This window comes from Kitasatospora sp. NPDC036993, assembly GCF_055607525.1.
In genome coordinates this window covers 113289-167325 of record NZ_JBVJRP010000019.1, presented here as the reverse complement: position 1 = coordinate 167325, position 54037 = coordinate 113289, and the positions used below count along the sequence as shown (strand labels likewise).

Annotated in this window: 54 protein-coding genes and 4 pseudogenes (1 of these 58 running past the window's edge); 31 read left to right on the top strand and 27 right to left on the bottom strand. The window is 73.0% G+C overall.

Features of this window, described 5'->3' with window-relative positions; all coding sequences use genetic code 11:
- Positions 1-278: 278 nt before the first annotated feature.
- The gene (locus ACZ7C5_RS32105; protein ID WP_401079467.1) at positions 279-911 is read right to left on the bottom strand and encodes a hypothetical protein; all 633 of its coding nucleotides are present in this window, start codon (positions 909-911) and stop codon (positions 279-281) included.
- A gap of 10 nt (positions 912-921) precedes the next feature.
- Entirely contained in the window at positions 922-1338 is a 417-nt protein-coding gene (locus ACZ7C5_RS32100) for an ATP-binding protein (protein WP_401079469.1), read from the bottom strand.
- A 201-nt stretch (positions 1339-1539) separates the two neighbouring features.
- Between ACZ7C5_RS32100 and ACZ7C5_RS32095 the strand changes: the two genes are divergently transcribed.
- The 7 genes and pseudogenes from ACZ7C5_RS32095 (at position 1540) to ACZ7C5_RS32065 (ending at position 7536) form a co-directional block, all read left to right on the top strand.
- Complete coding sequence (locus ACZ7C5_RS32095) at positions 1540-2874, top strand: tetratricopeptide repeat protein (RefSeq protein ID WP_401079471.1); 1335 nt, start codon at positions 1540-1542, stop codon at positions 2872-2874.
- A pseudogene (locus ACZ7C5_RS32090) lies at positions 2864-3352 on the top strand (XRE family transcriptional regulator); the annotation flags it as partial. The gene ACZ7C5_RS32095 and the pseudogene ACZ7C5_RS32090, both read left to right, overlap by 11 nt.
- Before the next feature lie 231 nt (positions 3353-3583).
- Positions 3584-4159 (top strand): HD domain-containing protein, encoded by a 576-nt coding sequence (locus ACZ7C5_RS32085; RefSeq protein WP_188297297.1) that lies wholly within the window; start codon positions 3584-3586, stop codon positions 4157-4159.
- Positions 4160-4309: 150 nt separating this feature from the next.
- Positions 4310-4432, top strand: a complete 123-nt coding sequence (locus ACZ7C5_RS32080; protein WP_262987037.1) for a hypothetical protein — start codon at positions 4310-4312, stop codon at positions 4430-4432.
- A 378-nt stretch (positions 4433-4810) separates the two neighbouring features.
- Positions 4811-5737, top strand: coding sequence for a hypothetical protein (locus tag ACZ7C5_RS32075; protein WP_470324030.1), 927 nt, complete (start codon positions 4811-4813; stop codon positions 5735-5737).
- A 419-nt stretch (positions 5738-6156) separates the two neighbouring features.
- Positions 6157-6333 carry a hypothetical protein gene (locus ACZ7C5_RS32070; RefSeq protein ID WP_401079475.1) on the top strand — a complete coding sequence of 59 codons (177 nt, stop codon included), beginning with the start codon at positions 6157-6159 and terminating at the stop codon, positions 6331-6333.
- 9 nt (positions 6334-6342) lie between these two features.
- Complete coding sequence (locus ACZ7C5_RS32065; RefSeq protein ID WP_470324029.1) at positions 6343-7536, top strand: radical SAM protein; 1194 nt, start codon at positions 6343-6345, stop codon at positions 7534-7536.
- 131 nt (positions 7537-7667) lie between these two features.
- On the opposite strand, the gene ACZ7C5_RS32060 is transcribed toward ACZ7C5_RS32065, so the two are convergent.
- Both ACZ7C5_RS32060 and ACZ7C5_RS32055 read right to left on the bottom strand, forming a co-directional pair.
- On the bottom strand, positions 7668-9530 hold the full coding sequence (locus tag ACZ7C5_RS32060) for a CocE/NonD family hydrolase (RefSeq protein ID WP_401079479.1): 1863 nt from the start codon (positions 9528-9530) through the stop codon (positions 7668-7670).
- Positions 9531-9677: 147 nt separating this feature from the next.
- Positions 9678-10637: a motility-associated ABC transporter substrate-binding family protein gene (locus tag ACZ7C5_RS32055; RefSeq protein WP_401079481.1), complete on the bottom strand. Its 960-nt coding sequence runs from the start codon at positions 10635-10637 to the stop codon at positions 9678-9680.
- A 236-nt stretch (positions 10638-10873) separates the two neighbouring features.
- On the opposite strand from ACZ7C5_RS32055, the gene nicT reads away from it, so the two are divergent.
- Positions 10874-11980 (top strand): Nickel transporter NicT, encoded by a 1107-nt coding sequence (gene nicT / locus ACZ7C5_RS32050; RefSeq protein WP_401079483.1) that lies wholly within the window; start codon positions 10874-10876, stop codon positions 11978-11980.
- A gap of 70 nt (positions 11981-12050) precedes the next feature.
- On the opposite strand, the gene ACZ7C5_RS32045 is transcribed toward nicT, so the two are convergent.
- Complete coding sequence (locus ACZ7C5_RS32045) at positions 12051-12989, bottom strand: SGNH/GDSL hydrolase family protein (RefSeq protein WP_470324028.1); 939 nt, start codon at positions 12987-12989, stop codon at positions 12051-12053.
- Positions 12990-13325: 336 nt separating this feature from the next.
- Between ACZ7C5_RS32045 and ACZ7C5_RS32040 the strand changes: the two genes are divergently transcribed.
- On the top strand, positions 13326-14981 hold the full coding sequence (locus tag ACZ7C5_RS32040) for an FAD-binding dehydrogenase (protein WP_470324027.1): 1656 nt from the start codon (positions 13326-13328) through the stop codon (positions 14979-14981).
- A 233-nt stretch (positions 14982-15214) separates the two neighbouring features.
- On the opposite strand, the gene ACZ7C5_RS32035 is transcribed toward ACZ7C5_RS32040, so the two are convergent.
- Positions 15215-16204 (bottom strand): AraC family transcriptional regulator, encoded by a 990-nt coding sequence (locus ACZ7C5_RS32035; RefSeq protein ID WP_470324026.1) that lies wholly within the window; start codon positions 16202-16204, stop codon positions 15215-15217.
- A 290-nt stretch (positions 16205-16494) separates the two neighbouring features.
- Here ACZ7C5_RS32035 and ACZ7C5_RS32030 point away from each other — a divergent pair, with 290 nt between their 5' ends.
- From ACZ7C5_RS32030 to ACZ7C5_RS32020, 3 genes are all read left to right on the top strand, one after another.
- Positions 16495-16911, top strand: coding sequence for a (2Fe-2S) ferredoxin domain-containing protein (locus ACZ7C5_RS32030; protein WP_188295610.1), 417 nt, complete (start codon positions 16495-16497; stop codon positions 16909-16911).
- A 139-nt stretch (positions 16912-17050) separates the two neighbouring features.
- The gene (locus ACZ7C5_RS32025; RefSeq protein WP_188295609.1) at positions 17051-17305 is read left to right on the top strand and encodes a hypothetical protein; all 255 of its coding nucleotides are present in this window, start codon (positions 17051-17053) and stop codon (positions 17303-17305) included.
- A gap of 243 nt (positions 17306-17548) precedes the next feature.
- Positions 17549-19216, top strand: a complete 1668-nt coding sequence (locus tag ACZ7C5_RS32020) for a purple acid phosphatase family protein (RefSeq protein ID WP_401079492.1) — start codon at positions 17549-17551, stop codon at positions 19214-19216.
- A gap of 142 nt (positions 19217-19358) precedes the next feature.
- Here ACZ7C5_RS32020 and ACZ7C5_RS32015 read toward each other — a convergent pair whose 3' ends face one another.
- Complete coding sequence (locus ACZ7C5_RS32015) at positions 19359-20573, bottom strand: pyridoxal phosphate-dependent aminotransferase (protein WP_188295607.1); 1215 nt, start codon at positions 20571-20573, stop codon at positions 19359-19361.
- 97 nt (positions 20574-20670) lie between these two features.
- Between ACZ7C5_RS32015 and ACZ7C5_RS32010 the strand changes: the two are divergent.
- Positions 20671-21024, top strand: a pseudogene (locus ACZ7C5_RS32010) (winged helix-turn-helix transcriptional regulator); the annotation flags it as partial.
- A 258-nt stretch (positions 21025-21282) separates the two neighbouring features.
- Positions 21283-22059 carry an SGNH/GDSL hydrolase family protein gene (locus ACZ7C5_RS32005; protein WP_401079495.1) on the top strand — a complete coding sequence of 259 codons (777 nt, stop codon included), beginning with the start codon at positions 21283-21285 and terminating at the stop codon, positions 22057-22059.
- Here the strand turns inward: ACZ7C5_RS32005 and ACZ7C5_RS32000 are convergent, their stop codons facing one another.
- Positions 22060-22743: a GNAT family N-acetyltransferase gene (locus ACZ7C5_RS32000; RefSeq protein ID WP_401079497.1), complete on the bottom strand. Its 684-nt coding sequence runs from the start codon at positions 22741-22743 to the stop codon at positions 22060-22062. It lies immediately after the preceding gene.
- A gap of 130 nt (positions 22744-22873) precedes the next feature.
- Here ACZ7C5_RS32000 and ACZ7C5_RS31995 point away from each other — a divergent pair, with 130 nt between their 5' ends.
- Entirely contained in the window at positions 22874-23794 is a 921-nt protein-coding gene (locus ACZ7C5_RS31995) for a pentapeptide repeat-containing protein (protein ID WP_401079499.1), read from the top strand.
- A gap of 8 nt (positions 23795-23802) precedes the next feature.
- On the opposite strand, the pseudogene ACZ7C5_RS31990 reads toward ACZ7C5_RS31995, so the two are convergent.
- From ACZ7C5_RS31990 to ACZ7C5_RS31975, 4 genes and pseudogenes are all read right to left on the bottom strand, one after another.
- Positions 23803-24002, bottom strand: a pseudogene (locus ACZ7C5_RS31990) (hypothetical protein); the annotation flags it as partial.
- A 42-nt stretch (positions 24003-24044) separates the two neighbouring features.
- Complete coding sequence (locus ACZ7C5_RS31985; protein ID WP_470324025.1) at positions 24045-24779, bottom strand: tyrosine-protein phosphatase; 735 nt, start codon at positions 24777-24779, stop codon at positions 24045-24047.
- 9 nt (positions 24780-24788) lie between these two features.
- On the bottom strand, positions 24789-25436 hold the full coding sequence (locus ACZ7C5_RS31980) for a TetR/AcrR family transcriptional regulator (RefSeq protein WP_401079503.1): 648 nt from the start codon (positions 25434-25436) through the stop codon (positions 24789-24791).
- Between the two features lie 69 nt (positions 25437-25505).
- Positions 25506-26405 carry an aminoglycoside phosphotransferase family protein gene (locus tag ACZ7C5_RS31975; RefSeq protein WP_401079505.1) on the bottom strand — a complete coding sequence of 300 codons (900 nt, stop codon included), beginning with the start codon at positions 26403-26405 and terminating at the stop codon, positions 25506-25508.
- Positions 26406-26723: 318 nt separating this feature from the next.
- Here ACZ7C5_RS31975 and ACZ7C5_RS31970 point away from each other — a divergent pair, with 318 nt between their 5' ends.
- The gene (locus tag ACZ7C5_RS31970; RefSeq protein WP_470324024.1) at positions 26724-29219 is read left to right on the top strand and encodes a Tex family protein; all 2496 of its coding nucleotides are present in this window, start codon (positions 26724-26726) and stop codon (positions 29217-29219) included.
- A gap of 121 nt (positions 29220-29340) precedes the next feature.
- On the opposite strand, the gene ACZ7C5_RS31965 is transcribed toward ACZ7C5_RS31970, so the two are convergent.
- The 6 genes from ACZ7C5_RS31965 to ACZ7C5_RS31940 all read right to left on the bottom strand — a co-directional run bounded on the left by ACZ7C5_RS31965 (position 29341) and on the right by ACZ7C5_RS31940 (position 34671).
- A complete protein-coding gene (locus ACZ7C5_RS31965) occupies positions 29341-29790 on the bottom strand; it encodes an SHOCT domain-containing protein (RefSeq protein WP_401079509.1) in 450 nt (149 codons plus the stop codon).
- A 99-nt stretch (positions 29791-29889) separates the two neighbouring features.
- Entirely contained in the window at positions 29890-30474 is a 585-nt protein-coding gene (locus ACZ7C5_RS31960; RefSeq protein WP_401079511.1) for an NUDIX hydrolase, read from the bottom strand.
- Positions 30474-31631 carry a type III polyketide synthase gene (locus ACZ7C5_RS31955; RefSeq protein WP_401079513.1) on the bottom strand — a complete coding sequence of 386 codons (1158 nt, stop codon included), beginning with the start codon at positions 31629-31631 and terminating at the stop codon, positions 30474-30476. Before ACZ7C5_RS31955 ends, ACZ7C5_RS31960 begins: the two co-directional genes overlap by 1 nt.
- Positions 31632-31733: 102 nt before the next feature.
- Positions 31734-32939 carry a cytochrome P450 gene (locus ACZ7C5_RS31950; RefSeq protein WP_401079515.1) on the bottom strand — a complete coding sequence of 402 codons (1206 nt, stop codon included), beginning with the start codon at positions 32937-32939 and terminating at the stop codon, positions 31734-31736.
- A gap of 188 nt (positions 32940-33127) precedes the next feature.
- Positions 33128-33829, bottom strand: a complete 702-nt coding sequence (locus ACZ7C5_RS31945) for a response regulator (protein WP_401079517.1) — start codon at positions 33827-33829, stop codon at positions 33128-33130.
- Positions 33830-33840: 11 nt separating this feature from the next.
- On the bottom strand, positions 33841-34671 hold the full coding sequence (locus ACZ7C5_RS31940) for a sensor histidine kinase (protein WP_470324023.1): 831 nt from the start codon (positions 34669-34671) through the stop codon (positions 33841-33843).
- 138 nt (positions 34672-34809) lie between these two features.
- Between ACZ7C5_RS31940 and ACZ7C5_RS31935 the strand changes: the two genes are divergently transcribed.
- From ACZ7C5_RS31935 to ACZ7C5_RS31920, 4 genes are all read left to right on the top strand, one after another.
- The gene (locus ACZ7C5_RS31935; RefSeq protein ID WP_401079522.1) at positions 34810-35535 is read left to right on the top strand and encodes an ABC transporter ATP-binding protein; all 726 of its coding nucleotides are present in this window, start codon (positions 34810-34812) and stop codon (positions 35533-35535) included.
- Positions 35532-37838 carry an ABC transporter permease gene (locus ACZ7C5_RS31930; protein WP_470324022.1) on the top strand — a complete coding sequence of 769 codons (2307 nt, stop codon included), beginning with the start codon at positions 35532-35534 and terminating at the stop codon, positions 37836-37838. The genes ACZ7C5_RS31935 and ACZ7C5_RS31930 overlap by 4 nt, the downstream gene beginning before the upstream one ends.
- A 146-nt stretch (positions 37839-37984) precedes the next feature.
- Positions 37985-38920, top strand: a complete 936-nt coding sequence (gene hemC, locus ACZ7C5_RS31925) for a hydroxymethylbilane synthase (protein ID WP_401079526.1) — start codon at positions 37985-37987, stop codon at positions 38918-38920.
- A 123-nt stretch (positions 38921-39043) separates the two neighbouring features.
- Positions 39044-39577, top strand: coding sequence for a hypothetical protein (locus tag ACZ7C5_RS31920; RefSeq protein WP_401079528.1), 534 nt, complete (start codon positions 39044-39046; stop codon positions 39575-39577).
- 36 nt (positions 39578-39613) lie between these two features.
- Here ACZ7C5_RS31920 and ACZ7C5_RS31915 read toward each other — a convergent pair whose 3' ends face one another.
- Positions 39614-40147 (bottom strand): winged helix-turn-helix domain-containing protein, encoded by a 534-nt coding sequence (locus tag ACZ7C5_RS31915; protein ID WP_401079530.1) that lies wholly within the window; start codon positions 40145-40147, stop codon positions 39614-39616.
- Between the two features lie 60 nt (positions 40148-40207).
- Between ACZ7C5_RS31915 and def the strand changes: the two genes are divergently transcribed.
- From def to ACZ7C5_RS31900, 3 genes are read left to right on the top strand one after another with little or no spacing between them, the layout of a single operon-like run.
- Positions 40208-40792, top strand: a complete 585-nt coding sequence (def, locus tag ACZ7C5_RS31910) for a peptide deformylase (protein WP_401079532.1) — start codon at positions 40208-40210, stop codon at positions 40790-40792.
- Positions 40789-41457: a class I SAM-dependent methyltransferase gene (locus ACZ7C5_RS31905; RefSeq protein WP_470324021.1), complete on the top strand. Its 669-nt coding sequence runs from the start codon at positions 40789-40791 to the stop codon at positions 41455-41457. The genes def and ACZ7C5_RS31905 overlap by 4 nt, the downstream gene beginning before the upstream one ends.
- Positions 41458-41480: 23 nt before the next feature.
- Positions 41481-41657, top strand: coding sequence for a hypothetical protein (locus tag ACZ7C5_RS31900; protein WP_470324020.1), 177 nt, complete (start codon positions 41481-41483; stop codon positions 41655-41657).
- Positions 41658-41659: 2 nt separating this feature from the next.
- Here the strand turns inward: ACZ7C5_RS31900 and ACZ7C5_RS31895 are convergent, their stop codons facing one another.
- Entirely contained in the window at positions 41660-41851 is a 192-nt protein-coding gene (locus tag ACZ7C5_RS31895) for a DUF397 domain-containing protein (RefSeq protein WP_401079539.1), read from the bottom strand.
- Positions 41848-42729 carry a helix-turn-helix domain-containing protein gene (locus ACZ7C5_RS31890; protein ID WP_470324036.1) on the bottom strand — a complete coding sequence of 294 codons (882 nt, stop codon included), beginning with the start codon at positions 42727-42729 and terminating at the stop codon, positions 41848-41850. The genes ACZ7C5_RS31895 and ACZ7C5_RS31890 overlap by 4 nt, the downstream gene beginning before the upstream one ends.
- 71 nt (positions 42730-42800) lie before the next feature.
- Here ACZ7C5_RS31890 and ACZ7C5_RS31885 point away from each other — a divergent pair, with 71 nt between their 5' ends.
- From ACZ7C5_RS31885 to ACZ7C5_RS31870, 4 genes are all read left to right on the top strand, one after another.
- Entirely contained in the window at positions 42801-43337 is a 537-nt protein-coding gene (locus ACZ7C5_RS31885) for an ATP-binding protein (RefSeq protein WP_470324019.1), read from the top strand.
- A 240-nt stretch (positions 43338-43577) separates the two neighbouring features.
- Positions 43578-43913, top strand: a complete 336-nt coding sequence (locus ACZ7C5_RS31880) for a hypothetical protein (protein WP_401079543.1) — start codon at positions 43578-43580, stop codon at positions 43911-43913.
- Between the two features lie 302 nt (positions 43914-44215).
- Positions 44216-44419 (top strand): hypothetical protein, encoded by a 204-nt coding sequence (locus ACZ7C5_RS31875; protein ID WP_188297806.1) that lies wholly within the window; start codon positions 44216-44218, stop codon positions 44417-44419.
- A 168-nt stretch (positions 44420-44587) separates the two neighbouring features.
- Positions 44588-45115, top strand: a complete 528-nt coding sequence (locus ACZ7C5_RS31870; protein WP_470324018.1) for a hypothetical protein — start codon at positions 44588-44590, stop codon at positions 45113-45115.
- A gap of 11 nt (positions 45116-45126) precedes the next feature.
- Here the strand turns inward: ACZ7C5_RS31870 and ACZ7C5_RS31865 are convergent, their stop codons facing one another.
- On the bottom strand, positions 45127-46146 hold the full coding sequence (locus ACZ7C5_RS31865; protein WP_470324017.1) for a hypothetical protein: 1020 nt from the start codon (positions 46144-46146) through the stop codon (positions 45127-45129).
- Between the two features lie 130 nt (positions 46147-46276).
- Between ACZ7C5_RS31865 and ACZ7C5_RS31860 the strand changes: the two genes are divergently transcribed.
- The 3 genes from ACZ7C5_RS31860 to ACZ7C5_RS31850 are packed head-to-tail and all read left to right on the top strand — an operon-like array spanning position 46277 to position 47596.
- A complete protein-coding gene (locus tag ACZ7C5_RS31860) occupies positions 46277-46858 on the top strand; it encodes a TetR/AcrR family transcriptional regulator (RefSeq protein WP_470324016.1) in 582 nt (193 codons plus the stop codon).
- A gap of 22 nt (positions 46859-46880) precedes the next feature.
- Positions 46881-47186: a hypothetical protein gene (locus tag ACZ7C5_RS31855; RefSeq protein WP_470324015.1), complete on the top strand. Its 306-nt coding sequence runs from the start codon at positions 46881-46883 to the stop codon at positions 47184-47186.
- Positions 47168-47596 (top strand): hypothetical protein, encoded by a 429-nt coding sequence (locus ACZ7C5_RS31850; RefSeq protein WP_470324014.1) that lies wholly within the window; start codon positions 47168-47170, stop codon positions 47594-47596. The genes ACZ7C5_RS31855 and ACZ7C5_RS31850 overlap by 19 nt, the downstream gene beginning before the upstream one ends.
- A 74-nt stretch (positions 47597-47670) precedes the next feature.
- Here the strand turns inward: ACZ7C5_RS31850 and ACZ7C5_RS31845 are convergent.
- A pseudogene (locus ACZ7C5_RS31845) lies at positions 47671-49073 on the bottom strand (SDR family oxidoreductase).
- A gap of 99 nt (positions 49074-49172) precedes the next feature.
- Positions 49173-50684, bottom strand: a complete 1512-nt coding sequence (locus ACZ7C5_RS31840) for a carbohydrate binding domain-containing protein (protein ID WP_401079558.1) — start codon at positions 50682-50684, stop codon at positions 49173-49175.
- A gap of 571 nt (positions 50685-51255) precedes the next feature.
- Here ACZ7C5_RS31840 and ACZ7C5_RS31835 point away from each other — a divergent pair.
- On the top strand, positions 51256-52209 hold the full coding sequence (locus ACZ7C5_RS31835) for an aldo/keto reductase (protein WP_401079560.1): 954 nt from the start codon (positions 51256-51258) through the stop codon (positions 52207-52209).
- A gap of 47 nt (positions 52210-52256) precedes the next feature.
- Here ACZ7C5_RS31835 and ACZ7C5_RS31830 read toward each other — a convergent pair whose 3' ends face one another.
- The 3 genes from ACZ7C5_RS31830 to ACZ7C5_RS31820 all read right to left on the bottom strand — a co-directional run.
- Complete coding sequence (locus ACZ7C5_RS31830; protein WP_470324013.1) at positions 52257-52859, bottom strand: GNAT family N-acetyltransferase; 603 nt, start codon at positions 52857-52859, stop codon at positions 52257-52259.
- Positions 52860-52941: 82 nt separating this feature from the next.
- Positions 52942-53625, bottom strand: a complete 684-nt coding sequence (locus ACZ7C5_RS31825) for a nitroreductase family protein (RefSeq protein ID WP_401079563.1) — start codon at positions 53623-53625, stop codon at positions 52942-52944.
- Between the two features lie 104 nt (positions 53626-53729).
- Positions 53730-54037, bottom strand: the 3' end of a protein-coding gene (locus ACZ7C5_RS31820; protein WP_470324012.1) for an ABC-F family ATP-binding cassette domain-containing protein. 1330 nt of this gene lie beyond the right edge of the window; the window shows 308 of its 1638 coding nt (coding positions 1331-1638); the start codon falls outside the window, past its right edge — the gene reads right to left on this strand; it ends in the stop codon at positions 53730-53732.

The window sequence follows — 54037 nt, the reverse complement described above, 5'->3', positions numbered from 1 at the left end:
GTCACCCCGCCGCCCGCGCAGGAAGTCGGGCCGGCCGACTTCCTGCGCGGAACGGGGGAATCTCCCGGTCCTTCGTGCCGTGCGGGAGCCGGAAACGGGTGAGAACCGGCGGGCCCGCCCACACTCACTGTTTCCGTTGTCCCGTCGCCGCTTCGGCTGGGCCGAAGCGGCGACGGAATTTGCCCGCAGCACCTTTCTGCGTGGGAAGTCGGCCCCATCGACTTCCTGCGCAGACGGTGGACGGGCTGCTGCAAGGCCGCACACGGAACCGACCCTCATCATCGGTGGCGGTCACCGCGGGAACGGCCACCGCTGCCCTCGGGGTGACCTGCGTGGGAAGTCGGCGGGTCCGACTTCTGGCGCTGGGTGGTGGTTTGGGTGCGGCAGTGGGTGAGGGCGTAGGTGATGCGGGGGTCGGGGTTGGGGGTGGTGGCGAGGAGTTCGCCGGCGGTGGTGAGGGTGGTCCAGTACCGGGCGGGGTTGCCGGTGCGGGGGAGGGGGTGGGTGGTGGTGAGGGAGAGGTAGGCGGTGGTGAGGTTGCCGGTGGTGAACCAGCGATTGAGGCCGTGGTGGTGGCCGGGGCGGAGGCTGCCGTGGGCCTCGATGGCGGTGAGGAGGAGTTCGACGATGGCGAGTTCGGTGGGGGTGAGGGACTTGGGGACGTCGAAGACGCCGAGGGCTTCGAGGACTTCGCCGGTGTCGGCTTCGGTGCCGGGGCGGGGGTTGGTGAGGAGGGCGTCGTGGCATTCGGTGAGGCGGCGGGTGGTTTCGGCGAGGGGGATGGTGAGGGCGAGGCAGACCGCGCGGGCGGAGGGCAGCGGCTTGCCGGAGCGCTTGGCGAGGAGGGCGTAGGTGGCGGCGGGGGTGTGGCCGCGGGTGAGGGCGTGGCGGGCGACGGTGGTGAGGTTCATCGGGGGGCTTTCAGGCGGTGGCGGGGGCGATGATGGCCCAGACGAACTTGCCGATGCCGCAGGGGCGGGAGGTGCAGCCCCAGCGCTCGGCGAGTTCGTCGACGAGGCGGAGCCCGCGCCCGTGCTCGTCGTCGGGGGTGGGGGTTCGGAGGGCGGGGAGGGCGGTGTCGGCGTCGTGGACTTCGAGGCGCAGGAGGGAGTCGGCGAGGTCGAAGCGGATCTCGATGCGCCGGTCGTCGGGCGTGTCGGAGTGCTGGACGGCGTTGGCGAAGAGCTCGCTCAGGAGGAGTTCGGCGGTGTCGCGATAGTCCTCCCCGGAGGGCAGGCCGGAGAGGTAGGCCCGGAGCAAGTAGCGGGCGAGGGGCGCGGATTCGGCTCGCGAATCGAGACGCGCGACGAACATGCGGGGGCCGCGGAAAGTGAGCATGGGGGAGCACCTTGAAGGCGAAAGGAGAGGGGGCCGGCCGCACCACTGCTGGTGATCGACCGATGACGAACAGTCAACAGACTTGCCCTGTGGTCGGCTATGGTCGAGGCGAGCCAGGACGTTGAAACCCTTGAAACCCATCCGCAAGGGGGAACTGTCGTGCGAACCGACCGTGCACCGAACCTCAAGCTAGCCTCGCTCATGACCGAAGCCGCCTGGGGGAACGGCGAGTTGGCACGGGCCGTCAACCGGACCGGCACCGAGACCGGGCAGCGGCTCAAGTACGACGCCTCGGCGGTCTCCCACTGGCTCGGCGGCACCTCGCCCTCCACGAGGGCCCTGCCGGTGGTCCTGGAGACGCTGGCGCGGAGGCTCAGGCGGCCGATCAGCGCCTTCGAGGCCGGATTCCGTGAGATGCCTACCGCCGCCGACCAGTCGACGGATACCGTGTCAGGGCTGATCGACCTGGGGAGTCTCGACATGGACCCATCCCGGCGCGGAGTCCTCACGGCAGGCCTGTATTCGGTGGCCCTCACCATTCCGGGCTGGCCCGATCTGATGGGCCGCTTCGAGAGACTGCGAACCGACCCGCATCTGCGGATCGGCATGGCGGAGGTTCAGGCGGTCGCAGCGATGACCGGGCGGATCAGCGAGCTGGACGATCAGTTCGGCGGCCGGATGGCGCGCCCGATGGCTGCCTCGTTCCTGGTCAACACGATCGTCCCGTACCTGCGGGCGGACGCCGGCGAGGAAGTCCACAAGGCGATGCTGTCAGCCGCCGCCGACCACTGCTACCTGACCGGCTACATGGCCGTGGACGAACGCCACGATGCGCTGGCCCAGCGGTACTACCTGAAGGCCCTGGAACTGGCCGGGCACGCGGGTGACCACCTCACGTACTGCACCACCCTGCGCGGCATGAGCGTCCAGGCCATCGACCTCGGCCACGGCAGCACCGCCCTGCGGCTCGCGGACGCAGCCTCGTCCGCCTCCCCGCAGGCAGGCCCCCGCATGAGAGCCTTCCTCGCCGGCCAACAGGCCCATGCCCTCGCCCAGACCGGGGACAAGACCGGAGCCCTCGCCATGCTGCGCGCGACCGAAGTCGCCATGGAGCAGGCCGAGTCCAAGACCAAGGCTCACGGCTCCTACGACCCCGCCACGCTGTCGTACCACATCGCCCAGGTCAACTACGAGTTCGGCGACCGCAATGGTGCGATCCGCGCGCTCCAGCACTCCGCGAAGATCAGACCCGCGGTCTATCGCCGGGCCCGCGTGCGCCACCGCTCGATGCTCGCCGAATGGCAGCTCGAAGCCGGTCGGCTGGAGGAGGCCGTCCAGAACTGGCACCTGGCCCTGGACGACTACCCGGCGATCCAGTCCGGCCGGGCCGACGACCGCTTCCGCTCGATGATCGCCGCGACCCGGCCGCACCGCCGCAACCCCCACGTGCGCGGACTCCTCGAACGCGCCCGCCCCATGGCGGGCGGACGGCGGTTCGCGAGCGCCCCGGGCTCCGCCTCATCCGGGAGGCCGTGACATGACCGGCGATGAACCGGGCGTGCCCGTGCAGCAGGCCGCGCTCGCTCTCCTTGGTGAGGACTGCTCGGGGGTCTGGATCAGCCACTACGAGTTCTTCAGCAGCAGCCGGGAGAACACGTACACCGGACTGCATCACGTCGTGCTGTCCCAGAGCGGGAACCGGATCACCGGCCGGTCCCTCCCCGGCGCGTCGTCCAATCCTGATTCACCGCTGTCGTTCGACCTGACCGTCGACCGGAACGTCGTGACGGGCTCGTGGGTGGAGCAGACCGCGCAGGCCGGCTACTACCAGGGGGCCAGGTACCACGGCGCTCTTCAGCTGCTGGTCGATCCCACCGGGCGCCGCATGACCGGCAAGTGGGTCGGCTTCGGCAAGGAGTTCGAGGTCAACACCGGGCCCTGGGAGCTGCGCCTGTTGGACAGGTCCACGGCTGACGATGTCCTGAGCCGCTACAGTCTGCCGCCGGAGGCGTAGCGCCTCACCACACTCCGCCGTGTACGTCCATTCGATCAAGGCACTCATGCTCACTCGGCGCGGCCTGGCCGACGCGGACCCCCGTACAGCCCGTGCCCTGGCCTTACGAGCCTTAACCCTGCTTGATGGTGACGGTCTTTCACGACAGTCCCGTCGAGAGTTGGAGTTGCGCACTACGGGTCTTCGGGTAGGCGGCTACAGCGACAACCGATCCAGCAGCGAAGGGCAGCCATGACGGACGACAAGCAGGCGAGGGGCACCGCGAGCTACCTGTTCGAAGCGGGCATGCTCAAGCGGGCGAAGCGCCAGGGCTGGTGGATCGCCGGCGTCAAGGATCCCGAGTCGGTCGCGGAGCACTCGTTCCGGACGGGCATCATCGGTGCGGTGCTCGCGATGATGGAGGGTGCCGACCCGGCCAAGGTCGCCCTGCTGTGCCTCTTCCATGACACCCAGGAGACCCGGGTCGGCGACATCCCGCACATCAGCCGGCGCTACCTCACCGCCGCGTCGAACGAGCGGGTGACCGCCGACCAGGTCAGCGCCGCTCACCCGGCCGTCGTTGCCGGACTCCAGGCCCTGGTGGAGGAGTACGAGAACGCCGCGAACTTGGAAGTCACCGTCGCCCACGACGCGGACAAGCTGGAGTGCCTGATCCAGGCCGTGGAGTACCGCGAGCAGGGCTACCAGAACGTCCAGCCGTGGATTGACAGCAGTCTCGGCAGTCTCAAGACCGAGTCGGCCCACGCCCTCGCCGAGGCCGCGCTGACCATGACGTCCCTGGAGTGGCAGAAGGTCTATCTTGCGTGACGCTGCCGACATCCGCTGGTTCCGCTCGTGACCGATGATCAGGCATCGGCCCTGCGTCAGCAGATTTCGGTGCTTGACAGCGCTGCCTGACGAATCGTCAACGCATGTCGTCCGACGGGCGGATCTTCCGCGAAGCGGTGGATCGCCGGTGTGTCGAAGCACTGCCCGGGCGAGCCGAAAGCAGGCTATGTCGCCGACCGGACCGATCTGCCGTCCTGGCAGCAGGAGACCGATGCGGACATCTTCGACGCGATCGAGCGCGCCCGTCCTTGAGTTGAGTAGCGTGCTCCGCTCCGCGCCCCTGCTGGTGGCGGGGGCATGGAACTCGCTCTCCGATCTCGACTTCTGCGGCGAGCAGTCGCCGGACGGGTTGTCGCACGCTGCGTTGTTCACCGGCTCTTGCGGAACGGGCCGGGCTCGTGTGTTCGCACACGAGCCCGGTCGGAACGGGGGTTTCGGCGGCCCCGGCCACTACTGGCCGGGGCCGCCGGGCGCGGTGATGTGCGTGAGAAGTCGGCGGGGCCGACTTTCCATGCAGGGGGTGGGGCGCACTTCATTCGAGGTTCTGGGCTTCACGCTCGAACGGTTCACACTCTTCGTAGTCGATGTGCTACTTTCCGCATCGTCAACAGAACACAGGAGACCCCGGCGGTGCTGGAACACCCCGGGGTCGGGCACCAGGAGTACAGCCTCCAGATGCGGATTCATCGTAGCGCGCAGACGCGCGCGTTCACCGTCCTTCCGAACGGCCTGTTGCAGGACCGTCGGCTCTCCTACACCGCCCGCGGACTGCTCGCCGACCTCCTCTCGCGCCCCGACGGGCGCCGTGAGGACGGGCGGCAGATGGCGGACAGCAGCCCGCAGGGGCGCGGTGCCGTCCGACGGGCACTCAAAGAACTGAAGGACGCCGGGTACTACCGGGTCGACACGGTCCGGATGCCCGACGGGACGCTCCGTTCCGAGGCCCACGTCTTCGACACCCCGCAGCCCAAACCGGCTGTCCACCCCCCGGACTTCGGCGCAGGGGGCACCGGCCGCCCTGTCACCCCTCCCGTAAAGGACCCGGGGAAAGAAACCACCCTCCCGGATGAACAGTGTGAACCGGATGGACCGGATGAACGGGGTGAACCTGATGAACAGACCAGGTCCGCCGTGGCCGTGCTGTTCCGGGTGATCCGGTCCGAACCCCGCCTGCGCCTCGGCGACGCCGAGGCCCGGGCACTGGCACCACTCGTCACCCGCTGGCTGCAACGAGGATGCGGCGAAGCCGAGTTGGCCCACGCCCTGCTCCCCGGACTGCCCCGGCCGATGCACTCCCCCGCCGCGATCCTCCGGGACCGCCTGCAACGCAAACTGCCACCGGAACGGCCGGCCGCGCAGCCCCCACCGGCCCCGTACGCCGAATGCGGCCGCTGCCACGACCCGGTACCCCGCCCCGGCATCTGCCGCGCCTGCGCGGGCCTCGGCACGAGAACCGTCGCCGTCGGCACCGGCGCGACCGCCACCTCCGGCGGCGTCGCCCGGGCCCGCGCGGCCCTGCGCGCACGGCTCGGCCCGCCGGCCGCCGCGACCACATAGTGCCGCGCCGGGCAGCGTCGGCCCTGTGGACGACCACGCGTGGGCGGCTGTCGGTGGCGTGTTTGTTCCGCCGGATGATGTAGCGGCGGATCATGATGCCCTGCTCATTGTGGTCGGCGTGGTCGGCGTGGTCGGTGCCGTCGAGGGCGAAGTAGGCGATCCGCGGTCGGGGTCCTGTGCCGGCCGCCGCGTTCGGCCCGCTGTCGGCCGGGGTGGGGTCGGAGCTCGAGCGGCCCGCAAGGCGGCAGGCGGGTGTTGCGTTGAGGCTGGGCGCCCGACGGGACCTGGGCTGGGTGGCCCGTCCGCTGTCCGCTCCTCAGCCGTTTGGAGCACGTACGAATGTCGATGGATGCTCCGCCTGCGAACATCAGGGATGTTGGCTGCGGAGTGGCCGACAATCCGACCGAAAGAGGTGCGCAATGGCAGACAAGGACACCACCCAGTTCACCGCCGACCGGACGCTGGCGAACATCGATGAACTGGACGCGTCAAAGCTGAATCCAGTGGTGCGACAGGTCCTCGCGGACTTGAAGAACCGGCCCGAACAACTGGCGGCGATCAGTCACATCAAGGTGTCGTTCAGCCTGTCGATGTGACGGACAGTGATGACATCTGTCGACAGCACACGGGGTGAGGAAGTCGTCCCGGGCCCGTCCACCGGCACTACCGAGCCCGGGACGCCTTCCTCGACCTTCATCATCAAGATCGCCGGTGCCTGCAACCTGAACTGCACCTACTGCTATGTCTACAACCTCGGCGACACCACGTACGAGTCGCGCCCGAAGGTGATGAGCAAGGCCGTCGCCGGCGCGGCGCTGGATCGGATCTTCGAGTACGCCCGTAGCAACGATCTGCCCTACGTCGGGCTGGCACTGCACGGGGGCGAGCCGACCCTGGTCGGCAAGCGCTGGATGGCGTGGTTCCTGGACGAGGTGGCCCGCAGGGCGAGCGGCGGCCCGCTGGCGACGCTGTCCGTGCAGACGAACGGCACCGAGCTGGACGGGGGCTGGCTGGACATCTTCGCCGAGCACAAGGTGTCGATCGGGATCAGCATTGACGGGCCCGAGGCCTGGCACGATCAATTTCGAGTGAACCACGCGGGCCGTGGCTCCTACCGGAAGGTGCGCCAGGCCATCGAGCTTCTGGCCGCCGACCCCCGGGGGCTGCCGTGGGGGACGCTGACGGTCGCCAATCCGGACTACCCGGGCACCCGGATCTTCTCCCACCTGGCAGAGCTGGGTGTGCGGAACATGGACTTCCTCTGGCCCGACCATCATCACGACATGAGGCCACCGTGGCCGGCCGGGGCGCTCAGCCGCTACTACATCGAGCTGTTCGACGCCTGGCTCGATGCGATGAACCCGGACATCAAGATCCGCTGGTTCGCCACGGTCATCGAAATGCTGCTCGGGTCCACCCCCCGGATCGACGCCATCGGTCTGCAGTCCATCGCCGAGGTGGTGGTGGAGGCGGACGGCAGTCTGGAGCCCCTCGACGTGCTCCGCGTCTGTAGCAACGGCATGACGCAGATGGGCCTGAACGTCACCCGGAACAGCATCGACGAGTTGCGTTCGACCAGGCTCTTCAGCCAGGGGCTGCGCAGCGCGGAACTCCTGCCGGCGGACTGCCTGGAGTGCCCGGTGCTGAACGTCTGTGGCGGCGGCTACCTGCCGCACCGATGGGGGAACGGGCGTGGATTCCGCAATCCCAGCGTCCACAGCGGGGAGCTGCGGCGCACCATCGAGCACATTCGTGACCGGGTGGCGGCGGAGTTCGCCGCCGCGTCCGCACGCGACTGACCGACGACGGCCCGGCGGGTCGGCGTCGACGTCGCCGACCCGGGTGTCCGGGGCGGGGTGGTCCATCGGGGTGCCTGAGCTTCCCCACCGTTCGCTCCCCGTGCGGGGAGCGAACGGTGCCCGGGGGTGGTTCAGGAGCGCTCCCTGGGCAGCCGGTGCTGCCACTCCCTGGTGAAGACCTCCGACCCCGCCTCCAGCGCCCGCAGTTGGACGACGCTGATGAAGTGCCCGGCGTCGCAGCGCAGTTGGGTGCGGGTCTGGACGGTGACGTCCCAGCCGATGTCCGGGCGCTCCAGCCGGACGGTGTGGTCGGTGCGGGCCTGGGCGCTGAGCGGGGCGCCGCTGAGGACGCGGTAGGCGGTGACGGCGTGCTCGTCGCGGACCAGGCCGTCGGGGTGGGTGCGGGTGCCGTCGGTGGCGGGGGAGAGTTCGGTGCGCCACTCGTGGCGGCCGAGGTCGTGCACGGTGAGGTGCTCGGGCCTGGCGGTGAGCGGCTCGGTGAGGTGGACGGCGAGCGGTTCGGGCAGCGTCGGCGGCTCGAAGGTGACGGGCGGGGAGCCGACGTCGGCGGCGAGGTGGCGCACCGGCAGGCTCAGTGTGGAGCGGGACGGGTCGACCCCGTACCCGGTGTCCTCGGCCGGGGGCCACAGCCACGGCCAGTAGACCGAGGAGAGGGCGAGCCGCAGCCGGTGCCCGGCCGGGACGGTGACCGCGCAGGCGGCGAGTTCGACCTCGGCGTCCGGCCCCTCGGTGACCAGGACGCCCCGGGTGACCAGTTCCGAGGTGCCGTCCGGGCCGACCGCGCACAGCCGCACCGCCACCTGGGCGGACGCCCCGTCCTCGGGGCCGGGCCGCAGCCGCAGCCGTACGCTCGGGACGCCGAGCAGCTCGACCGGTTCGGGCAGCGGCTGGGAGTCGAAACAGACCGAGCGGCCGTCCTCCTCGCGCTGGTCGGGCGGCTGGTCGGCGGGGCGGCCGTGCGGGACGTAGGCGCCGGCGTCGAGACCGGTGTGCTGCGGGGAACGGACCCGGACGTACCGGTCGTCGGAGGCGGTGCCCGCGGTGCGCAGCGGTCCGTCCAGGCCGTAGTGGATCTCGCGGACGTCGGGGGAGGGCCAGGCCTCGTCGCCGGTCCACCGGGTGCTGATCCAGCTGCGCAGGGCGGGCTCCTTGAGGGCGCCGGTGTCGGCGCCGCGCAGCCAGTGGTCCCACCAGCGCAGGGTGTCGGGCAGGGCGGCCTCGGGCAGTCCGTGCGGCCAGGGGCCGATCAGGGCGCGGGCGGTGGGGGACTCGGCGAGCAGTCGCAGCACGAAGGAGCAGGACGGGTCGCCCCAGCCGGCCACCACGAGGGCGGGCACGGACACCGGGACGGTGCTCTCGCCGGCCGCGAGCCAGGCGTCGACGGGCGGGGCGAGTGCCTCCAGCCGGGCCAGCCAGGCGGCCCGCCAGGCGTCGCCGACGTGCCGCGGGTCCGGCGGCAGGGCGGCGTCGGCGACCAGGACGGTGAGCCTGGTGTGCAGGTCGGCGGCGAGCACGGCCCCGCCGAGCCGGTGGCCGCCCTCGGGGCAGGCGGTGACCACGGCGCCGACGGTGGCCGGGGCCCGGGCGGCGACCCGCAGCGCCGTGGTGCCGGCCGGACCGACACCGAGCAGGCCGAGCCGGCCGTTGCTCCAGGGGCGGTGGGCGAGCCAGTCGACCACGGCGGCGCCGTCGGCCAGCTCCTGTTCGCCGCCGGGCTCGCCGGGGGTGCCCTCGGAGTTGCCGTGCCCGCGGGTGTCGACCCGGACGGTGGCGTAGCCGTGGCCCGCGTACCAGGGGTGCCGGCGGGCGTCCTCGGCGGCGGTGCGGTCGGTGAGCCGGCCGCCGGAGTACTCCAGCAGGGTGGGGGCGGGCTCGTCGCCGACCGGGCGCCACAGCCGGGCGGCCAGCAGGGTGCCGTCGGGCAGCGGGATGCGCAGGTCCTCGCGGGTGGTGTGGAAGGCGTAGGACGGCATGGCCGCTCCCATCGGTCCCGGGGCGTCGGTATTCCGACCCTAGGGGAGGGAGCGGCCCTTGGCCTGGTGAGCGGGACCCCGACGAGCGGGACCCCGGCGGGCGGGCCCGGCAGGCGGGGCCCCGGTGAGAGGACCCCGCCGGGCCGGTCAGGCCTTGCTCAGCCAGGCGGTGGCGTTGAGGGCGAGGGCGGCGTCGGTGCCCGCCGGGTCGTCCCAGCCGTTGAACAGGGTGTTGCCGGACTGGCCGGTGCCGTCGTCGATCGGGGAGCTGTCGCCCCAGATCGCGACCCGCCCGGAGCCGAAGGTGCTGGTGACGAAGAACGCGCCGGTGCTGCCGCTGTAGCCGGTCCGGTAGACCAGGCCCTTGACGTTCGGGTTGTCGGCGGGCTTGAGGGTGAAGGTGGTGCCGTTGCGCAGGATGGAGCCGGTGACGGTGCCGAAGGGGCCGTGCAGCACCGGGTCGGCCGGGGCGTCGGCCGCGCGCGGGTTGTCGGTGGTGATGTTGAGCAGGTCGACCGAGAAGCCGAACGGGTCGTTGTTGTTCACCCCGTTGCTGGTCAGCAGGTCGTTGATGATCTTCGGGGAGTCCCAGCCGTCGTTGTTGCGGTCGCTGTTGACGTGGTCGGAGACCAGGAAGAGCCCGCCGCCGTTCTGGACGAACTTCATGATCGCGGTCTTCTCGCCCGCGCTGAACCGGATGTTGGGCTCCGGGATCACGAAGGTGTCGAAGTTGGCGAGGTCGAGCGCGGCGCCGGTGCCGTAGCTGATGGTGGAGCCGGCCGGAAGGGTCTTCAGGCTGTACTGGCCGGTCTTCTGGAGGGCGACGCCCCAGGCGGAGAGGGCGCCCGTCCAGCTCTTCTCGGTGGTGGGACCGGCGTTCTGGGCCAGCGGGTCGGGCTGGCTGGTGCTGATGATCCAGTCGGCGTTGCCCGCGGTCTCGGCCTTGCTGTTGTCGAACAGCACCCGGTGCGGGGTGGCGCCGGCCGCGGCGGCCCTGGTGGCGGGGGCGGTGGCGGCGGGTGCGGCCGTGGCGGCGGGGGTGGTGAGACCGGCCGTGAGCAGCGCCGTACCGGCCAGGGCCGCGGCGGTTCGAATGCGGATCGTCATGTGCCGTTCCTCCGTGGGGAGTTGGGGGGTAGGGCCCGGTTTTCGCGCGTAGAACGGGAGTATCCGCGCGTAGAGCGAACGGTGAAAGTCCTCGGAGGTTACGAAGCCTTGTAAGGGTCGTGACGATCTCCGTGAGCGGGGGGAGTCGAATTCGTAATTGCGCATGACTTGCAACTGCGCGCGTCCAGGCGGAAAGATGGCCCAGCTCCGACCCGCCCGACCGAAAGGACACGACGATGACCGCCCCCCGCTGGCGCGACCGGCTCACCCGTGAGGAGTGGATCCGCCTGGCCGGAATGGGCGGCTTCATTCTCGCTCTGCACGTCATCGGCTGGTTCACGCTGCTCGCCGTGGTCGAGCCCGAGCACTACGACGTCGGCGGCCAGGTGTTCGGCGCGGGCATGGGCCTGACCGCCTACACCCTCGGCATGCGGCACGCCTTCGACGCCGACCACATCGCCGCCATCGACAACACCACCCGCAAGCTGATGGGCCAGGGCAAGCGGCCGCTGTCCGTCGGCTTCTGGTTCTCGCTCGGGCACTCCTCGATCGTCTTCGGCCTCTGCGCGCTGCTGGCCCTGGGCATCCGCTCGCTGGCCGGCCAGGTGGAGTCGGACGACTCGACGCTGCACGAGATGACCGGTCTGATCGGCGTCGCCGTCTCCGGCACCTTCCTGCTGCTGCTCGGCCTGATCAACCTGGGCGCCTTCAACGGCATCCTCAAGGTCTTCCGGCGGATGCGCCAGGGCGACTACGACGAGGCGGAGCTGGAGCGCCAGCTGGAGCGGCGAGGGCTGATGAACCGCGTCCTCGGCCGGGTCACCAGGGCCGTCACCAAGCCCTGGCACATGTACCCGGTGGGCCTGCTGTTCGGCCTCGGCTTCGACACCGCCACCGAGGTGTCCCTGCTGGTCCTGGCGGGCGGCGCGGCGGCCTTCTCGCTGCCCTGGTACGCGCTGCTCACCCTGCCGATCCTGTTCGCGGCCGGGATGAGCCTGCTGGACACCATCGACGGCTCGTTCATGAACTTCGCGTACGAGTGGGCGTTCTCCAAGCCGGTCCGCAAGATCTACTACAACCTGACCGTCACCGGGCTGTCGGTACTGGTCGCGCTGGTGATCGGCTCGATCGAGCTGATCGGGCTGCTCGGCGAGAAACTGGACATCACCAGCGGGCCGGTCGCCTGGATCGGCGAGCTGGACCTCAACTTCGTCGGCTACGCCATCGTCGGGCTGTTCGTGCTCGCCTGGGCCGCGGCGATCGCGTTCTGGAAGCTCGGCAACGTCGAGGAGAAGTGGTCGGCCGGGCTGGCCGCCGGTTCGGCGCACTCGAAGTCCGAGTAGCGCGCGGCGCGTTACCGAGGGGCCGGTGACCGGGTCGCCGGCCCCTCGGCGCTTCCCGGGGCCGGGTGGGCTACTTCAGCGCGGCGAGCACCGCCTGCGCCATCGCCCGCTCGCCGGTCGCGTTCGGGTGGAACGGCACGGCGGGCGAGCCCGGCAGCGCGCCCTCGATCCAGCGGTCGTCCGAGCAGACGTCGTGCCCGAGCGTCGGCGTCGCGGTGTCCACGTACGTCGCCCCGTTCGCGGCCGCGGTGGACTTCAGGGCGGTGTTCAGCCCGTCCAGCACGCCGTGCAGGTACTCGACGTCGCCCGGGGTCACCGGCTGGCGCAGCACGCACCGCGAGCCGTCGGCGGGCAGTACGGACGGGTAGCCGACCAGCAGCACCCTGGCCCCGGGGGCCTTGGCGTGGATGCGCCGGAGGGTGTCGGCGAGCTGCGGGGCGACGGTGGTGCGGATCCGCTCGGCCAGGTCGTCGTTGCCGTACCGCCAGGACATGCTGCTCCAGTCCCAGTAGCCGTGGTGGTAGACGTCCTTGCAGGGTGTGCCGAGCGGGTTGACGACGGCGCCGGCGACGCAGGTGGCGACCAGCTCGCCGAGGCCGAGGTCACTGGCCGCCAGGTCGTTGCCGCCGATCCCGAGGGTGACCAGGTCGGTGTCGGCGGTCACCGCGTCCAGCTGGGGGTCGTTGACCCGGATGAAGGCGTCGTACTGGGGCTGCGTCATCGCCTTGATCTTGGCCGCGGAGCAGGTGACGTCGCGGTACGCGCCGGCCTTGAGGGCGGCGGCGACCAGGTGGCCGTAGTTGCGGTCGGAGCGCAGGCACAGGCCGGCCGACTGGCCGGGCACCCCGGCGCCGGCGGCGTAGGAGTCGCCGAGCGCCACGTAGTGCTCCGGCGCCTGGGCGGCAGCCCGGGCGGCGGTGGAGGTGAGGGCGAGCGCGGCGCCGAGGGCGACCGCGGCGAGCGCGGTGGAATTCCGGAGGTGCCGGGATTTCCGGGCAGGGCGGAGCACGGTTCCTCCTGGGGGAGAGAAACGACGGGTGGGGGTCGTGCCGAGCCGGGCCACAGCTACTCGCAGGTAAGTTACTGCGAGGTTTCCCGGCCGTCCATGGTTCGCGCGGAAATCGCCGATATTCCGTCAGACGGCCGCGACGGCAATTCGCATTCCGCTCCGCCGGGTATCGCACGAGCGCCGGAGACAATTCCGAAACGGCCCGGAGCGGAATTCGCCCCGGCGCTCGTCACCGGGCGGTTGACCGGACGTCACCGCGGGCCGCAGTATCGGGCGCACAGCGACGGCCACGCCCCGGAGCGTGCCGCCACCGCGAGCCGCGACGGAGGACTGCGCATGGCCCTGGACGCCGACGTCATCGTCATCGGAGCGGGCCTCGCGGGCCTCGCCGCCACCGCCGAACTCGCCGACGCGGGACGCCGGGTGATCCTGCTCGACCAGGAGCCGGCGGCCTCCTTCGGCGGCCAGGCGCACTGGTCCTTCGGCGGCCTCTTCCTGGTCGACTCGCCCGAGCAGCGCCGGACGCGCATCCGCGACTCGCACGCCCTCGCCTGGCAGGACTGGCTCGGCACGGCCGGCTTCGACCGCCCCGAGGACGCCTGGCCGCGCCGCTGGGCCGAGGCGTACGTGGAATTCGCGGCGGGGGAGAAGCGCTCCTGGCTGCACGGCATGGGCGTGCGCTTCTTCCCGGTGGTCGGCTGGGCGGAGCGCGGCGGCTTCCTCGCCGACGGGCCCGGCAACTCGGTGCCGCGCTTCCACATCACCTGGGGCACCGGGCCCGGGCTGCTGGCACCCTTCGTGCGGCGGGTCCGCGCCGCCGCCGCGCGCGGGCTGGTGGACCTGCGCTTCCGGCACCGGGTCACCGGGCTGTCCGCCACCGCGGGCGCCGTCGACACCGTCACCGGCGAGGTGCTGGTGCCCAGCCCGGCGGGCCGGGGCGAGGCCAGCTCGCGCGAGCCGGCCGGGAGCTTCGAACTGCGCGCCCAGGCCGTGATCGTGACCTCCGGCGGCATCGGCGGCAACCACGACCTGGTCCGCAAGGCCTGGCCGGCCCGGCTCGGCACGCCGCCCGCCAAGCTGCTCTCCGGGGTGCCCGCGCACGTGGACGGGCTGATGCTGGACGTCGCCGGCCGGGCCGGGGCCAGCCTGGTCAACGGCGACCGGATGTGGCACTACACCGAGGGCATCGAGAACTGGGACCCGATCTGGGCCCGGCACGGCATCCGCATCCTGCCGGGCCCCTCCTCGCTCTGGCTGGACGCGCGCGGCAGTCGGCTGCCCGCCCCGCTGTTCCCCGGCTTCGACACCCTCGGGACGCTCGAACACATCATGTCCACCGGGTACCCGTACACCTGGTTCGTGCTCAACCAGCGCATCATCGAGAAGGAGTTCACCCTCTCCGGCTCCGAGCAGAACCCGGACCTCACCGGGAAGTCGGTGCGCGGCGTGCTCGGCCGCGCGCTGCCCGGCGCCCCCGCACCCGTCCGGGGCCACCTGCGGCACGGGCGGGACTTCGTGGTCGCGGGCAACCTCGCCGACCTCGCCCGGGGCATGAACGCCAGGACCCGCGAGCCGCTGATCGACCCGGACCGGCTGCGCCGCACCGTCGGGGACCGCGACCGGCAGCTGGCCAACCCCTTCGCCAAGGACCTCCAGGTCACCGCGATCCACGGCGCCCGCCGCCACCTCGGCGACCGGCTGGTGCGCACCGCCGCCCCGCACCGCCTGCTCGACCCGGCCGCCGCCCCGCTGATCGCCGTCCGGCTGAACATCCTGACCCGCAAGTCGCTGGGCGGCCTGGAGACGGACCTGTCCTCCCGGGTGCTGCGGCCGGACGGCGAGGTGCTGGCGGGGGTGTACGCGGCCGGTGAGGCGGCCGGCTTCGGCGGCGGGGGCGTGCACGGGTACCGCTCGCTGGAGGGGACGTTCCTGGGCGGCTGCCTGTTCTCGGGGCGTACGGCGGGGCGGGCGGCGGCGCGGGCGGTCGGGTAGCGCCGCGCGGGGGGCGTGCGGGGAAGGGTGCGCGTGGTCCCGCGACCCGGTGCGCCCCCTCCCCCGTGCGGGGCGCACCGGCACGGTCGGAAGCCAGCCTGCCGGGGACGCCCCGGGTGCGGCTATCCACTTCCCGACGGCTTCGCCGCAGCATTCCGGATAGCCCGCGCCCCGGCGCCTGACCAACCCCGGATCGCGCTGGCCCCGGACCGCCCAGGACCGCCCCGGACCGGTCAGGCGCCGCGGCCGAGGGTCTGCGAGGGCGGCTGCCCGTACGCGCGGCGGTAGTCCGCGCTGAACCGGCCGAGGTGGGTGAAGCCCCAGCGGCAGGCGACCTCGGTCACCGTGCCGCGGGCCCGGCCGTCGGCGATGGCGAGCAGGTCGTGGTGGGCGCGGTCGAGCCGGACGCGCCGCAGGTAGGCCAGCGGCGTGGTGTCCAGGTGGCGCCGGAAGCCCTCCCGCAGGGCGCGCAGGCTGACCCGGGCGGCCAGGGCGATGTCGGCGACCGAGAGCGGCTCGCCGGCGTGCTCGGCGCAGTAGTCGGCGGCCCGGCGCAGGGCGCTCGGCAGCAGCGCGGAGCCACGGCCGTCCGCGGGCCGGCCCAGTGAGTGGGGCTGGGCGTCCAGCAGCCCGTCGACCAGCAGCCGCTCGAAGTGCTGGAGGCCGAGGCGGGACCGGCGGCCGAGCGCCGAGACGGTGAACGCGCGGAAGGCGTCGGCCAGTTCGATCCAGGACCGGACGGCGGGATCGGCCGGGTCGAGGACCGGGTCGAAGCGCAGCGGCTCCTGCGGCAGGTCGCCCAGCCGGACGGCGAGCGCCTGTTCAACGGCCTCCCTGGACATCGCCAGCGCCCCGTTCAGGGCCTCGGCGTCCCACTCCATGGTGACCTGGTCGCCCGGCCCGGCCACGGACAGCGCGGACGGCAGCTCGGTGCCGTTGGTGACGACCAGGCCGCCCCCCGAGTACGGCAGGATGACGTTGTAGAAGTCCGGCAGGTCCCCGGTCCGCAGGCGCACCGGCGCCCCGTAGCCGAGGTCGTAGAGGGCCACCGGGCCCTCGTGGAACGAGCGGAACCGTCCCGGGAGCCGCTGCTCGCCCAGCACCGTCAGCCGGTGCGGCGCGAGCCGTCCGCCCACCACGTGGCGGAGCTCCTCGATGCTGTTCCCCTCGTAGATCGAGACCGGTCCGGTCACGGCCCCGCCCGGCGCTGTTTCGGTGACCACGGATTCCCCCCTGTCCGCGAGATCGGCACCTGCTGGACCCGTGCCCCGGCGTCGGCCGCGGCCGGGCCGATGGCCCTGGCTCCTCCGCTCCGGCGTCCGACCGGCCCTCCTCCGGTCGTGCCGCCCCCCGTAGCGCTGCGGAACCGTGCGCATCCTAGGGGAAGGACGGGTTCCTGTTGAGGGCTTCGGCACGTGGGATCCGACCCTCGGCCGGGGCGGCTCAGGGGTGACGGGTACAGTGCGGAGGCCGGTGCGCAGGGTGCCGCCGGCCAGGAGGGGTCAGGAATCCGATGAGCCGCCGAGACCGCGACGGTGTCCGCGAGCGCGCGCGGGGCGCCGGCGCCCCCGTGACCGTGACGGTCTGCCGGGGCTGCTGCTGCGGCACCGAGGCGAAGCACCCCGGGGTGGACCACGCGGGCCAGTACGAGCGGCTGCGGACGGCGGTCGGCCCGGCGGGCCGGGTCCGGGCGGTCAAGTGCCTGGACGTGTGCACCCAGTCCAACGTGGTGGTGGTCGGCCCCTCCGCCGAGGGCCGGGCGGCGGGCGGCCGGCCGGTCTGGCTGGGCTTCGTGCTGATGGACGAGATGATCGACGACATCGCCGCCTGGGTGCGGGCGGGCGGTCCCGGCCTCGCCGATCCGCCGGGGCTGCTCGACCTCCAGCTGATCTCGGTCTCCCGGCGGGTCCGCGAGGGGCTGCCCGAGTGAGCCGGCACTCCCGAGGCTACTGACTGATCGTCAGATCGTATCTACCCGCGCCTGTCCGGCGGGCTTCACCACTACCATGACCGGTGGCGCCGGGCGGTCCCCGGCCGGCGCCGGGATTTCCGCGCGAGGGAGAGAGCCGATGACGACGGTCTGCCGCATCTGCGCGGGCACCGGCCGGACCGCCGGCCTCAGCTGCCGGACCTGCCAGGGCACCGGCACCACCGAGGTGGGCGGCGGGGGCGGCAACTGCTTCCTCTGCGACGGCACCGGGGTGTACGTGCGCTACCGGGTGGACGCGATCGGTGCCAAGCACGCCTACCGGGACGAGATCTGCCGCACCTGCGACGGCACCGGCAACCGGTCCACGGCCCAGTGGGACGAGCCCTCCGGCTGACCCCTCCAGGGCCCGGCGGCTGCCCCTCCCCGGCTCGGCGGCTGCCCCCTCCAGGGCCCGGCGGCGCGGCCGAGGCCCGCTCAGGGCGAGGGGCTCACGGGGGTCATGATGCGGCGTCGAGGCCGTGCGGACACGTCCTTTACCGAACCATGGTCGAACAATTGCGTTCGAATGGGGGGTACGCTGCGACGCGTTCACCCCGCGTCCGTGCGCGATCCACGCGCCGCTGACAGAGTCCCGCGCATGGATATCCCCAACATGGGCGTGCCGGCCAAGCTTGCCGACCGCATGAGCATGGCCGAGCAGCACGAGTACCTGCGGGCCCGTTTCTCCCGCCGCCGGATGCTGCGCGCCGGTGCGGTGACCGTCGGCGCCGTCGCCGTCGGTGGCGCGCTGGGCAACGGGACGGCCTTCGCCGCCCCGGCCGGCCCGCAGCTGCTGACCGGTGGCACGACCAGCGGCATCGACGGTTCGCTGGTGGCGCCGATCGGCCGTCACCTCCAGTTCGGCCCCGAGCCGGACACCCAGTTCCGCGTCTCCTGGCAGGTCCCGGCCCCGGTCAAGAAGCCGTTCCTGCGCTTCGGCACGACGCCGTGGGAGCTGGGCCACAAGGTCCAGGCCGAGGTCCGGGCCCTGCACACCCCGGCGCTGACCCCGAGCAGCCAGCCGGTGGACCAGTACTACCTGCACGTGGCGCTGGAGGACCTGCGCCCCGACACCACCTACTACTACGGTGTCGGCCACGAGGGCTTCGACCCGGCCTCCCAGCAGCAGATCTCCACCCTGCACACCTTCCGCACCGCGCCCTCCCGCGACCACCGCTGGGGCAAGGTGTACGAGCCGTTCACCTTCACCGCCTTCGGCGACCAGGGCGTCAGCGCGCACGCGGCCGGCAACGACAACGTGATCAAGGCCCAGAAGCCTGCCTTCCACCTGCACGCCGGCGACATCTGCTACGCCGACCCGGCCGGTTCCGGCACCGACCCGGACAAGTCCGTCTTCAACGCGAAGACCTGGGACGACTTCCTGGTGCAGACCGAGACGGTCGCCGCCGACATCCCGTGGATGGTCGCGTACGGCAACCACGACATCGAGGCCTGGTACTCGCCGAACGGCTACGGCGGCGAGAACTCCCGCTTCTTCCTGCCGGACAACGGCCCGGACCCGCGCAAGGTCCCCGGCGTCTACACGTTCCGCTACAAGAACGTCGGTGTCATCTCGCTGGACGCCAACGACGTCTCCTACGAGATCCCGGCCAACCTGGGCATCTCGGCGAACAAGCAGACCAAGTGGCTGGAGCGCACCCTCAAGGACCTCCGCAACGACGAGACCGTCGACTTCGTCGTCGTGTTCTTCCACCACTGCGCCTTCTCCACCACCGTCGCGCACGCCTCCGAGGGCGGTGTCCGCGAGGCCTGGGTGCCGCTGTTCGAGAAGTACCGGGTGGACCTGGTCATCAACGGCCACAACCACATCTACGAGCGCACCGACGCGATCCTCGGCAACAAGGTCTCGAAGCAGGTGCCGAGCGGCGCCACCATCGAGCCGGCCAAGGACGGCGTGGTCTACGTCACCGCGGGCGCGGCCGGCCGCAGCCTGTACAAGTTCGACGTGCCGGACACCTACGAGGGGCACGAGAACCACCAGGACGAGGTCAAGACCTACTACTGGAGCAAGGGCCGGGTGAAGACCCCCGAGACCATCCAGTGGTCGCGGGTGCGCTACACCGGCTACTCCTTCATCAAGGTCGACGTCACCCCGAAGCACCTGGGCCAGAAGTCGGTCATGAAGGTCACCGCGCTGGCCGAGGACGGCACGCAGATCGACAACTACACGATCCTGCGCAAGGTCGGCGAGGGCTGGGACTCGGACCGGGACGACGACGGCCAGGGCGGCGGCTGGGGCTGGTAGTCCCCGCTCGTCCCCGCTCGTCCCCGCTCGTCCCCACGGCGCCGGAGCGCGACGGGGGGCGCGCGCCCGTGACGGTGCCCCAGGTGTCCCAGCGCCCCAGGTGCCCCGGCGTCGGACCTCCGACGCCGGGGCACCGGCGCGTTCAGTCCTGCCGGTACGTCGCCAGGAAGCGGCCGATCCGGTTGACGGCCGTCTCCAGGTCGTCGGCGCGGGGCAGCGTGACGAAGCGGAAGTGGTCCGGGCGGGGCCAGTTGAAGCCGGTGCCCTGGACGACGTGGATCTTCTCGCGCAGCAGCAGGTCCAGCACGAACCGCTCGTCGTCGACGATCCGGTGCACCGCCGGGTCCAGCCTGGCGAAGGCGTACAGCGCGCCCTTGGGCTTGACGCAGCTGACGCCGGGGATCTCGTTGAGCGCCTTGACCGCGATGTCGCGCTGCTCGGTGAGCCGGCCGGAGGGCAGCACCAGGTCGGCGATGGACTGGTGGCCGCCGAGCGCCGCCTGCACGGCGTACTGGGCGGGCACGTTGGGGCACAGCCGCATGCCGGAGAGCATGGTCAGGCCCTCCAGGTAGTCGCCGGCGTGCTGGGTGGGGCCGGAGACGACCAGCCAGCCGCTGCGGAAGCCGGCCACCCGGTAGGCCTTGGAGAGGCCGTTGAAGGTGAGGGTGAGCACGTCGTCGGCGAGCGCGGCCAGGCAGTGGTGCTCGGTGCCGTCGTAGAGGATCTTGTCGTAGATCTCGTCGGCCAGCACCATCAGCCGGTGGCGGCGGGCCAGGTCGAGGATGCCCTCCAGCAGTTCCTTCGGGTAGACCGCGCCGGTGGGGTTGTTGGGGTTGATGACGACGATCGCCTTGGTGCGGGCGGTGATCTTGGCGGCGATGTCGTCCAGGTCCGGGTACCAGTCGGCCCCCTCGTCGCACAGGTAGTGCACGGCCTTGCCGCCGGCCAGCCGGACCACGGCCGTCCAGAGCGGGTAGTCGGGCATCGGGACGAGCACCTCGTCGCCGTCGTCCACCAGCGCGGTGACGGCCATCTGGATCAGCTCGGAGACGCCGTTGCCGAGGTAGACGTCGTTGACGGTGACGCCCTGGACCCCGCGCTGCTGGTAGTACTGCACCACCGCGCGGCGGGCCGGCAGGATGCCGCGCGAGTCGCTGTAGCCGTGCGCCTTGGGCAGGTTGCGGATGATGTCCTGGATGATCTCCTCGGGCGCCTCGAAGCCGAACGGGGCCGGGTTGCCGGTGTTCAGCCGCAGCACGCTGTGCCCGGCCTCCTCCAGTGCGTTGGCCTGGTCGACCACCGGGCCCCGGATCTCGTAGCACACGCCATTGAGCTTGCTGGACTGCCGAAACTCCACCTGCGGCCTCCCGACCGTCACCACCGCGCCGTTGGTTCAGCTTTGTTCTACCAAGTGTGTACTTGGAAAGTCCAACCTCTTGGCTATGCTGATCCACATGTCACGCCGAAGCTACGACCAGTACTGCGCCGTCGCCCGCGCCCTGGACGCGGTGGGGGAGCGCTGGAGCCTCCTGATCGTCCGTGAGCTCCTCGGTGGCCCGCGCCGCTACACCGACCTGCACGCCGACCTGCCCGGAGTCTCCACCGACATCCTGGCCGCCCGGCTCAAGCAGCTGGAGGGCGACGGGCTGGCCACCCGCCGACGGCTGGAGCGGCCCGCCAACGCGACGGTCTACGAACTGACCGCGCGCGGCCGTGAACTGCGGCCGGTCATCGAGGCGTTGGGGGAGTGGGGCCTGGCCGCGCTCGGCGAGCAGCGGCCGACCGACGCCGTGCGCGAGCACTGGTTCACGCCGGGGAAGGCGGAGGAGCCGGCGGCCGTGGCCGGCTGACGGCCGCGGGCGTGCCCGGTGGGCGGGGCGGCGGCAAGGCCCCCGTCGCCGACCGCCGCCCCGTGCCCCCAGAGTGGCGCGGACCGATAAACGAACAGTGGACGTGCGATGAGCGCCGGGGTCAGGCGCCGTCCCGCCCGGGCCCGCACGTACGATCGTCGGACCGCAGAGCGGACTCAGTGGACTCAGCGGACTCAGGAGAGCGGAGGCCAGCCCGTGCCCACCACCTACCGCAGCTACGTCGCCGTCGGGGACTCCTTCACCGAAGGCATGTGCGACGACCTGCTGCCCGACGGCCACTACCGGGGCTGGGCGGACCGGGTCGCCGAGGCGCTGGCCGGTGACCGCTCCGACGGGGACTTCCGGTACGCCAACCTCGCCGTCCGTGGCAAGCTCATCGGCCAGATCCACGACGAACAGCTCGCCCCCGCCGCCGCGATGGGCGCCGAGCTGGTCACCCTGGCAGGCGGCCTCAACGACGTGCTGCGCCCCGGCTGCGACATCGAGCGGGTCGAGCGGCTGCTCGGCCGCTGCGCCACCGGACTGCGGGCCGGCGGGGCCACCGTCGTGCTGTTCACCAGCACCGACCCCACCCGCCGCATGGCGGGCGGTGCCCGGCTGCTGCCCGCCATCCTGCGGATGAAGGCCTTCGTCCAGGAGCTGGGCCGGCAGGACGGGTTCGCCGTGGTCGACCTGTTCTCCGCCCCTTGCTTCGACGACCGCCGGCTGTGGGCCGAGGACCGCCTGCACCTCTCGCCCGAGGGGCACCGCCGGGTCGCCGAGGGCGTGCTGGAGGCGCTCGGCCGCCCCGCGGCCTTCGACTGGCGCGCCCCGCTGCCCGCCGCCGCCCCGCCCGGCCGGGCCGAGAAGCTGCGCGAGGACGCCCGCTGGCTGGGCGCCCACGTCGGCCCGTGGGTCGGCCGCCGCCTCACCGGCCGCTCCTCCGGCGACGGCCGCCCGGCGAAGCGGCCGGAGCTGCTGCCCTACGGGTAGCTACGCCCGTCGTGGTTCCGGCGCCAGGACCAGGCTCGCCATCGGCGCGTGGGTGGTCCAGTCCATCGCGTGGTAGAGCGCCTGGCCGTCCGTCGTGCCGACCAGGATGCCGGTACGGGCCCCGGCCTCGTGCCCGGCGGCCAGCAGGGTGCGCATCACCAGCGCGCCCAGGCCGCGGCGGCGGTGCTCGGCGACGGTGCCGATCTGGTCCGGCACGATCACCGGGCCGGTTCCGGGGTCGGTTCCGGCCAGACCGGCCAGACCGGCCTGGCCGCTCGCGGCCAGGTGCCCGGCGTCGCTGCGCACGAGGGTCTTGATCACCCCGCCCCGGCTCCAGGTGGTCACGGTGTACCCGGCGGGCGGCCGGGGCCGTTCGGCGGTGACCGGGCCGGTCATCAGGAAGCCCGGTTCGTCCAGGCGCCACCGCTCGTCCAGCCAGGGCCGCACGGTCGCGTCCTCGGCGAACAGCTTCAGCCAGGTGGTCGGCGCGGTGACGCTCTCGCCGAGCTTGCGGACCTCCGCCTCGGTCGGCTCCGGCAGTACGTGCCGGCCCACCTCGCGGCCCTGCGCGCCGACGTCGATGCTCCAGCCCCAGGGCTGGTCCACCGGCTCGGCGGAGCCGCGCGAGGCCGCCCAGCCCGCGATCCAGCTCCGGACCAGTTCCCTGGTGTCCGGGTCCCGCATGTCGCCCACCCCCGCATGTAATGGTCTCAATGGCCTTTCGTATCTTACCGACATGGAAGGCCGTCTGCCCAGTAGGATTCCCGGGTCCACGGCGCCGCCCGGCGCCCAGCTGCTGGAAGGATCCCGGAACGTGCGCGAGACCGAGTCGCCGCAGGACCCCACGGCGGCCGCGCCGACCGAGCTCCGGGCCGACTGCGGCAGCTGCTTCGGGCTCTGCTGCGTCGCCCTGCCGTTCGCCGCCGGCTCCGACTTCGCCATGAACAAGATGGCCGGCAAGCCCTGCCACAACCTCCAGGCCGACTTCGGCTGCGGCATCCACGCGCAGCTGCGCGACCGCGGCTTCCAGGGCTGCACCGTCTACGACTGCTTCGGCGCCGGCCAGCGGGTCTCCCAGGTGACCTTCGGCGGCCGCAGCTGGCGCGAGGAGCCGGAGAACGCCGGGGCGGTGTTCGACGTCTTCCCGATCGTGCGGCAGCTGCACGAACTGCTCCGGTACCTCACCGAGGCGCTCACCTTCGACCCCGCCCGTCCCGTCCACGACGAGCTGCGGCAGGCGCTGGCGGAGACCGACCGGCTGGCCGGCGGCACGCCCGAGGAGGTCCTCGCCGTCGACGTGCCGGCCCACCGGCAGCGGATCAGCGACCTGCTGCTGCGCGCCTCCGAACTGGTCCGCGCCGCCGCCCCGCGGCGTCGGGAGCACCGCGGCGCCGACCTCTTCGGGGCCCGCCTGCGCGGCGCCGACCTGCACGGGGCCAACCTGCGCGGCGCCCTGCTCGTCGCGGCCGACCTCTCCGGCGCGGACCTGCGCCTCGCCGACCTGGTCGGCGCCGACCTGCGGGACGCCAACCTGGCCGGAGCGGACCTCACCACGGCCCTGTTCCTCACCCAGGCCCAGCTCAACGCGGCCCGCGGCGACGCCACCACCCGCCTCCCGGCCGGCCTCACCCGGCCCGCGCACTGGCCCGAGACCGCCCCGGCGCCGGCCGCCGGGGCCGGGCCCCGCTCCGCCAGGGGCGGCAGCCGCCCGGCCCGGGGCTCCCGCCGGCGTTAGCTCCTGGGCTACTGCCCTACCCGGCCGTCGAGGCACGCGCGCAGCGGGTCGGCGTGGCGGGCGGACTCCTCGATGCGGTGCACCGGCAGCTCCCGGACCGCGATCCGGCCCCTGCCGATCCGCGCGCCCGGGTCCTGGTGGCCGGCCAACAGGGTGTCTCCGCGGCCTGTTCGCGCTCCAGGCCGCGGAACGCGGCGTCCGTGACCGCCCCGGGGCCACCGGGCCTGTCGCGCACCGGAGCGCGTTCGGCTCAGTCGGTCAGCAGGCGGGCGCGCAGGGCGTCGGTCTGCGCGCGGTCGATGCCGAGGGTGCCGGTGAGGTAGGCCTCGACCGAGCCGTGACGTTCGGCGAGGCCGGCGAGGGTGAGCCGGATGACGGCCTCCGGGGCGCGCCCGTAGCCGGGCCAGCGCAGGGTGCGGCCGGGGTGGGCGGCGTGCCAGTCGGCGACGAGGTGCGCGGTGGCGAGTCCGGTGAGGGCGAAGTCGGCGGCGAGGTCGTCCTCACCGACGCCGAGCAGGGTGTGCAGCAGGGCGCCGATCAGCCCGGTGCGGTCCTTGCCGGAGGCGCAGTGGAAGACCACCGGGGCCTCGGCGGCGGTGATCACGTCCAGCACCTGGCGGATCTCCTTCACCCCGTCCTCGGCGACCTCGGCGAAGCGGTCGGCGAGGTAGCGCCAGGGGTCGAGCTCCGGGTCGATCTCGGCCTGGTCGTACGGGCGGTGCTCGATCGAGAGGTTGTGGTACTCCAGGCCCTCGAAGTCGGGCACCCGGCCCTTGGCGGCGATCTCCCAGGGGTAGCGGAGGTCGATCACCGTCCGTATCCCGAGTGCCCGGAGCCGGTCGAGGTCGGCGGGGGAGCCGATCTTGCCGAGCGAGTCGGAGCGGTAGAGCAGCCCCCACCGGACGGACCGTCCGCCGGCGGCCGGATAGCCGCCCAGGTCGCGGAAGTTGTGCAGGGCATCGAAGGAGTGGTGACGCGTCGTCATGCGCGCACTCTAGCCAGCGGAGTCAAGGGCGGGCGCCCCGTAGCCGTGGGCGAGCAGGCCGAAGGCGCGGGTGGCGTCCCCGGCGGCCTCGTCGTACAGGTCGTCTGCGGTGCGGCCGTCCTGGATGCGGCGCCAGTTGTGCAGGGCCAGGACCCGCTGGGTGGCGGTGACCTGGGCGGCGAGCAGCGCCGCGGTGAGGTCCCGCGGCCCGGGGAGGCCGGGGGTCTCGCGCAGTGCCTCGGCCAGTGACCGCTCGGCGCGGGCCACGTACTCGCCGACCCGGGCGGCCAGGCTCGGGGTGCCGTGGACCAGGCCGGTGAAGGCGAGCACCGCGGGGTGGTCGTTGAGGCCGGTGACCGGGTCGCGCCGGCCGAGGCCGTCCAGGAAGTCCCGCAGCAGCGCGTCGAGCACCTGCTCCCCGGGCAGCCGGGTGCGGACGACCCCGGCGGCCTGTTCCTGGTGGTCGGCGAAGCGGTGGACGACCAGGTCCTCCTTGCTGGGGAAGTAGGAGAACAGCGTCGGCTTGGAGACCTCGGCGGCCGCCGCGACGTCCGCCACCGACACCCGGTCGAAGCCGTGCTCCAGGAACAGCGCGATGGCCGCCTCGGAGATGGCCCGCCGGGTCCGCTCCTTCTTGAGCTCACGCAGTCCGGTCATGGCACCCAGGCTAACAGCGGACCTTGACCGGGGCAGGTTTCTGACCGGGTCGGGTGCGCCGGGTGCGTCCTACACGCTGCGGTCGGCCAGGACCTCGCGGACGACGTGACGGGCGTTGGCGGTCAGGGCCTGGTCGGTGTGGCGGTAGTACGGGATCGTCACCAAAGCGAGGGAGAACGCCCAGGCGCGGCCGCGGGCCCAGGTGGCGTCGTCCGCGCGCAGGGCGGCGCGGAAGGCCGGACGGGCGGTGGCGGGCAGCAGGTTCCAGGCGGCGATCAGGTCGGCGGTCGGGTCGCCGACGCCCATCAGGGCGAAGTCGAGGACGGCGGCGAGCCGGCCGGAGCGGGCGAGCAGCAGGTTGCCGGGGGTGAGGTCGCCGTGCATCCAGACCGGCGGGCCGGCGTACCCGGGCAGCCGGAGGGCCTTGTCCCACAGGGCGGTCGCGGCCGCCGTGTTGATCGCGCCGGAGAGCTGGGCGATGGCCGCGCGGGTGGCGCCGTCCCGGGAGGCGAGCGGGATGCCGCGCTGGCCGGCCGGGGCACCGGCCGGGTCGGCGGCGCGCAGGGCGTTGACGAAGCCGGCGAGGTCGCGGGCCAGGCCCTCGGGCGCGGCCAGCGAGCCGGCCACCGGGTTGGCGCCGTCCAGCCAGTGCAGCACCGACCACTCCCACGGGTAGCCGGCGGCGGGCCGGCCGACCGCGAGCGGGGCCGGGACCGGCCGCGGCAGCCCCGGTGCCAGCCGGGGCAGCCACTGCTGCTCCCGCCGCAGGCCTCCGGCGGCCCACTCCACCAGGGGCAGCCGGACGGCGAGTTCGGGTCCGAGCCGGAACATCGCGTTGTCCGTCCCGTCGGCGGAGACCCGGGTGACCGGGAGGCGCTCCCACCGCGGGAACTGGGCGGAGATCAACCGCCGTACGAGGGCCGCGTCGACCACCGGTCCGTCGGGGTGCATCCGGGGGGCAGCGCACATGCCCGGCAGCGTACAGCTCCGGTCGTTCCCGTTCAGCCGGATTCCCGAACCGGTCGGATTCCGAAGGGCGTTGGCGGCGGGCGCGGCACCCGTGCGGACGGTCGGCCGAAGGTGATCCGCACCCCGATGGTGCCGCCCCTGCCGAAGCGCAGCACGTTGGCGGTCACGGTCGACGGCGGTGCGACGGGGCGGTGAGGGCGCGGTGCGGGGGCGGCACGCCACGCCCGGCCGCACCCGGGGCGGCCGGGCGCCGTCCCCGGCACCTGCCAGAATGCAGGGCGTACGGCGAAAGCACTGAAGGAGAAGGTGACCGGCTTCGTGACCACGCCAGTCGAACAGGCGGCCAGGCAGGCCCAGCAGGCGATCGAGCGCAAGATCGCCGAGGAACTGGGCGTCCGCGAGGGGCAGGTGAAGGCTGCCGTCGACCTGCTCGACGGCGGTGCGACCGTCCCCTTCGTGGCCCGCTACCGCAAGGAGGTCACCGGCTCCCTCGACGACACCCAGCTGCGCGGCCTGGAGGAACGGCTGCGCTACCTGCGCGAGCTGGAGGAGCGCAGGGCGGCCGTCCTGGAGTCGATCGACTCCCAGGGCAAGCTGGACGACGCGCTGCGCGCCCGGGTGCTCGCGGCCGACTCCAAGGCCCGCCTGGAGGACATCTACCTCCCGTTCAAGCCGAAGCGGCGCACCAAGGCGCAGATCGCCCGCGAGGCCGGGCTGGAGCCGCTGGCCGACACGCTGCTCGCCGACCCGTCCCAGGACCCGGCCGCGCTGGCCGCGCAGTACCTGAACGAGTCGGTCGCGGACGGTCCCGCCGCCCTGGAGGGCGCCAGGGCGATCCTGGTCGAGCGCTTCGGGGAGGACGCCGACCTGGTCGGCTCGCTGCGCGAGCGGATGTGGACCCGCGGCCGGCTGGTCGCCAGGGTGCGCGACGGCAAGGAGGGCGACGGCGCCAAGTTCGCCGACTACTTCGACTTCGCCGAGCCGTACACCAGGCTCCCCTCGCACCGCATCCTGGCGATGCTGCGCGGCGAGAAGGAGGAGGTGCTCGACCTCGAACTCTCCCCGTACGAGGGCGAGTCCGAGGGCGACCTGCCCGGCGAGAGCGACTACGAGCAGCGGATCGCCGCCCGCTTCGGCATCGCCGACCACGGCCGCCCGGCCGACAAGTGGCTGGGCGACACGGTCCGCTGGGCCTGGCGCACCCGCGTCCTGGTCCGGCTCGGCATCGACCTGCGCTCCCGGCTGCGCGTCGAGGCCGAGGAGGAGGCGGTGCGGGTCTTCGCCGCCAACCTGCGCGACCTGCTGCTGGCCGCCCCGGCCGGCACCCGCGCCACCATGGGCCTGGACCCGGGCTTCCGCACCGGGGTGAAGGTCGCGGTGGTGGACGCCACCGGCAAGGTCGTCGCGTACGACACGATCTACCCGCACCAGCCCGCCAACAAGTGGGACGCGGCGCTGGCCACCCTGGCCGCGCTGGCGAAGAAGCACGACGTCGACCTGGTCGCGATCGGCAACGGCACCGCCTCCAGGGAGACCGACAAGCTCGCCGAGGACCTGATCGCGCGCCACCCCGAGCTGAAGCTCACCAAGGCGATGGTCAGCGAGGCCGGCGCCTCGGTCTACTCGGCCTCCGCGTTCGCCTCGCAGGAACTGCCGGACCTGGACGTCTCGATCCGCGGCGCGGTCTCGATCGCCCGCCGGCTCCAGGACCCGCTGGCCGAGCTGGTCAAGATCGACCCCAAGTCGATCGGCGTCGGCCAGTACCAGCACGACCTGAGCGAGGTGAAGCTCTCCCGCTCGCTGGACGCCGTGGTCGAGGACTGCGTCAACGCCGTCGGCGTGGACGTCAACACCGCCTCGGCGCCGCTGCTCACCCGGGTCTCCGGGGTCACCGGCACGCTGGCCGACAACATCGTGGCGCACCGCGACGCCAACGGCCCGTTCCGCACCCGCAGGCAGCTCAAGGACGTCTCCAGGCTCGGCCCCAAGGCCTTCGAGCAGTGCGCCGGCTTCCTGCGCATCCCCGGCGGCGACGACCCGCTGGACGCCTCCAGCGTGCACCCCGAGGCCTACCCGGTGGTGCGCCGCATCCTCGCCGCGACCGGCGGGGAGCTGCGCGAGCTGATCGGCAACGGCGGGCGGCTGCGCGCGCTGCGCCCGGCGGACTTCGCCGACGACACCTTCGGCGTCCCGACCGTCACCGACATCCTCGGCGAGCTGGACAAGCCGGGCCGCGACCCGCGTCCGGCCTTCCGCACCGCGACCTTCAAGGAGGGCGTCGACAAGATCGGCGACCTGGAGGTCGGCATGGTGCTGGAGGGCGTGGTCACCAACGTCGCCGCCTTCGGCGCGTTCGTGGACGTGGGCGTCCACCAGGACGGGCTGGTGCACGTCTCGGCGCTGTCGAAGAACTTCGTCAAGGACCCGCGCGAGGTGGTCAAGCCCGGCGACATCGTCAAGGTCCGGGTGCTCACGGTGGACGTGCCGCGCAAGCGGATCGGGCTCACCCTGCGGCTGGACGACGAGGTCGGGCGCGAGCGCGGCGGCGACCGCGGGGATCGCGGGGACCGTGGCGACCGGCAGGCCCGCCCGCCGCGCCAGGAGCGGCGCGGCGGTCAGGGCGGTCAGGGCGGTCAGGGCGGCGGCCAGGGCGGCCAGGGCGGCCGCGGCGGGCAGGACCGGCGCGGTGGCGACCGGGGTGGCTCCGGCAGCGGTGTGCCGGCCAACAGCGCCATGGCGGACGCGCTGCGCCGGGCGGGCCTGACCGGTGGCGGCAACGGCGGCTCGGGCGACCGGCGCTCCGGGCGGCGCTGAGCCCGTACGTGACGGCGGCCGGGGCCGGTGGGTGCGTTCCGCGCCCACCGGCCCCGGCCGCGTCGTGCCCCGGTGCCGTCCGTCCCGGCCGGCCCGTCCCGTCCGCCTCCGTCAGGAGCCGTCAGGACAGGAGCTTCTCCTTGGCCCTCAGGTACTCCTCGTCGGAGATGGCGCCCCGCTCCTTCAGGTCCGCCAGTTTCGCCAGGTCGTCGACGTGGCTCCGGCCGGCGCCGCCGGTGCCGGCGACGCCGCCCCCACCGCCGTCCTCGGCCCCGGCGGCGTCCCGGATGTAGGCCTTGAACGCGGCCTCGGAGCGCTGGGCCTGTGCGACGTCCCGTTTGCCCATCGACTGCCCGCGGGCGATCAGGTAGGCGAGGACGCCGATCAGCGGCAGGACGATCACCAGGACCAGCCAGCCGGCCTTGCCCCAGCCGCCGAGGTCGTCGCTGCGGAAGATGTCGGTGATGATCTTGAACAGCAGGAAGAACCAGAGGATCCAGAGGAACAGCTCCAGCATCGTCCAGAAGATGTGGAGCGCCGGGTAGTCCACGGCCAGAAGTTTGGTGTCCATGGCCGAGTCATATCACCGCAAAACAGACACAGCTCGATGCTGTTGGGCTGTTCCAGTGATCTTCCGCCCGGGTGGGAATACCGGCGAAGGAGGGTGGCCTCAGGCCTGCCCGGCCCGCCGGCGCAGCTCCACCGCCAGCGCGACCAGCTCGCCCCACCAGGCCTCGTGCCCGGTCAGCAGCAGCCGCTGGGCCTCGGCGGGCGGCATCGCGCGGACCTCGACGACCTGCTCGCCGTCCGCCGGGTTGGTCGGCGCGGAGTCCAGCGCGACCTCTCCCCAGCCCCACAGCCAGGCCTTCTCCGGGTGCGGCTGCCACGGGCGGTACGGCAGCGGGTCCTCGGTGCGACAGCGGTGCGCGCCCAGCCAGCCCGGCTCGCCGAGCAGCCGGGCGCCTGCCTCCTCCCGCAGCTCGCGGTCCAGGCAGGAGGCGACGCTCTCGTCCCGTTCGCGGGTGCCGCCGGGGAGGAACCAGTGGTCCCGGTCGTCCCGGCAGAGCACCACCTCGCCGTCCGCGAAGCCGACCAGGTGGATGTTGGTGACCAGCGCGTCCGGCGGCAGCTCGGTGGAGAACTGCGCGTCGAACCGTCCCCAGCTCCAGTACTGCGGCGCGTGCAACGACGGGAACAGGGCGGCGAGTTCGACGGATCTGGCAGAGGCGTCGGTGCGGTCCGTGGTGTCGGTCATCAGGTGATCGTAGTGCCGGCCGGGAAACGGCGGGGGGCGGTCGGATGGACGAGGGCGATGTCGTCGGTGGAGATGGCGCGCGGGCGGCGCGGGCGCGCTCCCTCGGCCGGCGTGCCGACCCAACTGCCCAGCGAGATCTCGGCGGTGATGCCTGGTCCGAAGCCCGCGATCAGCCCGGTGGTGCCCTCGGGCACGCCACCGTCGGCGAACAGCCTGGCCAGCGCGTCGAACACCACGGCGCTGGCGATGTTGCCGCGCTCGGTGAGCGTCGCCCGGCTGTAGCGGAAGGTGGCCGGCTCCAGGCGCAGGAAGCGGCACAGGTCGTCCAGGATGCGCGGGCCGCCCGCGTGCACGATGTAGAAGCCGAGCCCGGAGACGTCCCAGCCGTGCTCCCCGGCCAGGCCGCGCAGCGCCGGCGCCAGCATCTCCATCGTGCCGGGCACCCGCTTGTCCAGCTGGAAGTGGAACCCGGTGTCCTTGACCCCGTACGAGATCCAGTCCTCGGTGTGCGGGACGAGGTGCGAGCCGTTGCGCTCGATCTGCACGCCGTGCCCGCCGTGTCCGCGCACCACCACGGCGGCGACCGCGTCCCCGAACAGGCCGTTGGAGAGCAGCGAGCCGACGCCGAGGTCGGCCGGCTGGTAGCAGAGCGAGCAGAACTCGCAGGCGACGATCAGCACGTTGGCGCCGGGGTAGGCGCGGCAGAAGTCGTGCGCGCGGTTGACGGCGGCGCCGCCGGCCGCGCAGCCGAGCTGGGCGATCGGCACCTGGCGGGTGTCCGGGCGAAAGCCCATGGTGTTGATCAGCCAGGCGGTCATCGACGGCATCATGAAGCCGGTGCAGGAGACGTAGACCAGCAGGTCGATGTCCCTGGCCGTCAACTCGCCGTACGCGAGGGCGCGTTCGACGACCTCGGGGACGCGCCGCTTGGCCTCCCGCTCGTACGTCTCGTTGCGGACGGTGAAGCCCGGGTGGGTGAGCGTCCGCTCGATCGGCTGGACCAGGTGCCGGGTGCGCACCCCGGTGTTCTCGATCAGCCGCAGGGCCAGGCCGAGCTGGGGGTGGCCGGCGTGCAGGGTGCGGGCCAGGTCGAGGGTCTCCTCGACGGTGATGACGTGCTCGGGCACGGCGATCGCCGGGCGGCAGAGAGTTGCCATGGGTGGGTCTTCCCTGGGGGCCTGGTGGCAGGCCGGTGGATGCGTGGAACGGTACGGGCGCCGCGCGGCGGCGGGCCGGGGAGCCCGGCGGCAGGGGGCCGGCTACCAGGCCACCGGCAGGGTGCGCGGGAAGCGCCAGATCGAGCCGGACTCCCAGTCGAGTCCGGACGGATCGACGGCGAGCCGCAGGCCGGGGAAGCGGCGCAGCAGGGTGCCGATGGCGACCTGGAGCTCCATCCGTGCCAGGTGCGAGCCGAGGCAGTGGTGCTGGCCGTACCCGAAGGCCATGTGGGTGGGCGCGCCGCGGTCGAGGTCCAGCTCGTCGGGGCGCTCGTAGAAGGCCGGGTCCCGGTTGGCGGTGAGGTAGGAGACGTGCACGGCCTCGCCGGCCCGGATCAGCACCCCGCCCAGTTCGACGTCCTCGGTGGCGACCCGGGCGATGCCGACGCCCTGGCGGAACGGGATGAAGCGCAGCAGCTCCTCCAGCGCCCGGGGCAGCATCCCGGGCCGGGCGCGCAGCTCGGCGAGCTGCTCGGGGTGGGTGAGCAGGGTGTGGGTGATGTTGCCGAGCTGGTAGGTGCTGGTGTCGTGGCCGGTGACCAGCAGGACCATCGCCATCACGGTCAGCTCGCCCGGGTCCAGCAGTTCGTCGCCGTCGCGGGCGGTGGCGAGGGCGCTGATCAGGTCCTCGCCGGGGTGGGCCCGGCGGGCGGCGGTCAGCTCGGCGAAGTAGGCACGCAGCGCCGTCTTGGCGGCCTCCTGGCCGTCCCGGCTGCCGGGGCCCATCCGCATCATCGCCACCGCGTGGCCGCGCAGTTCGGTGCGGTCGGCGGCGGGGATGTCCAGCAGGTCGCAGATGGTGGTGAGCGGGAGGCGGGCGGCCAGGAAGTGCATCAGGTCGGCGGGGGCGCCGTGCTCGGTCATCTCGTCGAAGTAGCCGTCGACGGTCCGCTGGGTGGTCGGGCGCAGCCGCTCGACCTGACGGTTGGTGAAGCCCTGGGCGACCAGCCGGCGGAGCCGGTTGTGGGCGGGCGGGTCCATCAGGTTGATCGCCTCGGCCTGGGCGATCGGGGCGGGCGTCATCCGCGGCAGGTCGCGGCCGATGCCGGCGGCGCGGCTGAACCGGCGGTCGGTGGTGACCACCTTGACGTCCTCGTAGCGGGTGGCCAGCCAGGCCTCGCCCTCGCCGTGCGGCAGCCGGATCCTGGCGACCGGGTCCTCGGTGAGCAGCCGCTTCAGGAGGGGGTCGAACTCCAGGCCTTCGGTGTGGTGGAAGGGGCAGTCCCACACGGGGGCGGTGGTGGTCACGGGCCGGTCCAAGTGTTCTCGTCATGCCGGGTGGTGGCGCCCGAGGTGTCGGTAGCTGTTCGGGCGTGGACATGCAGATAGTGCCCCATGACATAGCAAAAAGGGGAATTTGGTGAAGATTTAACTCCAAGGAGTGAGATTCGGATGATAGTCACGCGAATTGAGGTGACAGGGGCGGATGTTGACGGTCAGCCGCCACCCGGGGCGACCAGCCCGGTCTCGTAGGCGAGCACCACCGCCTGCGCCCGGTCGCGCAGGTGGAGCTTGGCGAAGATCCGGGCCACGTGGGTCTTCACGGTCGACTCGCTGAGCGTCAGTTCGCGCGCCAGCTCGGTGTTGGACAGCCCCCGACCGAGCAGCGCGAGCACCTCCGCCTCGCGCGGGGTGAGCGGCGCGAGGTCACGGTGCAGCGGCGGGCCCTCGCTGCCGGGCGCCGGGCGCGGGGCGCCCGCCGCGAAGCGCTCGACCAGGCGCCGGGTGATCGAGGGGGCGAGCAGCGCGTCCCCGGTGTCCACCAGCCGTACGGCGGCGGCGAGATGGGCCGAGGTGACGTCCTTGAGCAGGAAGCCGCTGGCCCCGGCGGACAGCGCGGCGTAGACGTAGTGGTCCAGGTCGAAGGTGGTCAGCATGATCACCCGGCATCCTGGTACCTGCGCCAGGATGCGCCGGGCGGCCTCCAGGCCGTCCGTGCCGGGCATCCGGATGTCCAGCAGCGCGACGTCCGGGCGGTGCAGCACGGCGGCGGCCACCGCCTCGGCGCCGTCCGCGGCCTCGGCGACCACGTCGATGCCGCGCGCGTTGAGGATCATCCGGAAGCCGGTGCGGACCAGCTCCTGGTCGTCGGCGATCACCACCCGGGGGCGGCGCTCCCGCTGCTGCTCGTGCTCCATGGTTCCCTCCGTCACGGCCGGTCCAGCGGGATGCGGGCGCGGACCCGGAAGCCGCCGCCGAGCCGGCGCCTGGCGTCCAGGTCCCCGCCGTACACCGCGACGCGCTCGCGCAGGCCGATCAGCCCGCGTCCGGCGCCGTCCGGCGGCCTCGCCGCGGGGGCGGCCCCGCCGGAGAGCACGCTCGGACCGCTGTTGAGCACCTCCACCCGCAGGTAGTGGTCCGCATAGCGCACCGTCACCTCCGCCGTCACCCCGTCCCCGTGCTTGAGCGCGTTGGTCAGCGCCTCCTGGACGATCCGGTACGCCGTCACGTCGATGCCGCCGGGCAGCGGCCGCGGCTCGCCGGAGATCCGCACCTCCACCGGCAGCCCGGCGAAGGCGAACCGGTCGATCAGCGGGCTCAGCCGGCCCAGGCTCGGCTGCGGCGCGAAGTCGTCCGCCGGCGCCTCCTCGCTGCCGTCCGCCGCCGGCGCCAGCAGGCCCAGCAGGTGCCGCAGCTCGGTCATGGTGCCCCGCCCGGCCTCCTCGACCGCGGCCATCGCGGCCGCCGCCTCCTCCGGCATGGTGGCCAGCACCTCGCGCGCGGCCCCGGCCTGCACCACCATCAGGCTCACGTTGTGGCTCACGATGTCGTGCAACTCGGCCGCGATCCGGGCCCGTTCGGCGTCCACGGCGGTCCTGGCCGCGCTCTCCCGCTCCCGCTCCAGCAGCCAGCCGCGCTCGCCGACGGCCGTCCGGTGCAGCCGCCGCGCCCTGGCGAGTGCCACGGCCAGCCAGCCGGCCGCCGTGCTCGCCGCAGCGGCCGTCGCGACGGCCGCCCACTCCCACCCCGTTCCCCACACAGCACCATCCTCCCAGGTCACGGCATGATCCACATCATCCGGGGGTGCCGCCCCCGTACATCCCCGGTACTACGGCCGTCCGCGGTTACACCCGGGGTGGGACGTACCGGCCGGGCCCCGCGCCTACGGTCGTCCACCATGAGCAACGACCACGACGGGACCACCCGGCCGGACGACGCGCAGGTCGTCGTCGAGCTGTCCGGGGTCCACAAGGAGTTCGGCGACGCCAAGGCGCTCGACGGCGTCGACCTGCGGATCCGCGCGGGTGAGGCGGTCGCCGTGATGGGCCCCTCGGGCTGCGGCAAGTCCACCCTGCTGAACATGGTGGCCGGGCTGGACCGGCCCACCGCCGGCACCGTCCGGGTGCAGGGCCAGGACCTCGGGCCGCTGAACGAGAACGGGCTGGCCCTGTTCCGCCGCCGCCACATCGGGATGGTCTTCCAGTTCTTCAACCTGATCGACGACCTCCCGGCCCTCGACAACGTCGCCCTGGCCGCCCAGCTGACCGGCACCAGCGCCCGCCAGGCCCGCCGCCGGGCACTGGAGCTGCTGGACGAACTCGGCGTCGCCCACCGCAAGGACGTCTACCCGGCCACCCTCAGCGGCGGCGAGCGCCAGCGGGTCGCGGTGGCCAGGGCCCTGATGAACCGCCCGGCCCTGCTGCTCGCCGACGAGCCCACCGGCGCGCTGGACAGCCGCTCCGGCGAGCAGGTGATGGACCTGCTGATCGACCTCAACCAGATCGGCCAGACCCTGCTGATCGTCACCCACGACCCCGCCCTGGCCACCCGCTGCGCCAGCCGGCTGGTCGAGATGGCGGACGGCCGCGTGGCGAACGAGCGGATGCTGGAGCCGCAGTCATGACCGGAGCCGTGTGGCGGGCCTCGCGGGCGGCGGTGAAGCGCCGCCGGGTGCAGACCGCAGTGATCGGCCTGGTCGTCTTCTGCGCCACCACGACGGTGCTGCTCGCCCTCGCGGTGATCAGCGCCGCCCGGGCCCCCTTCGACGAGGCCTTCGACGGGCAGCACGGCGCGCACGTCGTGGCGTCCTTCGACCCGGCCAGGGCCTCGGCGGAGCAGCTGGCCGCCACCGCCCGCCGGCCCGGCGTCGAGGCGGCCGCCGGGCCGTTCGACCAGGCGACGGTGGAGATCCCCACCGACTGGGTCGGCAGCCCGCCAGGACCGCTGACCCTGGTCGGCCGGGCCGACCGGGCCGGGCCGGTGGACCGGGTCGAGCTGCTGTCCGGCCGCTGGGTCGCCGCACCCGGCGAGGTGGTCCTCAACTCGCTGTTCGGAGGCGCGGCGGAGACGTTCCTGAACTCCCGGATCCCCATCGGCGGCGGCCGCCACCTCACCATCGTCGGCTTCGCCACCAGCATGAGCCAGAGCGCCGGCGGCTGGGTCACCCCCGAGCAGGCCGCCGCCCTGCACCCCACCGGCCGGCAGATGCTCTACCGCTTCACCGACGCCGCGAGCGAGCAGCGGCTCACCTCCGCCATGGACACCGCCACCGAGGGCCTGCCGGAGGAAGCGGTCACCAGCGCCCAGTCGTACCTGGTGCTCAAGGACGCCTTCTCGGCGGGGGCCGACGCCTACCTGCCGCTGATGACGGTCTTCGGCGTGCTCGGCCTGGTCGTCTCGGCGCTGATCGTCGGCAACGTGGTGAGCGGCGCGGTCGTCTCCGGCTACCGGCACATCGGCGTGCTGAAGTCGATCGGCTTCACCCCGCGCCAGGTGGTCACCGTCTACCTGACCATGGTCTCGGTGCCCGCGGTCGCCGGCACCGTCCTCGGTACGGCGGCCGGCTGGGTGGCGTCGTACCCGATCCTCAAGTCGGCGTTCTCCGGCATCGTCACCGGTACCGCCGTGATCGAGCCCGCCGGCTGGCTGCCGCTCGCCACCCTGGCCGGCGTCCCGCTGCTGGTGGTCCTCGCCGCGCTGCTCCCGGCCTCGCGCGCCCACCGGCTCTCCGCCGCCCAGTCCATCTCGGCCGGCAGCGCCCCGCGCAACGGCCGCGGCCTGAGGATTCAGCGTTGGCTGAGCGGCACCCGGCTGCCGCGAGCCGTCAGCCTCGGCCTCGGCCAGCCCTTCGCCCGCCCCGCCCGTACCGCGCTGACCATGGCGGCGATCGTGCTCGGCGTCGTCACCGTGACGATGACGGCAGGCCTGAGCAGCACCCTGACCAGACTGGTGGACCACACCGACGGCCACACCCACGTCAACGTCCAGACCGCCCACTTCTCGGGCGACAGGACCGAGCCCAGGCTCACCCCGGCCCAGACCGAGGCCATGCTGCGCGCCGCCCCCGGGGCCGAGCGGGTCAGCACCCGCGGGCTGGTCCAGGTCGGGCTGGCCGGCCACCCCCAGCCCGCGTTCGCCGACTTCTACGGCGGCGACAGCGTCGGCGCCAAGTGGCTCTCGGTGGTGAACGGCCGCCCGGCCACCGGCCCGAACGAGATCGAGGCAGGCCCGTCCTTCCTCCGGCAGCACGGGCTCAAGCTCGGCGACAAGCTCACCCTGCTCCTGGACGGGCGGCAGCTGGCCGTCACCCTCGTCGGCGAGGAGGCCGAGGGAAACCCCAGGGCGTTCGCCTCCAACGACGCCACCAGGGCCGCGCTCACCGACGACCCGCACGTGGTCGAGTACGACGTGACGCTCGCCAGGGGCGCCGACGCCGAGGCGTACCGCAAGGCGGTCACGGACGCCGACCCGAGCCTCTCGGCCTCGGTCTTCGACCCCGACCTGGGCGGGCCGATCGCCGCGGTCATCGCCTTCACCACGATCTTCACGGTGCTGCTGTCGGTGGTCGCCGCGCTGGGCGTCTTCAACACCCTGCTGCTCACCATCCGCGAACGCCGCCGGGACCTCGGCATGCTGAAGTCGATCGGGATGACGCCCCGGCAGGTGGTGGCGATGACGGTCACCTCGGTGGCCTGGCAGGGCGTGGTCAGCGGGATCATCGGCATCCCGGTCGGGGTGGTGGCCCACCGGCTGATCGTCGAGAACGTCGGGACGATCGTGTTCACGGAGGAGACGATCGACGTCTGGAGCGTCCCGCTGCTGAGCGGCCTCGCCGTGGCCGGCGTCGCGATCGCCGTCCTCGGCGCGCTCGTCCCGGCCCGCTCGGCGGCCCGGCTGCCGATCGCCGAGGTGCTGCACAACGAGTGAGCGGGCGTCGGCGGTCGCGGCCGGCCGGCCGGAGCACCCGGCCGGCCGTCCGCCGCGTCCGGGCCTGTCGCGCCCGGGTCCGCCGCGCCCGTGCACTGTGCTGACGCGTGCTCAGGTCCCGGTGTGAGGGCGCCTATCATCGCGCCATGGCCACCGCTGAGCTGATCCGCATCGTCTCCCGCTCCTCACCCATGGCGCTCGCCCAGGTCGAGCGGGTCCGCACCGAACTCGCCGCCCTGCACCCGGGCCTGCGCACCGAGGTGGTACCGGTCACCACCTCGGGCGACCGCTGGACGGGTGATCTCGCCCTGCTCGGCGGCAAGGGCGCGTTCACCAAGGAAGTCGACGCCGCGCTGCTCGCCGGGGAGGCCGACGTCGCCGTCCACTGCCTCAAGGACGTGCCCGCCGACCGCCCGCTGCCGGCCGGCACCGTGTTCGCCGCCTACCTGCGCCGCGACGACATCCGCGACGCCCTCGTCCACCCCGGCGGCCTGCCGCTCGCCGCCCTCCCGCCCGGCACCCGGATCGGCACCTCATCCGTCCGCAGGGTCGCCCAACTCGCCGCCTCCCACCCGCACCTGGAGTGCGTCCCGATCCGCGGCAACGCCAACAGCCGGCTCGCCAAGCTGGCGGCCGGGGACGCCGACGCGCTGCTGCTCGCCCTCTCCGGCCTGGAACGGATCGGCGAGCAGGCGCGGATCACCGAGGTGCTCGGCATCGAGGCGATGTGCCCGCCGATCGGCGCCGGCATCCTCGTGCTCCAGTGCCGCGAGGGCGACACCGCGACCATCGAGGCGGTCACCGGCCTCGGCCATCACGAGACCTGGCGCGAGGCGGCGGCCGAGCGGATGTTCCTGCACGCGCTCCAGGGGCACTGCAACAGCCCGATCGCCGGCTACGCCAGGGCGGAGCGGGACGGCCGCCTCTCGCTGCGCGGCCGGGTCTTCACCCCGGACGGCAAGCAGGTGCTGGACGCCCACGAGTGGGCGGGCGCGCTCAGCCCGGAGGACCTCGGGACCTCGGTGGCGCTGGCGCTCAAGCGGCAGGGGGCGCAGGAGCTGATCTCCTCGATCCCTCACTGATCCGGCACTGTTGCCGCACTGATCCCGCGTCGGCGGGCCGCACGGCGACCGGGCGGTGACCGTCCGGCGGTTTTCCCCGCCCCGGTGAGAACCGGGCGGGTGTTCGGGGCGTCCGTTTGAGGCGTGATCAGTTCGGTGCTCGGCGGGATGCCGATGTTCTGGCCCGGGCTGCTGCTCTCGCTGGTGCCCGCGGCTCTGTGGAACCGGCCGGTGGGGCGGTTGCTGCGGGCCCACTGGGTGGTGGGCTTCGTGCTGCTGCTCGGGCTCGGCGGGGTGGTCGTGGGGACGCTGCTGCCGGAGGCGTTCCAGCTCTCGGAGGGCGGCGTCCGGCACTGCGCGACGGAGGGCGGCCGGCCGCGGTCACCGTACGAGCTGCTGCACGTCCGGCACATCGGGATCAAGCTGGCGACGTATGCCCCGGTCGGCTTCGCGGCCGCGCTGGCGGGCACCCGGCGGCGGGCCGCGGTGGCGCTGCTGGGCGCGGCGGTGCTGCCGTTCGCGGTGTCGGCGGTGCAGTACGCGGTGCCGGCGATCGGGCGGGCCTGCGACGTGCAGGACGTCTGGGACGGGGTGCAGGGGGTCGCCCTGGGGGCGGTGCTGGGGCTGGGCGCCGGGCCGCTGGTACGGGCGGTGCGGGCGCGTTCGCGCACCGTCTGACCGGCGGCTGTCCGGCTGGCCGGGTTGTCGGTCGGGTTACCGGTCGAGGAGCGGGAAGAGCCGGGCGACGGCGGCGACCGGACGGGCCCCGGCGGGCCGGGCGGCCGGGTCGGTGTCGCGGTCCCGGTAGCGGGCCAGCACCTGCCGGACGGCCGCGCCGACGGCGGTCAGCTCCTCGGGCGTCAGGTAGACGACGGCGCTGAAGGCCTCGTCCTGCTGCCACTCGGCCGGGGCATCGGCCCGCCGGGCGAGCCAGCGCTGGTGGCTCTCGTCCTCCAGACCACGGGCCAGCTCGCCGAACTCGCCTTCCGGCAAGGCCTGTCGGGCCGTCGGCAGCCGCCAGGGCCGGGCCCGCCCGTCGGCGGCCGGGGCCTCCTCGATCAGCCCGTACCGGGCCAGCTGCCGCAGGTGGAACGAGCACAGGCCCGAGCTGTAGCCCAGTCGCGAGGCCGCCTCCGTGGAAGTGAGTGTGCCGCGTTCGGCCAACAGCTCCAGCAGCGCGGTGCGGACGGCGTGCTCGGGGAGCGGGCCGTTGGGCAGGGACCCGGTTCTGACGAGGTCTTCGGTCACTTTGCAAAGTCTGCTACTTTGCAAAGTCGACAGCAAGCCCAGTCCCTCGAAGGAGCGCCCGTGTCCGAGCTGCGCGAACCCCCGACCGTCCTGCGGATCACCGAGGTGGGGGAGGAGATCCTGCGCCGCACCTGCCGGACGGCCACCGAGGAGGACTTCGGCAGCGAGCGCCTGGCGCAGCTCATCGACGACATGTTCGCCACCATGCACGTCGCCGACGGCTGCGGCCTCGCCGCCAACCAGGTGGACGTCGACCTGCGCCTGTTCGTCTACGACTGCCCCGACGACGACGGCGTCCGGCACACCGGGCACATCCTCAACCCGGTGGTCGAGGAGCAGGAGCCGGGCCGCGCCCTGATCGAGGAGACCGAGGGCTGCCTCTCCGTCCCCGGCGCCAACACCCGGCTCGCTCGCCCGGCCCACGCGGTGGTGCGCGGCGTCAACCAGCACGGTGAGGCCATCACGATCGAGGGCGCCGGCTACTTCGCCCGCTGCCTCCAGCACGAGACCGACCACCTCAACGGCGGGCTCTACATCGACCGCCTCTCCGCCCGCGACCGCAAGCGGATGATGAAGCAGACCGCCGACCGGCGGGAGAAGATCTTCGCCGAGCGCGCCGCCAGGGCCGCGAAGGCGGCCGGGTGACCGAGCCCGCCCACCTCGCCGCCGTCCGCGCGTCGTACGACACCGTCGCCGCCGACTACCTGCGCCTCGTCGTCCCGCCGGAGGGCATGGACCCGGCGTCCCGGGCGATGCTCGCCGCCTTCGCGGAGCTGGTGCGGGAGTCCGGCGGCGGCGAGGTCGCGGACCTCGGCTGCGGGCCGGGGCGGGTGACGGCGTACCTGTCCGGCCTGGGGCTGTCGGCCTTCGGGGTCGACGTGTCCGGCGAGATGGTCGCCCTCGCCCGCCGGGCATATCCCCGACTGCGCTACGTACAGGGCTCGATGGCCGCCCTCGGCCTTCCGGACGGCGCGCTCGGCGGAATCCTCGCCTGGTACTCCGTCCACCACACGCCGGCCGGCCAACTGCCGGAACTCTTCGCCGAGTTCCACCGAGTCCTCGCGCCCGGCGGCCACCTGCTGCTCGGCGGGCACGCGGGCGAGGCCCAACTGCTGCGCCCTGCCCGGGCGTACGGCCACCCGGTGTCGTACGCCTCGCACCTGGTCCCGATGGCGCGCCTCGTCGAGCTGCTGGAGGGGGCCGGCTTCACCGTCACGACCCGGCTCGAACAGCCGCACCCGCAGCGAGCCGACCGCTCCTACGTCTGCCTGCTGGCCACGCCTGCCGCCGGCCGCCCCGTCACCGGCTGAGTCACCTCCCGCGGCATTTCGACGTGCTCGGCGCTGCCGCCGAGACCGTTCCGGTCAAGGGCGGCGCCGACAACCTCACCCTCACCGTCACCGGGGACTCCTCCTACCGGCGCCGCTTCGTGGGCCACATCGAGAACGGCGAGGAGAGCGTCAGCGGCCGACGCGCGCCGGCCCCGGACCCGTACCGAGTGGATCTGTAGGGTCAGGCGGCCTCGGTGGTGGCGGCGAAGGTGACGAACGCCTGCCAGGCGGTGGGGGAGAAGGTGAGCTGGGGGCCGGACTTGTCCTTGGAGTCACGCACGTGGACGGTGCCGGGGGTGTCGGCGACCTCGACGCAGGCACCGCCCTCGTTGCCGCTGTAGCTGCTCTTGAACCATGCCAACTCGGCGTTCATCGTTCTCCCAGGATCTTCTCGATCAAGGCCAGGGACTCCTCGGGGCTGTAGGCCTGCGCCCTGAGGATGTTGTAGCGCGCGTTCATGATCTGGACCTCATCCGGATCAGTGATCAGCCTACTGCTCGTCTGCACCTCGATGTAGCCATGCTGAGGCCGCCCTTTGGGGGTGATCAGAATGAACGGCCCACCCATTCCGGCGTGCTCGGTTCTGTCCAGCGGCAGCACCTGGATGACCATTCCACGGGTCCGACCGATCTCCAGGAGGTGGCGGAGCTGTTCCGCATGCACGTCCCAACCGCCGAGCGGTCTGCGCAGCACGCTCTCGTCGATCACCCAGCTGAACATCCCCCGAGGCCAGCGGGTCAGTACCTCCTGGCGTGCCATTCGGGCCGCCACCCTCATCTCGATCACCTCCTCGGACAGGGCCGGTTGCCTCATCGCGTAGACCGCTCGCGCGTGCGCCTCGGTCTGAAGCAGCCCCGGGATATCGAGCGTGGCGAAGTCGTGCGTCTCGATCGACACGTCCTCCAGGCTCACGTAGCCCCGGAACCAGGCCGGGTGTCGCAACCGCGCTTTGGCCCGCGCCTTCATCACGTCATCCGCCGCGATGGCCATCAGGCCGCCGGCGTTGACGGCCCTGTCCACCGCGACCAGGAACTCGGGCTGCGGAGTCGGCAGTCCGCGCTCCACCGCGCTGACCAACTGTTCGCCGTAGCCGATCCGCTCGCCAAGCTGCTTCTGTGTCAGTCCGGCCTGCTCCCGTAGAAGCTTGATCTGCTTCCCGATCGCATGGAAGAAGTCCGAGACTTCCGTCAGATCTTCCGGCAACTCCGTCCGCATCACGTCGCCCGACCCGCTGTTGCGCGCCGCACCCATCGCGACCACCCCGTCTGTGATTGAGCCACGAAACAAAAGGCTGTCCGCACCCGCACAGGCACTCTCCGTGCTTGTCGAGTTCCTGGCCAGCGTACGTCCACGCCGCCACGCCTGATTCCCATGACGACCGAAATCCCCTCGGCAACCCCCAGTCCCACAGCGCCCTCCTCAACGCCACCCCCAAGGGTGCGGCCATCTGCCGACGCCTGGCGAGGCGTCAACTCACCGACTGGGGGCTGGACTCCACCCACACCGAGCACTTCCACTGCGCCCTGCTGGTCATCGCAGAGCTGGCTGCCAACGCGATCACGCACGGACGCGTTTCGGGGCGCGGGTTCGAAATTCACCTCTCCCTCACCATCACCGTGCGCCGGGGCACCACCCTCCGCATCGAGATCAGCGACCCCAGGGGCGACAGACTCCCCGTCCTCCCCCTCGTCCACACCCCCAACGCCCAGACCGGACGCGGCCTCACCCTCGTCGACGCCCTCTGTCACCGCTGGGGCACCATCCCCCGCCAGCCCAACGCCAAGACCGTATGGGCCGAGATCGACCTCCCAGACCCGGCCCCCACCACCGATCCGGCCACCACCCCCGACACCCCCTGAACCCCGCCATACCCCCACGCCCCGATCAGCCGCCAGGAGTGGGAAGCCGGCCCCACCGACTTCCCACTCCTCCTGCCTTGGGCGGTTACTCCCTGAAATCGCCGCCCAGTTGGTCATCGGCACCTTGGTTTCGGAGGCAGTCGAGATGCCGCGCGGATCGTTCGATGTTTGACTTGAAGTGGAACGCGACGACGGTCTGCGTGCCGCAGCGCGAGGGGAATTCGCGAGAGGAGTTCACCGATGGCCCGCTCACTTCGCATCCTTTACCGAGGCCAGCAGGGGACGATCCGAAAGAACTGGAACTGGGACGGTGTGATCGACCTCGACTCCGCGGTGATCGTCACCGCGGCTGAATTCACCCCCCAGTTCGGCGGACTCGGCGGTGGCCCCAAAACCCTCGGGCGTCCGCTGCTCGGTGCCGCGAACGTCTACGTGACGAACATCGGCCCGCACGGGGTGGCGGGAGTGGAGGCCGGTGGCGTGGAGTTCCTGCTCCACGTCGACTGGGATTCGCCGCTCGACGTCGCGGTGACCATCTCCGTCCTGGAGGACATCGAGGTGTTCGAGCAGCCGTAGGACGACGAGCGGGCCCGGAGACCCTCCGGAGCGACCGCGTCACCGTTGTCCCCCACTGGCGGGGCCCGGGAGACCGTCGAACGCGGCCTGCGGGCCGTCCGCGCGGGGGAGCCGGTCCGGCCCTGACACCCACCGGCCGGGGCCGGGGGCATCCCAGATTCGGGGGATGTTTCCTGGTCATCGGGTGCTGCCAGGATCTGGCCCAGGAGTTGACCGTTCCGGCCGGGCTCCTGCGCCCCGCACGTCCTCCGTGCGGGGCCGCGCCGGAGCGCCCGGCCGCCTCGAAGGAGAGATCCCCACCCATGAAGATCCGCCGACTGGCCGCCACTGCGGCCGCCGCGGCCGTGCTGGCCCCCGTGTTCGTCCTCGCCGCCGGCACCCAGGCGAGCGCCCTTCCCGTACCACCGTCGAGGACGGCACAGTGCACCGCGAACTGGGACGTCAACTACGTGGTTGGCGGCCCGGCGTTCGCCCGCACGCAGTGGAAGGCCTGCATGGGCGGCTGACCGCCGCCGCGGCCCCCGGCGCCGACCGGGGGCCGCACACCGGAACGGTTGGCCGCCACTGACGGACCGTCTCCTCCCTTGTGATGAGGGGTGGTTGGCTCGCTCGGGGGAGCCGGTGGGGCCGCTCGGTGGACGCGGGGCGGGAGCGGCACCCGGGACCGTGGACGCATGCTGATGAACATCCCGGTGGGCGACACCGAACGCCCCGTTCCCCGATGGGCCCTGCGCCTCGCCAAGGCCCTCCCGTTCGTCGTGCTGCCGCACTGTCTGTGGCGGCTGCCGTTCGCGTTCGACCTCCGGATGGGAACCGTCGACCCGGACGCCGGGGCGTACGTCTGGTGGGCCACGCCGTACGTGATCGGCCTGAGCGTGCTCACCGAGGCGCTGACGGTCCTGACCCTGGGGCTGGTCAGCGGCTGGGGCGAGGTGTTCCCGCGCTGGGTGCCCGTGCTGGGCGGGCGCCGGGTGCCGCCGCTCGCGGCGGTCGTCCCTGCGGTGCTCGGGGGCCTCGTCCTGGTGGCCCTCTTCGACGGCATGCCCCTCGGCTGGCTGGGCGTGTTCGCGGAAGTCGGCTACAGCAACGGCTGGTGGATGCTGCTGGGGCGGGTCTGCACCGCGACGGCGATGTTCTGGGGTCCGGTCACCATCGCCCTCGCCTGGTCCTACCACCGCCGCCGGCGCCCGGGCGTCGCGTGAGTCCGGAACGCTCAGTGGGTGGCGTAGTACTCGGCGAGGGTGAAGAACGCCTCCTTCGGGTCCCAGGGGAGTCCGGGGTGGGTGCTGCCCAGGCGGTCCTCGTAGGTCTTGACGATGCCGTAGCTCGCGAGGTCGAGGTCGTCGCGGGGGTCGGCGCCGGGGCGGTGGACGTGGTCGTAGAGGGCGAAGGTGAAGACGAACGCGGCGTCGACGCCGCCGGCGTCGAAGGCCTCCAGCAACTCCCTTACGTACCCGGCCTGTCCGGCCTCGTCCCGCTCGTGGACGCCGTCCAGGCGGGCCGGGCGGCCGTCGTGGTACTCGACGATGTCCAGGCCGTGCGCGCCGCGATCCCCGGCGCCGCGGAAGGTGGCGGAGCCGAACTCGGTGACGGCGACCGGCTTGCCCTGGGCCGTCAGGTCGCGGACGCCGTCGGCGAAGCGGTCGGCGGTCGCGGCGGAGCGGTACAGGTCCAGCGAGACCAGGTCGAAGGGCTCCCAGTCCACGCGCTCCAGCGGAACGGCGGCGTACGTGACGCGGCCGCCGAAGCGTGCGCGGACGGTGGCCACCGCCTTGTCGAGGAAGGCGTTGACCAGGCCGCTGACGGCGCCGAGGTGCTCGCGCAGCCGCTCGGGCCGGGTGAGCAGCCCGACGCGTTCGGCCGTGGTGGAGCCGGGCAGGAAGCCCGGGTTCATCAGGCTGAGTTCGGCGCCGGTGACGAACACCACCTCGGCGCCGCGCCGCCGCAGCCGCTCCGCGCGGTCGGCGCAGTCGGCGAAGAGCTCCAGCATCGCGTCGGCGGTGAGCTCCAGCGGGTAGGGCGAGAACCAGACCTCCAGGCCGAGGCCGGCGGCGTGCCCGGCGGCGAGTTCGATCCGCTCCGGGTCGCCGCCCATGATGCGGACCGCGGTGCAGTGCAGGTCGTCCCTGATGATCCGCAGTTCGCGTTCGACGGCTTCCGAGTCGAACCAGGTCCGGGAGTACGCACCGTCCCTGACGAATCCGGTGTCGTAGCTGATTCCCTTGGCACGCATGTTCTTCTGCCTTTCCGGCGAGAGGACATTTACGGTACGGCGAGTACCGTAGTTGCCGACGCTCCGGTCTGGCAAGAAGGATGGGGCGGGTACGGGCGGTATCGGCTGGCGGAGCGGGCGGAGCGAGGGCATGGCCGGGCAGACGCGGCGGCGCGGGGCGGCGCTGGAGGAGGCGATCCTGCGGGCCGCGGTCGAGGAGATCGCCGGGGCCGGGTACGCCGGGCTGACCATGGACAAGGTCGCCGCCCGCGCGGGCACCAACAAGAACGCCATCTACCGCCGCTGGCCCAACCGGCTGGCGCTCGGCATCGCCGCGTACAAGCAGCTGGCGAAGGCCGCCCCGCTCCCGGACACCGGTGAACTGCGCGGCGACGCGCTGGAACTGCTGCGCCAGGCGAACCGGCACTGGAGCTCCCCGCTGGGCGCCGTGCTGCGCGAGCTGCTGGCCGCGGCCGGCGGCGCGACGGAGTTCCTGGCGCAGTTGCAGGACCAGTCCGGCGACGCCGCGGCCGCGCCCTGGCTCACCGTCCTGGGGCGTGCGGTCGCCCGCGGCGAGGTCGCCCCCGAGGCGCTGCACCCCCGGGTGGCGACGGTGGCGGTGGTGCTGCTGCGCAACGAGTTCGTGGTGCGCGGGGTGCCGACCGCGCCGGACGACGTCCTGGTCGAGATCGTGGACGAGGTGTACCTGCCCCTGCTACGCGGCCGGCGGTGAAGCTCCGCATCAGCTCGGCGAGGTGCGGGTCACGGGCGGCCTCGCGGGCGACGGTGCGCAGTGCGGAGGCGGTGGTGTCGCGCTGGGCGGTCTCGAAGGTGGTGCCGACGAAGGCGCGCAGGTCGGCGGCGCGGCCGGCGCCGGCCCGTTCGCCGGGCTCGACCTCGCCGAGCTCGCGACCGGCTTCGACGCCAAGTTCTGGCCGCAGGTGCGCGTGCTCCAGGCGGCGCTGCCGTACCTGCGCGCGGACGGCTCGGTCACACGGCCGCTGAACCGTGCGTTGTCACAGGCCGCCCGTACGGTACGGCCATGGACGTTCCCGATCTGATCCCGGTCTGCCACGAGCCGGGCTACCGCACCGACACCATCGGCCACTGGCAGGGCGGCCAGTTCTTCGCGTCGATCGTCCGCCTCGGCAGCCGCTACCGCGCGATCCTGCACCGCTTCGACGCCGCCGGCCGCCACCTCGACGCGCGGGTGCGCTCCACCGAGGACCTCGCGGAGGCCGAGCGGCTGCTGGCGGAGTGGCTCGACGCGCTGCCCGGTCGGGAGTACGGGAACATCGCGATCGAGCCGTTCTCCGTGCACGTCGACGGTGAGCTGTACGGCCTGGTCCGCGAGGACTACGAGCCGGACGAGGTGGACGAGGAGGACGGCGAGGGGGCGAGCGTCCACTTCGAGCTCTACCCGGACTGCCTGGGCTTCAACGCCCCCTGGGACGGCTGCTACGACACCTGAGCGGTGACGGCGGCCGGGTCATGACGACGGCTGAGCCGCGAGGGCGGCCGGGTCATGACGGCCCGGGCGGGGTCTCACCACTCCGCCACCCGGTAGTCCTTGAGGAACACCCCCGACACCGGATCCCCGGCCTCGCCGCGGACGATCGGGTCGTAGATCCGGGCCGCGCCGTCCACGATGTCCAGCGGGGTGCGGAACCCCTGGGCGGCTATGTGGGCCTTCTTCGGGGCCGGGTTCTCGTCGGTGATCCAGCCGGTGTCGACGGCGCACATGTGCACGCCCTGGCCGGCGAGTTCGGCGGCGCTGGTGCGGGTCAGCATGTTGAGCGCGGCCTTCGCCATGTTGGTGTGCGGGTGCCGGGCGGTCTTGTTGCGGACGGCGAACCGGCCCTCCACCGCCGTGACGTTGACGACGTAGCGGGCGGGCGCGGTGAGGCCAGCAGCAGCGGCAGCAGCCGGTCGCAGAGCAGGGCCGGGGCCAGCGCGTTGACCAGCTGGGTCTCCAGGACCTCCGCCGGGTCGAGCGAACCGAGCTTCGCGGACCAGGAGTTGGCCGGGGCGAGGTCGGGCAGCAGCCCGGCCTCGTCGGTGAGGTTCAGCAATGATCCCGCGCCGGACGGCAGTTGGGTGAGGCCGGTGGCCGGACGGAACCCGGGGGCGTGGCCGATCGCCCGGCGGTCGGCGGCGGGCAGCGCGTCCCGCTCGCCCGCGGCCAGCAGCGCGTACGACTCGGGCGGACGGCGCAGGGTCTGGGCGGCGTTGTTGACCAGGATGTCGAGCGGGCGCCCGTCGGCGCGCAACTGCTCGGTCAGGCCCAGGACCTGGCGCGGGTCGCGGAGGTCGATGCCGACGACGGTGAGCCGCTCCCACCACTGCCCGCTGCCCTCGGCGGCGCGGAAGCGGCGGACGGTGTCCTGCGGGAAGCGGCTGGTGACGGTCAGCTCGGCACCGTCGCGCAGCATCATCAGGGCGAGCTGGAAGCCGATCTTCACCCGCCCGCCGGTGAGCAGCGCCCGGCGCCCGCGCAGGTCGGTGCCGAGGGCGCGGCGGGCGGTGTTGTCGGCCGCGCAGTCGGGGCAGAGCATGTGGTAGAAGCCGTCGACCCGGCGGTAGGCCCGCTTGCAGACGTAGCACCTGCGCGGTGTGAGCAGTTCGCCGACCGGCCCGTCCGCGGCGGCCAGCGGGGTGTCCTCGCGGCGGGTCCGGCCGCCGGTCGCGGTGGCGGCGAGCAGGTCGGCGTCGGCCTGCCGCACGGCCTGCCGGGCCTCCTGGCGGCGCCGCTTGCGGCTCTCCATGACGAAGGAGCTGAGCTGCCGTTCGGCGTGCAGCCGGGTGCGGTCGTGGGAGGGGAGGGCACGCAGCCTGCCGAGGGTGCGGCTGAACGCGGCGAGTTCCTCGGCGGTGACGTCGCCGGCACTCGCGGCGTCGCCCGTCGGACGGATGGTGATCAGCTGGTCGTGGTCGTCCCGGACCGTCATGTCCGCCCCTTCGTGCCGTACAGGTGGGAGGGACTGTAATCGACGGCCCGGGACGATGAGATGCCAATTTCCGCCGGTGGTCGGCGGCGGCTCGTGGGCTCAGCCCGCGTACTGGCCGAGGATCTTCGCGAACTCGTACGGCTGCTGCGGGATGTTGGTGCACTTGGACAGCGAGCCCCCGGTGCAGGCGTTGGCGTCCCGGGTGGCGTCCCAGAAGGAGAGCATCCCGATGTGGTTCTGCCGGGCGAAGGCCACCAGCTGCTGGGCGTCGGCCTGGTTGTAGACCTGGTGGTCGTCGTTCTCGCCGATCATCGGGGTGACGCCGACCATGGCCCACAGCTGGGCGTCGGTCTTCGCCGGGTAGAGCGCCTTGAGCTGGCCGAACAGCGACTGGGCGGCCTGCACGGCGGCGTTGCCGTAGTCGGTTCCGGCCCGGTAGTAGTCCATCGCCATGACGTTGACCAGGTCGACGTTCACCCCGGCGTCCCGGGCGGACTTGACGATGGCGACGCCCTCGGCGGTCAGGCCCTCGGGCAGGACGGGCAGGGTGAAGGAGACCCGCAGGCCGGGGTGGGCCTGCTGGAGCTTGGCGAGCGCGGCGGAGCGCCGGTCGTTGGCGGCGGTGTCGGCGATGGCCGCGCCCTCGATGTCGAAGTCGACGTAGCGCAGGCCGTAGGCCTTCACCACGGCGTCGTACTCGGCGAACAGGGAGTCCACCGTCGTGCAGGCGGCGGCGAGTTCGGTGCCCGCGGCGCCGCCGAAGGAGACCTTGACGTCGCCGCCGGCCGCGCGCAGCGCGTCCACCTGGTCCTTGGCCCAGGCGGTGCGCGGGTCGTAGGCGTTGAACCAGCTGGCCTTGCAGCCGACACCGGTGACGAAGCCCATCGTGTAGCCCCTGAGGCCGCCGGCCCTGGCCAGGTCGGGCATCGACGGGGTGGGCCAGGCGCCCATGTCGATGTACGGGGCCACCGGGAGCGCGACGTTCGGCGCCGGGGTGCCGGTCGGGGTGCCGGTGGGCGTGCCGGTCGGGCTCGGCGGGGTCGGACTCGGCGGCGAGGTGCTCGGGTCGCCGCCGGGGCCGGTCAGGGCGATGTCGTCGGCGAGGTAGCCGCCCTGCCCGTACCAGCCGTGCAGGTAGACGGTGACGCTGGTGGTGGCAGGTCCGGTGGTGAAGCCGGTCGACAGCTGCTGCCAGCCGGGGCCGCCGGCGGTCCAGGTGGCCGGGTCGGTGAGGCCGCTGCCGGTGGCGCCGAGGTAGACGTACCGGCCCTGCACCCAGGCGCTGAGGGTGTACGCGGTGTTGGGCCGGACGCTGACGGTCTGGCCGCACTGCGCGGTGTCGCTCGCGCTCACCGCCCCCTTGAGCGCGTACGTCCCGCTGTGCGCGCCGGAGCCGACCGTGTCGCCGGTGTCGGCGGAGCAGCTCCAGGGGCCGAGCCCGCCGCTCTCCAGACCGCCGTTGGCGAGCAGGTTGCCGTCGGCGGCGCCGGCGTTCCCGGCGAGGACGGCCAGGCCGCCGGCGGCGAGCGCGGTGGCGGCGGCGAGGCTCAGCAGGGTGGTCCGGCGGGCCGGGCGGCGGTGCGTGGGGGCGGGCAGGGGCGCGCTGGGCATGGGGGTGCCTCTCGGGACGTGGTAGCCGCCCGCGCCGCGAGGGGGGACACGGTGCGGGCGGCGGCCTGGGGTGGTCCGGTGCGGGGGAGAGCGCGGTGCTGAGCATCAAACTGGACTAGACCAGCTGTGCACGTCAAGCACTTCCCGGGCCCGGACGCGTCACCGGAGGCAGGTTTTAGGAACGGTTGACCCGTGACCAGAGCGTCGGCCGTCGAGGCGGGCCCTGCCAAGACCGGACCGGCGGCGCCCGGAGGTGCGGGGGGCGGTCGGCGGGCTCTCGTGCGCCGGTTTGACGGGTGATCACCGGTGATGGCCGGGTGAAAGGGCCGGGGCCGAATGCCGTGGGTTGACGCCCGGAGCTTCGGACCCGGTGGTGAAACCGGAAGTGCGCGCCCCGCTCGCGCCCCTGTGGGAGATGGATGACCATATGAACGCCTTGGGTGGCGGCGGGACGGCGGAACGGGCTTGACCTTGAGTGCACTCCAAGGTGAAAGCTGAGGGCGTCGATCACGCACCACCACGCGGAACCACCACGCGGAACCACCACGCGAACCACGATGGGAGCACTCTCATGCGCAACGCCCCGTTCGGCACCGGCGGCCCGGAGCTCGGCGTCATCGGTCTCGGCTGCATGGGCATGACCTGGGCCTACGACCCGCGGCACCGGGACGACGAGAACTCGGTGCGGGTGATCCGGCAGGCGCTGGACCTCGGCGTCGGGCTGATCGACACCGCCGACATGTACGGCCCGTACACCAACGAGGAGGTCGTCGGCGCCGCGCTGGCCGGCCCGTACCGGGAGCGCGCGTTCCTGGCCACCAAGGTGGGCATCGTCCCGGGCGGCGGGGGCGTGCAGGAGCGCGACGGCCGGCCCGAGCACGTGCGCCGCTCGATCGACGAGAGCCTGCGCCGGCTGGGCACCGACCACGTCGACCTCTACCAGCTGCACCGGGTCGACCCCGCGGTCCCGATCGAGGAGACCTGGGGCGCGTTCGCCGAGGTCGTCGCGGCCGGCAAGGCCCGCAGCATCGGGCTCTCCGAGGTGACCGTCGAGGAGATCCGGCGGGCCCAGGCCGTGCACCCGGTGGCCTCGGTGCAGTCCGAGCTGTCGCTGTGGACCAGGGACGCGCTGGACGGGGTGCTGCCGTACACCGAGGAGCAGGGGATCGCCTTCCTGCCGTTCTCGCCGCTCGGCCGGGGCTTCCTGACCGGCAGCATCACGTCCTTCGACGAGCTGCCCGCGGACGACTTCCGGCGCCGGCTGCCGCGCTTCCAGCAGGACGCGCTGAAGGCCAACCTGGAGCTGGTCGGGAGGGTAGGGGCGGTCGCCGAGCGGACCGGCGCCACCCCCGCGCAGGTCGCGCTGGCCTGGGTGCTGGCGCAGGGCCGGTACGTCTTCCCGATCCCGGGCACCAGGACGCCGCGCTACCTGGCGGACAACGTGGGCGCGGCGGGCGTCGAGCTCTCGGCGGCGGACCTGGCCGAGCTGGACGCGCTGCCGGCCGCGACCGGCGGGCGCTACTGACCGGCGCTGCTGACCGGCCGCATGGGTGGCGGGCGGTACCGGCGGGGTCAGCGCTCCATCACCCACACCAGCTGCCGTCCGGTCTCGGCCGGCGCCCGGACGGCGACCTCGGCGACCCGGTCCAGCCGGTAGCCGAGCTTGCGCGGGACGGCGGCGCTGGCGCCGTTCGCCCGGTCGCAGCGGATCTCCACCCGGGTGATCCCGGGCAGTGCCAGCGCGGCCTCGGTGAGCGCCCCGGCCGCGGCGGTGGCGATGCCGCGGCCGACGTGCCCGGCGGCGACCCAGTAGCCGATCTCCAGCGCGCCCGGGCCGATCCGCCCGTGCAGGCCGAAGGCGCCGATCACGTCGTCGGGCTCGGCGTCCAGGCCGGCCAGGTACATGAAGTCGGTGCCGGCCTCCCAGGCGGCGGCGCCGGCCAGGGTCAGCTCGGCGGTCTGCGCCCGGGAGGGGGCCTCGGCCGCCCACTCCATCCAGGGCCGAAGGTGGTCCAGGTTGGCGTGGACGGCCCGGTTCACCGCCGCCGCGTGGGTGCTGCGGCGGCGCCGCAGCCAGAGGCCGCCGGGCAGCCGCAGGCGTTCCGGCGGCCGCCCGGCGGTCACCTCGGCCGTCGGCGGGGAGGGGCCACGGGACCGTGGCTGTGCTCGGTTCATGGCGGCGATTATGTCCTTGGCCGGGACCTGTCACCATCGGATACCCTCCGATGGCGGGCGCGCCCGGCCACGGCCCGGCGCGTCAGAGCCGGACCATCACCTCGTCGAGCTCCTTGCGCCGCAGGTCCGGCACGCGCGCCCCCTCGGCCGGGTAGCCGACCGGGATCACGTACGCCGCGCGCTCCTCCGCCGGGCGGTCGCACACCTCGTTGAGGAACTTCATCGGGCTCGGGGTGTGGGTCAGCGTGGCCAGTCCGGCCTGGTGCAGTGTGGCCAGCAGCAGCCCGACCGCGATCCCCACCGACTCCTTGGTGTAGTAGGGGCGCGGCGAGCCGGGGCCCTTGTGCACCTCGAACACCACGATCACGGCCGGCGCGTCCTCCAGGAACGGTTTGCGCCAGTCGGTGCCGATCGGGGCGAGCGCGGCCAGCCACTCCGCCGAGGCGCGGTGGCGGTAGAACTCGCGCTCCTCGGTCTCGGCCGCCTCGCGCAGCCGCCGCTTGCGCTCCGGGTCGGTGATCACCACGAACCGCCAGGGCTGGACGTGCGCGCCGCTGGGCGCGGTGTTCGCGGTGCGGACCGCCCACTCGACCACTCCCTCCGGGAGCGGGCGGGTGGAGTAGTCGCGGACGGTCCGGCGCTGGGCCATCACGTCGTGGAAGGACCTGCTGCGGGCCTCGGCCTCGTGGGCGGGCACCGTCATGGGGGTGAGCGGGACGGTCGGGTGGGACGTCCCCGCCACGGCGCTGTCTGTGCTGTCAACCATGGCGGACAGCACAGCACATGACGGCTCCTCCGGGAAGAGGTAGAGACCAATCCCGAAGGAGCCGTGACTGACAGGGAGCCGGCGGGGAACCGCGGGGCGCCGCCCTACAGCTCGCGCACCCGCCCGTCCCCGACCTCCAGGCGCCGGTTCACCGCCACCGTGTCCAGCATCCGCCGGTCGTGGGTGACCAGCAGCAGGGTGCCGGTGTACGAGCCGAGCGCGGACTCCAGCTGCTCGATCGCGGGCAGGTCCAGGTGGTTGGTGGGCTCGTCCAGCACCAGCAGGTTGACCCCGCGGGCCTGCAACAGCGCCAGCGCGGCCCGGGTGCGCTCGCCGGGGGAGAGGGTGCCGGCCGGGCGCATGACGTGCACCGCCTTGAGGCCGAACTTGGCCAGCAGGGTGCGCACCTCCT

What these genes read in the sequence shown, in the direction of transcription:
- ACZ7C5_RS32060 (WP_401079479.1), bottom strand. Translation starts at nt 9,530, where the DNA reads ATGCCGTCCTACGCCTTCCACACCACCCGCGAGGACCTGCGCATCCCG.
- ACZ7C5_RS31985 (WP_470324025.1), bottom strand. Translation starts at nt 24,779, where the DNA reads ATGACGACGCGTCACCACTCCTTCGATGCCCTGCACAACTTCCGCGAC.
- ACZ7C5_RS32085 (WP_188297297.1), top strand. Translation starts at nt 3,584, where the DNA reads ATGACGGACGACAAGCAGGCGAGGGGCACCGCGAGCTACCTGTTCGAA.
- ACZ7C5_RS32100 (WP_401079469.1), bottom strand. Translation starts at nt 1,338, where the DNA reads ATGCTCACTTTCCGCGGCCCCCGCATGTTCGTCGCGCGTCTCGATTCG.
- ACZ7C5_RS32070 (WP_401079475.1), top strand. Translation starts at nt 6,157, where the DNA reads ATGGCAGACAAGGACACCACCCAGTTCACCGCCGACCGGACGCTGGCG.
- nicT (WP_401079483.1), top strand. Translation starts at nt 10,874, where the DNA reads ATGACCGCCCCCCGCTGGCGCGACCGGCTCACCCGTGAGGAGTGGATC.
- ACZ7C5_RS31830 (WP_470324013.1), bottom strand. Translation starts at nt 52,859, where the DNA reads ATGAACCGAGCACAGCCACGGTCCCGTGGCCCCTCCCCGCCGACGGCC.
- ACZ7C5_RS32000 (WP_401079497.1), bottom strand. Translation starts at nt 22,743, where the DNA reads ATGCGGGACCCGGACACCAGGGAACTGGTCCGGAGCTGGATCGCGGGC.
- ACZ7C5_RS32055 (WP_401079481.1), bottom strand. Translation starts at nt 10,637, where the DNA reads ATGACGATCCGCATTCGAACCGCCGCGGCCCTGGCCGGTACGGCGCTG.
- ACZ7C5_RS32105 (WP_401079467.1), bottom strand. Translation starts at nt 911, where the DNA reads ATGAACCTCACCACCGTCGCCCGCCACGCCCTCACCCGCGGCCACACC.
- hemC (WP_401079526.1), top strand. Translation starts at nt 37,985, where the DNA reads ATGGCCACCGCTGAGCTGATCCGCATCGTCTCCCGCTCCTCACCCATG.
- ACZ7C5_RS31875 (WP_188297806.1), top strand. Translation starts at nt 44,216, where the DNA reads ATGAAGATCCGCCGACTGGCCGCCACTGCGGCCGCCGCGGCCGTGCTG.
- ACZ7C5_RS31840 (WP_401079558.1), bottom strand. Translation starts at nt 50,684, where the DNA reads ATGCCCAGCGCGCCCCTGCCCGCCCCCACGCACCGCCGCCCGGCCCGC.
- ACZ7C5_RS32025 (WP_188295609.1), top strand. Translation starts at nt 17,051, where the DNA reads ATGACGACGGTCTGCCGCATCTGCGCGGGCACCGGCCGGACCGCCGGC.
- ACZ7C5_RS32040 (WP_470324027.1), top strand. Translation starts at nt 13,326, where the DNA reads ATGGCCCTGGACGCCGACGTCATCGTCATCGGAGCGGGCCTCGCGGGC.
- ACZ7C5_RS31935 (WP_401079522.1), top strand. Translation starts at nt 34,810, where the DNA reads ATGAGCAACGACCACGACGGGACCACCCGGCCGGACGACGCGCAGGTC.
- ACZ7C5_RS32095 (WP_401079471.1), top strand. Translation starts at nt 1,540, where the DNA reads ATGACCGAAGCCGCCTGGGGGAACGGCGAGTTGGCACGGGCCGTCAAC.
- ACZ7C5_RS31850 (WP_470324014.1), top strand. Translation starts at nt 47,168, where the DNA reads ATGGACGTTCCCGATCTGATCCCGGTCTGCCACGAGCCGGGCTACCGC.
- ACZ7C5_RS31930 (WP_470324022.1), top strand. Translation starts at nt 35,532, where the DNA reads ATGACCGGAGCCGTGTGGCGGGCCTCGCGGGCGGCGGTGAAGCGCCGC.
- ACZ7C5_RS32030 (WP_188295610.1), top strand. Translation starts at nt 16,495, where the DNA reads ATGAGCCGCCGAGACCGCGACGGTGTCCGCGAGCGCGCGCGGGGCGCC.
- ACZ7C5_RS31825 (WP_401079563.1), bottom strand. Translation starts at nt 53,625, where the DNA reads ATGGTTGACAGCACAGACAGCGCCGTGGCGGGGACGTCCCACCCGACC.
- ACZ7C5_RS31860 (WP_470324016.1), top strand. Translation starts at nt 46,277, where the DNA reads ATGGCCGGGCAGACGCGGCGGCGCGGGGCGGCGCTGGAGGAGGCGATC.
- ACZ7C5_RS31870 (WP_470324018.1), top strand. Translation starts at nt 44,588, where the DNA reads ATGCTGATGAACATCCCGGTGGGCGACACCGAACGCCCCGTTCCCCGA.
- ACZ7C5_RS31945 (WP_401079517.1), bottom strand. Translation starts at nt 33,829, where the DNA reads ATGGAGCACGAGCAGCAGCGGGAGCGCCGCCCCCGGGTGGTGATCGCC.
- ACZ7C5_RS31865 (WP_470324017.1), bottom strand. Translation starts at nt 46,146, where the DNA reads ATGCGTGCCAAGGGAATCAGCTACGACACCGGATTCGTCAGGGACGGT.
- ACZ7C5_RS31890 (WP_470324036.1), bottom strand. Translation starts at nt 42,729, where the DNA reads ATGGGTGCGGCGCGCAACAGCGGGTCGGGCGACGTGATGCGGACGGAG.
- ACZ7C5_RS31955 (WP_401079513.1), bottom strand. Translation starts at nt 31,631, where the DNA reads ATGGCAACTCTCTGCCGCCCGGCGATCGCCGTGCCCGAGCACGTCATC.
- ACZ7C5_RS31965 (WP_401079509.1), bottom strand. Translation starts at nt 29,790, where the DNA reads ATGGACACCAAACTTCTGGCCGTGGACTACCCGGCGCTCCACATCTTC.
- ACZ7C5_RS31895 (WP_401079539.1), bottom strand. Translation starts at nt 41,851, where the DNA reads ATGAACGCCGAGTTGGCATGGTTCAAGAGCAGCTACAGCGGCAACGAG.
- ACZ7C5_RS31975 (WP_401079505.1), bottom strand. Translation starts at nt 26,405, where the DNA reads ATGTGCGCTGCCCCCCGGATGCACCCCGACGGACCGGTGGTCGACGCG.
- ACZ7C5_RS32020 (WP_401079492.1), top strand. Translation starts at nt 17,549, where the DNA reads ATGGATATCCCCAACATGGGCGTGCCGGCCAAGCTTGCCGACCGCATG.
- ACZ7C5_RS31980 (WP_401079503.1), bottom strand. Translation starts at nt 25,436, where the DNA reads ATGACCGGACTGCGTGAGCTCAAGAAGGAGCGGACCCGGCGGGCCATC.
- ACZ7C5_RS32065 (WP_470324029.1), top strand. Translation starts at nt 6,343, where the DNA reads ATGACATCTGTCGACAGCACACGGGGTGAGGAAGTCGTCCCGGGCCCG.
- ACZ7C5_RS31960 (WP_401079511.1), bottom strand. Translation starts at nt 30,474, where the DNA reads ATGACCGACACCACGGACCGCACCGACGCCTCTGCCAGATCCGTCGAA.
- ACZ7C5_RS31880 (WP_401079543.1), top strand. Translation starts at nt 43,578, where the DNA reads ATGGCCCGCTCACTTCGCATCCTTTACCGAGGCCAGCAGGGGACGATC.
- ACZ7C5_RS31835 (WP_401079560.1), top strand. Translation starts at nt 51,256, where the DNA reads ATGCGCAACGCCCCGTTCGGCACCGGCGGCCCGGAGCTCGGCGTCATC.